The 57,671-nt window shown below is 39.8% G+C and carries 36 protein-coding genes (1 of these 36 running past the window's edge); 19 read left to right on the forward strand and 17 right to left on the reverse strand.

Annotated features, from left to right (window positions below; all coding sequences use genetic code 11):
- The coding region (locus DXB63_RS07985) for a T9SS type A sorting domain-containing protein (protein WP_233522825.1) at nucleotides 1-554 on the forward strand (554 nt) is incomplete at its 5' end.
- Nucleotides 555-637: 83 nt separating this feature from the next.
- On the opposite strand, the gene DXB63_RS07990 is transcribed toward DXB63_RS07985, so the two are convergent.
- The 9 genes from DXB63_RS07990 to DXB63_RS08030 all read right to left on the reverse strand — a co-directional run bounded on the left by DXB63_RS07990 (nucleotide 638) and on the right by DXB63_RS08030 (nucleotide 9,136).
- Nucleotides 638-1,486 carry a PepSY-like domain-containing protein gene (locus DXB63_RS07990; RefSeq protein WP_122125885.1) on the reverse strand — a complete coding sequence of 283 codons (849 nt, stop codon included), beginning with the start codon at nucleotides 1,484-1,486 and terminating at the stop codon, nucleotides 638-640.
- A gap of 23 nt (nucleotides 1,487-1,509) precedes the next feature.
- The gene (locus tag DXB63_RS07995) at nucleotides 1,510-1,950 is read right to left on the reverse strand and encodes a PepSY-like domain-containing protein (protein ID WP_122125886.1); all 441 of its coding nucleotides are present in this window, start codon (nucleotides 1,948-1,950) and stop codon (nucleotides 1,510-1,512) included.
- 81 nt (nucleotides 1,951-2,031) lie between these two features.
- The gene (locus tag DXB63_RS08000) at nucleotides 2,032-3,303 is read right to left on the reverse strand and encodes a HAMP domain-containing sensor histidine kinase (RefSeq protein WP_122125887.1); all 1,272 of its coding nucleotides are present in this window, start codon (nucleotides 3,301-3,303) and stop codon (nucleotides 2,032-2,034) included.
- 10 nt (nucleotides 3,304-3,313) lie between these two features.
- Nucleotides 3,314-3,994, reverse strand: a complete 681-nt coding sequence (locus tag DXB63_RS08005) for a response regulator transcription factor (RefSeq protein WP_122125888.1) — start codon at nucleotides 3,992-3,994, stop codon at nucleotides 3,314-3,316.
- A 111-nt stretch (nucleotides 3,995-4,105) separates the two neighbouring features.
- Nucleotides 4,106-5,284, reverse strand: coding sequence for a heparin lyase I family protein (locus DXB63_RS08010; RefSeq protein ID WP_122125889.1), 1,179 nt, complete (start codon nucleotides 5,282-5,284; stop codon nucleotides 4,106-4,108).
- Between the two features lie 87 nt (nucleotides 5,285-5,371).
- Nucleotides 5,372-5,929: a DUF4738 domain-containing protein gene (locus tag DXB63_RS08015; protein WP_122125890.1), complete on the reverse strand. Its 558-nt coding sequence runs from the start codon at nucleotides 5,927-5,929 to the stop codon at nucleotides 5,372-5,374.
- Nucleotides 5,930-6,068: 139 nt separating this feature from the next.
- Nucleotides 6,069-6,521 (reverse strand): DUF4890 domain-containing protein, encoded by a 453-nt coding sequence (locus DXB63_RS08020; RefSeq protein ID WP_122125891.1) that lies wholly within the window; start codon nucleotides 6,519-6,521, stop codon nucleotides 6,069-6,071.
- A 99-nt stretch (nucleotides 6,522-6,620) separates the two neighbouring features.
- Nucleotides 6,621-7,307: a TrkA family potassium uptake protein gene (locus tag DXB63_RS08025; RefSeq protein WP_122125892.1), complete on the reverse strand. Its 687-nt coding sequence runs from the start codon at nucleotides 7,305-7,307 to the stop codon at nucleotides 6,621-6,623.
- A 2-nt stretch (nucleotides 7,308-7,309) separates the two neighbouring features.
- Complete coding sequence (locus tag DXB63_RS08030) at nucleotides 7,310-9,136, reverse strand: TrkH family potassium uptake protein (RefSeq protein WP_122125893.1); 1,827 nt, start codon at nucleotides 9,134-9,136, stop codon at nucleotides 7,310-7,312.
- Between the two features lie 407 nt (nucleotides 9,137-9,543).
- Between DXB63_RS08030 and DXB63_RS08035 the strand changes: the two genes are divergently transcribed.
- The 6 genes from DXB63_RS08035 (at nucleotide 9,544) to DXB63_RS08055 (ending at nucleotide 19,445) form a co-directional block, all read left to right on the forward strand.
- Nucleotides 9,544-12,744, forward strand: coding sequence for a TonB-dependent receptor (locus DXB63_RS08035; RefSeq protein WP_122125894.1), 3,201 nt, complete (start codon nucleotides 9,544-9,546; stop codon nucleotides 12,742-12,744).
- A 19-nt stretch (nucleotides 12,745-12,763) separates the two neighbouring features.
- Nucleotides 12,764-14,581 (forward strand): RagB/SusD family nutrient uptake outer membrane protein, encoded by a 1,818-nt coding sequence (locus tag DXB63_RS08040; RefSeq protein WP_122125895.1) that lies wholly within the window; start codon nucleotides 12,764-12,766, stop codon nucleotides 14,579-14,581.
- Nucleotides 14,582-14,723: 142 nt separating this feature from the next.
- Nucleotides 14,724-16,952 (forward strand): hypothetical protein, encoded by a 2,229-nt coding sequence (locus tag DXB63_RS08045; RefSeq protein ID WP_122125896.1) that lies wholly within the window; start codon nucleotides 14,724-14,726, stop codon nucleotides 16,950-16,952.
- Between the two features lie 14 nt (nucleotides 16,953-16,966).
- Nucleotides 16,967-17,125 (forward strand): hypothetical protein, encoded by a 159-nt coding sequence (locus tag DXB63_RS17905; protein ID WP_158563654.1) that lies wholly within the window; start codon nucleotides 16,967-16,969, stop codon nucleotides 17,123-17,125.
- Between the two features lie 24 nt (nucleotides 17,126-17,149).
- Complete coding sequence (locus DXB63_RS08050; protein ID WP_122125897.1) at nucleotides 17,150-17,878, forward strand: hypothetical protein; 729 nt, start codon at nucleotides 17,150-17,152, stop codon at nucleotides 17,876-17,878.
- A gap of 16 nt (nucleotides 17,879-17,894) precedes the next feature.
- Nucleotides 17,895-19,445 (forward strand): T9SS type A sorting domain-containing protein, encoded by a 1,551-nt coding sequence (locus DXB63_RS08055; RefSeq protein WP_122125898.1) that lies wholly within the window; start codon nucleotides 17,895-17,897, stop codon nucleotides 19,443-19,445.
- Nucleotides 19,446-20,182: 737 nt separating this feature from the next.
- Here DXB63_RS08055 and DXB63_RS08060 read toward each other — a convergent pair.
- Nucleotides 20,183-24,391 (reverse strand): chondroitinase family polysaccharide lyase, encoded by a 4,209-nt coding sequence (locus DXB63_RS08060; protein WP_122348149.1) that lies wholly within the window; start codon nucleotides 24,389-24,391, stop codon nucleotides 20,183-20,185.
- Nucleotides 24,392-24,665: 274 nt separating this feature from the next.
- Here DXB63_RS08060 and DXB63_RS08065 point away from each other — a divergent pair, with 274 nt between their 5' ends.
- From DXB63_RS08065 to nfo, 11 genes are all read left to right on the forward strand, one after another.
- Nucleotides 24,666-28,730 carry a two-component regulator propeller domain-containing protein gene (locus DXB63_RS08065; RefSeq protein ID WP_122126003.1) on the forward strand — a complete coding sequence of 1,355 codons (4,065 nt, stop codon included), beginning with the start codon at nucleotides 24,666-24,668 and terminating at the stop codon, nucleotides 28,728-28,730.
- 147 nt (nucleotides 28,731-28,877) lie between these two features.
- Nucleotides 28,878-30,161 (forward strand): DUF4995 domain-containing protein, encoded by a 1,284-nt coding sequence (locus tag DXB63_RS08070; RefSeq protein WP_122125900.1) that lies wholly within the window; start codon nucleotides 28,878-28,880, stop codon nucleotides 30,159-30,161.
- A gap of 6 nt (nucleotides 30,162-30,167) precedes the next feature.
- Entirely contained in the window at nucleotides 30,168-32,171 is a 2,004-nt protein-coding gene (gene hepC, locus DXB63_RS08075; protein ID WP_122125901.1) for a heparin-sulfate lyase HepC, read from the forward strand.
- A 77-nt stretch (nucleotides 32,172-32,248) separates the two neighbouring features.
- Nucleotides 32,249-35,482, forward strand: a complete 3,234-nt coding sequence (locus tag DXB63_RS08080; RefSeq protein WP_122125902.1) for a chondroitinase family polysaccharide lyase — start codon at nucleotides 32,249-32,251, stop codon at nucleotides 35,480-35,482.
- A gap of 8 nt (nucleotides 35,483-35,490) precedes the next feature.
- Nucleotides 35,491-37,101: a sulfatase gene (locus DXB63_RS08085; protein WP_122125903.1), complete on the forward strand. Its 1,611-nt coding sequence runs from the start codon at nucleotides 35,491-35,493 to the stop codon at nucleotides 37,099-37,101.
- Between the two features lie 55 nt (nucleotides 37,102-37,156).
- Nucleotides 37,157-38,785 (forward strand): Tat pathway signal sequence, encoded by a 1,629-nt coding sequence (locus DXB63_RS08090; RefSeq protein ID WP_178301294.1) that lies wholly within the window; start codon nucleotides 37,157-37,159, stop codon nucleotides 38,783-38,785.
- 1 nt (nucleotide 38,786) lies between these two features.
- Nucleotides 38,787-39,731: an ROK family protein gene (locus DXB63_RS08095; RefSeq protein WP_122125904.1), complete on the forward strand. Its 945-nt coding sequence runs from the start codon at nucleotides 38,787-38,789 to the stop codon at nucleotides 39,729-39,731.
- A 4-nt stretch (nucleotides 39,732-39,735) separates the two neighbouring features.
- Nucleotides 39,736-40,998 (forward strand): sugar MFS transporter, encoded by a 1,263-nt coding sequence (locus tag DXB63_RS08100; protein WP_122125905.1) that lies wholly within the window; start codon nucleotides 39,736-39,738, stop codon nucleotides 40,996-40,998.
- 82 nt (nucleotides 40,999-41,080) lie between these two features.
- Complete coding sequence (locus DXB63_RS08105) at nucleotides 41,081-43,699, forward strand: DUF4962 domain-containing protein (protein ID WP_122125906.1); 2,619 nt, start codon at nucleotides 41,081-41,083, stop codon at nucleotides 43,697-43,699.
- A 76-nt stretch (nucleotides 43,700-43,775) separates the two neighbouring features.
- Nucleotides 43,776-45,065 (forward strand): DcaP family trimeric outer membrane transporter, encoded by a 1,290-nt coding sequence (locus DXB63_RS08110; RefSeq protein WP_122125907.1) that lies wholly within the window; start codon nucleotides 43,776-43,778, stop codon nucleotides 45,063-45,065.
- 98 nt (nucleotides 45,066-45,163) lie between these two features.
- A complete protein-coding gene (gene nfo, locus DXB63_RS08115; RefSeq protein WP_122125908.1) occupies nucleotides 45,164-45,997 on the forward strand; it encodes a deoxyribonuclease IV in 834 nt (277 codons plus the stop codon).
- A 141-nt stretch (nucleotides 45,998-46,138) separates the two neighbouring features.
- Here the strand turns inward: nfo and DXB63_RS08120 are convergent, their stop codons facing one another.
- From DXB63_RS08120 to DXB63_RS08125, 4 genes are all read right to left on the reverse strand, one after another.
- On the reverse strand, nucleotides 46,139-47,710 hold the full coding sequence (locus tag DXB63_RS08120) for a ClC family H(+)/Cl(-) exchange transporter (protein ID WP_122125909.1): 1,572 nt from the start codon (nucleotides 47,708-47,710) through the stop codon (nucleotides 46,139-46,141).
- On the reverse strand, nucleotides 47,694-47,888 hold the full coding sequence (locus DXB63_RS17790) for a hypothetical protein (RefSeq protein ID WP_147332271.1): 195 nt from the start codon (nucleotides 47,886-47,888) through the stop codon (nucleotides 47,694-47,696). The genes DXB63_RS08120 and DXB63_RS17790 overlap by 17 nt, the downstream gene beginning before the upstream one ends.
- Before the next feature lie 213 nt (nucleotides 47,889-48,101).
- A complete protein-coding gene (locus DXB63_RS17910; RefSeq protein ID WP_158563655.1) occupies nucleotides 48,102-48,251 on the reverse strand; it encodes a hypothetical protein in 150 nt (49 codons plus the stop codon).
- Between the two features lie 24 nt (nucleotides 48,252-48,275).
- Complete coding sequence (locus DXB63_RS08125; RefSeq protein WP_122125910.1) at nucleotides 48,276-50,879, reverse strand: cadherin-like beta sandwich domain-containing protein; 2,604 nt, start codon at nucleotides 50,877-50,879, stop codon at nucleotides 48,276-48,278.
- A 154-nt stretch (nucleotides 50,880-51,033) separates the two neighbouring features.
- Here DXB63_RS08125 and DXB63_RS08130 point away from each other — a divergent pair, with 154 nt between their 5' ends.
- Entirely contained in the window at nucleotides 51,034-51,846 is an 813-nt protein-coding gene (locus DXB63_RS08130; protein ID WP_122125911.1) for an SDR family oxidoreductase, read from the forward strand.
- Between the two features lie 64 nt (nucleotides 51,847-51,910).
- Here DXB63_RS08130 and DXB63_RS08135 read toward each other — a convergent pair whose 3' ends face one another.
- The 3 genes from DXB63_RS08135 to DXB63_RS08145 form a co-directional block, all read right to left on the reverse strand.
- Nucleotides 51,911-53,923, reverse strand: a complete 2,013-nt coding sequence (locus DXB63_RS08135; RefSeq protein ID WP_147332272.1) for a hypothetical protein — start codon at nucleotides 53,921-53,923, stop codon at nucleotides 51,911-51,913.
- A 247-nt stretch (nucleotides 53,924-54,170) separates the two neighbouring features.
- Nucleotides 54,171-57,008 (reverse strand): TonB-dependent receptor, encoded by a 2,838-nt coding sequence (locus tag DXB63_RS08140; protein WP_122125913.1) that lies wholly within the window; start codon nucleotides 57,006-57,008, stop codon nucleotides 54,171-54,173.
- A gap of 25 nt (nucleotides 57,009-57,033) precedes the next feature.
- A protein-coding gene (locus tag DXB63_RS08145) for a DUF4925 domain-containing protein (protein ID WP_122125914.1) crosses the window boundary here: on the reverse strand, nucleotides 57,034-57,671 show its 3' portion. Its footprint extends 544 nt past the window's final position; only the last 638 of its 1,182 coding nucleotides appear in the window; the start codon falls outside the window, past its right edge; its stop codon occupies nucleotides 57,034-57,036.

Raw genomic sequence — 57,671 nt, forward strand, 5'->3', positions numbered from 1 at the left:
ACAATAACTTAATTTCATGTGTAAGACTCTTTTTTGTCCAACTTTTGGGGTGCAGTTCAGATGGCTATTGTTGTTGGAAAATTACAGGAGAAGTAACTGATAAACAAACTGTTGAATCAGATGCTACAGAGAAACAGAAACCGTATGCCTATAATATTTATCGGGACTGTAATCAATTGAATAAAAATCTGCTTTATTGCGAGCATTCCCGTTTTACCGATACCGAGCCACAAGACAATGCAACCTATGAAGTGATCGCTTACTATCTAGACGGATCTGTATCCGAAACGTCCCTGCCTTTTATATGGACATCGGAAAGCAGTATTGCTGAAAGACAAATGGACTCCGATGTGATTGTTTCTCCAAATCCCGCTACGGATTATATCAACATCAAAGGAGATTTCAATAAAGTAACCTTATTGAATGTTAATGGACAGACAGTTGTCTCAACCACCAACAATACAATCGCAGTGGAAAATTTACCTTCAGGTATTTATTTCTTGAGAATTGAAAGCGGGAACAATGTTATAACCAGAAAGATTATGATTAAATAGGGATCCTCCCTAAATCGTTAAAACAAAAAGGCAACTAACTCGTAATATATTAGTTGCCTTTTATTTGCTATTTATGGAATGTTTCAATCCAACTTAGTTCCGTCCTCCGTATAATAAAGAATAATATCGGCAGGTTCTCTATCCAATTCAAACCGATAAACAATCATATCAGGCTGATTTCCATTGGGGCGCATCAGCATCTCTACCTCATCTTCTTCCGCATTAAAAGTATATCCATCCGCTTCAAAAGCATTCTTCACAGCATCCGGCACTCTAAGCCATGCAGCTTCATAGACAGTTTCCACCCAATTATATTCTTTATCCAGAATCATCTCAAAATATAAATTATCCCGGACTAAGTCTACCTCTATAAAATTCGGTTCAACATCTATTTCGAGAATTTTAGCAAACGGATACTTGGCATTCACCGCTTCCAACACTTTCTCATTCACAGGAGTTGGTACAGCCTGATGAGCACCGCCTTCGGCAACCGCTTTCAAGAATTTACCTTCGGGAGCATAATAAAGATCTACCTCTTCCTTACCCTTCTCTGCCTCAATGATATAAATAGGTTCCATATCTTTACGCTCCAGATAATCGGCATCCTCTATTTTCCAGTCGGCATACCGGCTTCCTGCTATCGATTGGGTTATCGCCACAGGGATATCGGAAACCGCGACCTCCGTTTCGGTCAGCATCCACGTTCCGTCCGTATCAAACCAAGCATCCTTTTCTTTATTATTATCTCTGAACTCAGCTTTTACATATCCCAATTTACTTTCCCACTTAACTTTCGAGGCATCGGGAAACATCTTTTCAAACGCCAAACGAACGGTAGTATCCGGTGTATAATGGTCATCATCATTATCACAAGACGCCATAAAACCAACAGTCAGCAACGACAGAAACAAATATCTCAGTTTTAATTTCATATTTATAAGGTTTAGGGGTTATATTAATCGTCCAGTTTCAAAAAGCCACCATATACATCAAACTTCACATCCAGTCCGTTTGCCAATTCAGCATCGTACCCTTTACGACCACGTTCGAACTTTACAATCCGTTGTCCCGGGAAATTCTCTTTTACATATTGACTTACACTTGCCGGAATAAAAGCTGCAGGAACCGCCTCTTTTTTGCAATCCACTTCCATCCACTCTCCTTTACTGTCAAAATCAATCTCTACTCCATTCGTCAGGGTTGCCTCATAAGTTGTAGATTTAAAGAGATCTTTATCTATCTTGATATAAGAAATCTTAGTCTGCGGAAAATGTTTCTTAATAGTTTCACGCGCAGAAGCGGGAAGTTTATTCACATCTTTTGTTACCACATCACCGGCAATCGCTACCTGCATAGTCAGCATCGCCAAAATAAACATTGCTAGCATCTTTTTCATAATCGTTCTTTTTTATTGTTATTATACTGCAAAGAACGCCTGTCAATTAGGAAAGATTTAGGAATAATGCCGATTAACGTCCTATTTCACAAAATTTAAGACAAAGGAGTGAGCACCGTCATAATTATAGGCAATATGGAAGCCATACATATCTGTTATAGACTTCACGATAGCAAGCCCAAGCCCCGTAGACTCCTTACTATCAGAGTCAAGACGATAAAAACGATGAAATATTTTATTCTTATCAAGAGGCTTATCGCCACTATTCATAACTTGCAATGTTTCTTTCTCCAGAACAACTTTGAGTCTTCCTCCTTTATAATTATGAACAATGGCATTCTTCAGTAGATTGGTTAATAAAATATGTGCCAACGAATCATTCATCTGAACAACACAAACGGCATATTCTTCTATCGAAAGCTCAATCCCTTTATGCTCATACACCTCCATTAAATCGGATACTATTTCTTTGACAATTTCATTGAGATTAATACTGCTTACATCCAGATATTGCCGGTTATTAATGCGGGAAAGTAACAGTAAAGATTTATTCAACTTAACAGCCCTTCCCAACGTCCGGTATAATTCATCAATATCCGTAAGCTGTTGTTCCGTTAATCCCTCACTTTCAGCCAATAATTCCAATTTACCACGGGAAATGGCCAAAGGTGTTTGTAACTCGTGCGACGCATTTTCTATAAACTGTTTCTGCTCTTCATAAGCCTGCTCACTTCTCCGGCTCATTGCTACCGCCGCCTCATTCAGCTTCTTAAACTCTGTAATATGGGTTTGATTATCCAAAATCGGGATCGGCTTGCCGGGTATAACTTTATCCAACCACGCCAACAAACGATGTAAAGGCACAAACACTTTTTTTAAAACAAGCCGCATCCCTATCATTACACATATCAACAATGCAACATAGAGAATCAACAAATACCGGAATATGGCTTCTACCATATCATCCCGCTCCAATGTGGAGATACGCAATTCCAATTCATAGAACTTATCATCCGATGCACGAAAACAAGATTTCATTACACGTACCGGTTTATCCTCATCTTCTGTCTCAACGTATATGGTAGAATCATAAAAATATTCTTCATAGTCTTCCGCCTCTTCATCCGTCAACGGACGAATTGCATAGCTATGCAGGATATTATCTTCCATAACCAACAAATCCGGGTTATCCAAAACTTTGCTTACTATTATCTCCCGATAATTCTCCAGAGTATCATCCGTTTCATCCATAATCTCATCGATAATGGCAAAATAGAAAAAGACTCCCCAAATGCCCATCAAGAGGGAGACGAAAATAAAAAGATTGCGGTTGGTATAATGTAAGAGTTTCATGTGATAAGGATTAACTGTCAAGAACTAATTTATAGCCAAAACCATAAACCGCCTTTATTTCGGCTGTTGCTCCAACCGACTTCATCTTCTTACGTAGATTCTTCACCTGCGAATAAATAAAGTCAAGACTATCCGCCTGATCGATGTTATCTCCCCAAACAGATTCCGCAAGAGATGTTTTATTCATCAAACGATTGGGATTGCTGGCAAAGTAATAAAGCAAATCAAATTCTTTACGATTCAGCAGCAGTTCTACATCATCGACAAAAGCCGTACGCTTATCAGGGTAAAGCACTAAATTATCCAGTACAATACTCATATCCCCGTTTGCCTGCCTACGACGGAGCAATGACTTAACACGGGCATTGAGTTCCGCCAGATGAAAAGGTTTTGCCAGATAATCATCCGCACCCAAATCAAGTCCCGCCACTTTATCTTCTAAAGAATCTTTAGCGGAAATGATGATAACGCTCTCTTTCTTACGCATCTTCTTCAACTCCTCAAGCAAAGAAAGTCCGCTACCTCCCGGAAGCATAATATCAAGAAGAATACAATCGTAATCATAATCGTTTATCTTCTCCATGGCCGTGGAATAATCCGGAGCATATTCCACGACAAAATGTTCCCGACTCAAAGAGTCTATAATCATTTCACGAAGACTCTGCTCGTCTTCGACAACTAATATCTTCATAAAATCACCAGTTTAAAGACTTTCAAATATACAAAGAAAGTAATTAATTCTGGAATATTTCTGGATTCGACAGTTTATCGTCCAATCCCGATATGGATTTAAATACCCCGTTTATCGGGCAGTCTCCGAATAACCTGCCAAGTTATAGCAAACAGGTACCGTACTATTACCGACGCGATAGATACCAAACTTGAAATAGTACCCGTCCTTATCGTTTCTTCCTATTAAAAGCGTCTCATTATCAACGATATGCTTCTTCACTTCCTGGCCTTTATTGTCATAAGTCATCATAACGTCCAATTTACCCGGTTTAAGAATTGCTTCGGACTCTCCACCGTACACCGTCCAATCAATATCCACATTAAAAGTTATCCAACAATCTTTAGGAAATTCCTCATAAGGCATCTTATAAGCAATCGTAGATGCTTTATATTTAGATGTAACAGATCTCATCACCTCCGTTTTTTCGGGATTTGCATTACAACGGTCATCCTTATCTGTCAACCATTTACGGTCGGAATTTGCTTTAATATAAAAATATCCATTGGAAAAGCCAAAGGCTAAAGGCGGATAGCCTCCTTGTTCCACCAACCAACCATTCGCTTTGCCGGCCTTATATACGATATTTCCGTCTTTATCTGTTACAGGATTTCCGTCCTTATCTTTCTTTACAACTTTATCATGTCCGATATTCTTTTTAAAAATCATCCGCTTATCCAATTCCAAAAACTCTTCTATCGTTAATTGTTTCACCTCTCCTTGAGGCGTTTGTACCAATGTACGATCCGGCATTCCATGCCATTGGGCAAAGATGGTGGATACATTCTTATCCAAAGAAGATGGAATATATACGGAAAAAGCATAACTACGGGATGTTCCTTGCGGACATATACCTTTTCCATGATGATAAACCGTCTTAGTTATCTGCGCATTCTTATAAACACTTTCCGGTTCATTCCTAAAATCATCATGTGTCGCATAACAATACGAAAACTCCGCACGCCCTTTGGTTTCACCTTTAGCATAGCCGGATAATGTATTGTCATCCTGCTTTAATTCGAAACGATAAGACGGTTTTCCATCAAAAAGCCTTGTATAATCATATTGAATAGAATGAGGTTTATTAGTACCAACGGCAACCCAGCATCCATCTATAATCTGTTTTACCCGTGCGCTGTCTGCCTGTACGTTTACACGACCGCGAATAGGAACGAACGGCTTATCTTGCGCAAATGCCGATACCATCAGCAATGATACCATGAAAGATGTTACAATGATTTGTTTTTTCATATTATAAAAAGATTTTAATACCCTGCGAAAATACAAAAGGCAACCCTAAGGCTGCCTTTCTATTGTTTTAAAATGTATCACATTTGTCTAATTATTCTCTTCTCCTATATAAGTATCGTCCATTAATTCATCTTTTGACAGCGATATATTGCCACTTGGAGATATTACAACAGAAATAGGGACATATAAATCTGTCTGTGGAAAACTGACACTCGCGGCAAAAACAAAACCTGCAGAAGCAACTTTATCAAAAACCATTCCTTCTAATATCGACTTGGAAAGGAAACCGATTCCGACTAAATCTGCAAAACTTTGTTTGGTAAAAACTTTATTAAAGACTCTTTCCCCCTTATCACGAGTTATGTTCAATGTTATCTTATTATCCACATAAATGTCTCCTTGCTCATTCTTTACAAGCGGTAATGAATCCGCAGGAACACGGCTTATACGGATTACATAATCCTTTCCATTCATTTTAACCTTTTGCTCCGACTTGGATACTTGCATTCGCTGTATCCCATGCACATCTACACTGTCTATCTGAAAAGCTGTGGCGGTATTATCCTGAGTTGTTTTCTTGTCGGAACAAGACATGGCAGAAAATAATAATAGAATGGTAAATATAAAGCCGATTTCTCTTTTCATTTCGATTTATTATTAAATATGTGGAGCAAAGAAACAAAAAGGCAAGGATATATACAAATAAAAGGCCGGGCAATATCACATTGGCCGACCCTTGAGAAAACTAAAAACTAAACTATTATCTTATTTAAAGTTCCTATTATCAATCATTCTTCTTCTGAACTTTCCGCTCTTCTCTATTCTGTTCGTATTTAGCAAACTGTTCTTTATTCAAGACCTGACTTAATTTCAAATCACGGGATTCACGTGCAGCATTCATAAATTTATGTGTCTTTTGTATTTCCGCTTTATCCATCCGCCTCATCTTTACCTTGCCGGCTTCAGACATCTTATCACAACTCTTGACACAAGCTTTATGCAATTGCTTTTGATCTTTCTTACCGGCACGCATCTCATTTATGTAAACCAAGTTAATCTCTTTAACCTGCTGTTTCTGTTCATCATTTAAAGACAACTCTTTCGACATACGTTCCGTCATCTTTTCCGCGCGGACTTCAGGAGACAAGTTTTCTCTGTTTTTATCCGGCCTATTCTGAGCGATTGCCATCCCACTAAGCAACATTACACTAATCAAAAACAAACTAATCTTTTTCATAATCAAAGCTATTTAATTAATACGTTTATTGGTTGCAACCATTCATATGACTATATGAAAAAGAAAAGGTTTAATTCAATCAGAAAAATAAGTGTTACTTTATATGGCTTTCCAAAAAGACAGAAAGTCTTTATAACGTCCATAGCAAACAAGTTCATCTTCCGTCTGAATCTCATAGTTGTCAGGTAATTCATTCACTACATTCCGTTCAAGAACCGATATTCCCAAGAAGTTATATACCGTATCTGCACGTTTCAAAGCTATAATCTTCAAATTAAATTCGGTATCACAATTCAATTCATTCACATGATAACCTATAAACTTCTCAGGTACTTTGAATTTCATCACATAATAATCTTCATCCACCCGGAAACTTTCTACCTTTATTCCTAAATCCAATGACCAAACCAATTCACGCGCAGCATCGTTCTCCGGTGTCAATATCTTATCCAGATTAAAGGCTTCCAACACGGCTTTATGCACATTGTCTATCGCACGGGCATAGATATGCTTTACTTTTTTCAATTTCAAAAGAGCTGTAACACGTATGGAAGCACTCAGATTCTCACCGATAGCAACAATTACTATATCCACATCATTTAACGGAAGCACGGATAAAGAAGCCTCATCCGTAGCATCAATGATAAAGGCCGTTGCCAACTTATCTTTCAAGCTGTCCACGCGCTGTTCGTTAATATCTGCACCTATAACCTCATTTCCCAACAAAGAAAGTTCTTCTGCCAGTACTCCGCCATAATTGCCTAAACCAATAATTATATATTTCATCTTTAGTTTATTATAATGTTATCACTCGGATATCTATATTTAACCACTTTCTTCTGACGAATAATTCCCAACAATAAAGTTATCATACCGACACGTCCTACAAACATTAGAAATGAAACGATCAGTTTGCTCGGATTACTCAATAAAGGGGTTGCATCCAATGAAGACCCCACCGTACTCAACGCTGAAGTACACTCAAAAGTCAATGCCAATATTGAAAGCTCCGGTTCTAAAATACTTAAAACAAAAACTCCGAGGAAAAGCATGACCAAGTACATTAACATCGTCGCATTGGAACGCCGGATGGAATCAGAAGACAATTCTCTTCCAAACACTTCTACACGCTCATTTCCACGTAATATAGCCCATAAATTAAGTATAATCACAGCAAATGCATTGACTTTCACACCACCTGCCGTTGATTGGGATGCACCGCCTATGAACATTAACAAAATCATCAATAAAATTGTCTGAACACTGAATGTAGATAGCCCCACACTCGTAAATCCTGCCGTACGCGGACAGGTAGCATTAAAGAAAGCCTGTACCCATTTATCTGTCATACTCATGCCGGCAAAAGCATGATTCCAATCAAATATAGCAATCGTCACCGTACCGATAAACAACAATAAAAACGTCATTATCAGAACTATCTTTGTATTCAAATTATATAAATGAGGAATACGATGGCGCTCAGGTTTACGATAACGCAAGATACGATAAAATCTTTTCAGATAGTAACTTATAATCGATTTGAAATTAACCAGGATAGGGAAACCGATTCCGCCAAGGATAATCAAGACAGAGATTGTTATATAAAGTAAGTTATGCCCCTCCATTAAAGCCGGATTACCTAAATTGCCCAGAAGCGTAGAAAAACCGGCATTACAAAATGCCGAGATAGAATGGAACGCAGCAAAAGCCAATTCTCCTTCCAAGGACATACCCAACGTACCATGAATATTAAGAAACAACGCAATCATACCGCCTGTTTCTATCACCAAAGTAAAACCTAATATATATAATAAGGTGGAAAGCAGTGACCCAAGAGAATCGGAACTGACCATGTCACGCACTACCAATTGATTATATAAAGAAGTATTCCCCATAAAGAACATGGCAAAAAAGCTGGTTAAAGTCATTACTCCCAATCCACCGATTTGTATTAACAGAATAATTATTATCAGCCCTTCTGTCGTAAACGTGGAAGGTACATCCACAGACACTAATCCGGTTACACAAGTGGCGCTTGTCGCTGTAAAAAGCGCATCTACCCAACTTATGCCATTATAAGTAGAACGAGGTAACAACAACAAGCCCGTACCTATCAAGATAATCAAGAAAAAGCTGCTGGCCAGTATCAAAGAAGGGTTTGTCCTTTTTCCCAATAACCGGACTATCCCGTTAGATAGCTGTAAAAGAGATAATAACAACAGTAATATGACATGATAAACCTTACTGTCCAAAGCTAACCATACATACCGCACTGCACCGACATCCGGCTCATAAAAAATAACAGGAACCAAGGTTAAGTACAACAAAATACTTAATATCCAAGCCACTGATTTAAAGTTCTTCTTCGTATCCCTGTATTCCAATAAAAGATGAGAAGTAACACTAATCAAAAAAACAATCCATACCCCTTTATACAAAGCATTAAGATAAGAAATATCTTCGAAGGATATTCTAAAGCCGTGTTCATAAATCACTCCGGCAATAAGCAGTAAAGAAGCAAAATAAGTTATTGCATCTATCAGTCTCAATATGACATGGATATACGGTTGTATCCATTTCTTATGATATAAAAAAGCTTTATAGTATAGTTTCATCGCCTCTTTTCTAATGTATAGCGAAATACAAACATAAACAAAATAATCGATTTATATAATAGTAACATTTATAAATAATATTAAGTTCATACACACCCGTTTTATCACTCGACATTAAATCACCGCAATATCACAGAACTTACAGTCCGCCCTACCCATCAAAGTCCATTTAAAAGCAGGTCTAAATCAAACAAAATCAACCAACCTATAACCTCAAAATAATCTAAAAAGCAATCATTTTCAGAACATTATTCGCCACATTGTACATATTTAAAAGGCTATTAAACAAAAATGATAGAAAGAAATCATATTTGAATAAAGTAAATACAATAAGAATTAACCTCAAAAATAAATCGCCATACTTTAGCAGCAAATTAAAAACCTTAATTTATACTATTAATTAAAGTATGGAAAGAATTTCAAAATTTCTCTTATTGGCAATATTTCTACTTGCCAGCCTGAACATACAAGCGCAAAGCGTTACTGTAACAGGTAAAGTAACAGACAGCGACGGCATGGAGGTTATTGGTGCCAATGTCCTATTAAAAGGTTCCGCAGGCGTAGGTACAATTACCGACCTCGACGGAAAGTACACGATCAAAGTAAACAATGCAGCTAAAGATGTTTTGGTTTTCTCCTATGTAGGTATGCAGAATCAGGAAGTAAAAGTTGCCGGAAAAACTCAAATCAATGTAACTTTAAAAGCAGATGCCATTCAGTTAGACGAAGTTGTCGCCATTGGTTACGGTACATCACGCCGGAAAGACTTGACCGGTTCTGTTGTTTCCGTTAAAAGTGAAGATTTACTGAAGACCCCGACATCAGATGTTACTCAAGCGTTAGCGGGGCGCGTAGCCGGTGTACAAGTGATGCAAAGCGAAGGTGCTCCGGGGGCTGAAATATCAATCCGCGTACGTGGAGGTATATCAATCACCCAAAGTAATGAACCTCTTTATATTATTGACGGATTCCCAACCGAAGATGGTCTATCGACACTTGATCCGGGTGAAATCGAAAGCATTGATATTCTAAAAGATGCTTCTTCCACTGCTATCTACGGTGCACGCGGTGCAAATGGTGTTGTCGTTATTACAACAAAAAGCGGGACAAAGAATAACAGCAAAGTAGCTGTTTCTTTCGATACATATGTAGGTATAAAGAAAGTAGCTAACAAATTGGATGTTCTTTCAACGGAAGAATTTGTATATGCAGATTATGAACGCCGTCTAAAATCAGCAGAAGAGAACGTTTCTCAGGCTTTTATTGATAAATATGGCGAGTTCGCCGATATCCATTCAAACTATGCCAACCGAAAAGGTGTAGACTGGCAAGATAAAACCTTAGGCCGCACAGCCGTTACCCAAAATTATCGTTTAAATATCGCAGGTGGCAACAACGATTTCAAGTATAATTTAGCCTATTCTTATTTTAAGGATCAAGGCGTCATGGTATTCAGCGGCAATGACAAGCACAACATTTCTTTCAACTTTAATCATAAAGCGAACAAGCGTTTAACGGTTTCCGGTCGTGTAAATTTTGACCAATCAAAAGTATATGGTTCAGGTACATCCGAGAATAAAGATAAATTCAACGCATTGGGCATGATTATTCAATATCGCCCGATCGGAGGTCTGAATATTTCCGACGAAGAATTCTTTTTAGGTGACGATATGCTGATGGACGAGAACGGAAAAGAGATGCAAAACCCGTATGTGGATGCACAGTATACTACCCGTAACAAGGAATACCGTACATTCCAAGCTAACGGTGGTTTAACTTACAAACTAATGAAGAATCTGACTTTCCGTAACAATACAGGTATGCGTTATCAAACCCGTCGTGATGAGTTGTTTTACGGAGAAAGATCTTTAAGAGCCATCCGTTCAAGTATCAACGGTAGCATTACGAACAGAGAAACCGGAAGTTTCCAAACATCCAATGTCTTAACTTATGAGTTAAAACGTAAGAAGCATAATTTCACAGCCATGTTAGGACAAGAATTCGTATCTAAATGGACACGTTATTTCTCCGCCAATGCCAGCAACTTCCCCAATGATGATATTGGTTTGAACGATATGTCTCTAGGAGAAACTCCGGGCATACCGACATCCGGTGTGAACTTCGACGACAAGCTATTATCGTTTTTCACTCGTCTGAATTACAACTTTAAAGAAAAATACCTGTTTACATTCTCACTTCGTGCCGACGGTTCTTCAAAATTCGGTGCTAATAACAAATGGGGTATTTTCCCGTCAGCTTCTGCCGCATGGCGTTTGGCTGAGGAAGACTTTATCAGAAATCTGGATGTATTCTCTGATTTAAAACTTCGTGCCGGTTACGGTATGTCGGGAAACAACCGTATCGACAGCTACAAATCATTAGCAATCCTGGAAGGCGTTACATATCCGAATGGAAACGGAACCTCAAGTGGTTATGCTCCAAGCCAGATACCTAACCCTGCTTTAAGATGGGAATCTAACAACACATTCAATTTGGGTCTGGATATGGGTTTCTTCAATCAAAGGCTGACAATCGCTCCCGAATTTTACGTGAATGAGAGTACTCATTTATTGTTGAACTCTAAATTACCTTTGTCTTCCGGTTATACTACCATGATGCGTAACATCGGTAAGACTCAAAATATGGGTGTCGATTTGACTATATCTTCCGTTAACATTCAAAGCAAGGACTTTACTTGGAAAACGGACTTGAACCTTTCACATAATAAAAACAAGATTAAAGCTCTAGCAGGTGAAGACTCTTTCTTGGAAAGTGCAAGTATCGGCTACGACAAGATGAATACGCACAAAATCGCAGTGGGCAGTTCTATCGGGCAATTCTACGGATACAAAACAGTAGGTATCTACACTGTAGATGACTTTGAATTGACTCCCGACGGAAAAGCCTTTAAAATGAATGGAGACAAATATGTATTAAAAGAAGGTATTCCCACAGTAGGTGATGATGTTCGTCCGGGTATGTGGAAGTTTGCCGACATAGATGACAGTGGAGATATCACAGAAAAAGATATGACTGTCATCGGTAACTCAAACCCTCTTTTCTATGGTGGTTTCAATAATACCTTCTCTTATAAAGGTTTCGATTTAAGTGTATTCTTCACATTTAGCTACGGAGCAGAAGTCTTTAACGCGACTAAACTGACAAGTACTAAGGTGGGTCGTTCAAACCGTAATGCATTAGCGGTTGCCGGTAGTGCCAACCGTTGGATGACAATGAATAGCGAAGGTAAATATATCCAAAATGATCCGGTTGCTTTAGCTCAAATCAACCAAGGGAAAACGGTTGCCGGATACTTTGACTTGGAAGATGGTGATAAATATATTCACTCATGGGCAGTCGAGGATGCATCATTCCTACGTTTAAGTAATGTAACTCTAGGTTATACCTTCCCAAAGAGCATCGCAAAAAAACTATGCATTAGTAATCTGCGCATTTATGCAACAGGTAGCAACCTATTCTGCTGGACACCATACTCCGGTTATGATCCGGAAGTTTCTACAACAGGTTCTTCTTTAACTCCCGGCGTTGATTTCGGTGCTTACCCAAGAAGTCGTTCTGTTGTATTTGGTTTAAACTTAACATTCTAATTTTTAATCTAGTACAAACATGAGAAAGAATAAATTTATATATGCATTCGGAGCTGCTGCCTTATTGTTTATGAACACAGCATGCCAGGACTTTTTTACAGAAAAGCCAGATTCTTATTTGGATCAGGAAAGTGCCCTTGAAGGACCTAAAGCCATAAACCACGCTAATATGTTGGTACTCGGTATCTACGATGTATTGGCAAAACAAGAACATTATGGCCAATACGAAATGGCTATGCCTACTTCTGACGATATGTACTTCATTAAAGGTACTAACTCTGACGACTCGCGCCGCGATATTTCGCACTATACAATCAGAACAACGAATACGTGGATCAAGTATATGTGGCAATATAAATATCAGGGGATTGACCGCGCCAACGCAACAATCACAGCCATTGAAGCTATGGAGGCTTTCAAAAATGAAAGTGATCCGGATAATAAAACATTGCGCGGATATGTATCCGAAGCTAAATTCTTACGTGCATTCTTAGCCTTTGATTTAATTAAATACTGGGGAGACGTACCTTTCAAGACAGAGGCTTCCGATGATTATCAAGGTGCTTATCAGCCTCGTAAAGACCGTGAACTGATTTATGATCAAATCATTGATGACTTGAATTATGCAAAAGAGAATCTGGATTGGGCTACCGCTTCTTCCTCTCCCGAACGTATTACCCAAGGAGCAGCCCGTGCACTTTTAATGCGGGTATATCTTCAACGTGCAGGGTATAGTTTAGGAGTACTGAAGAACACAGGCAAACTGACAATTCCGAGTGACGACACTCGTAAAACATATTTCAATGCTGTAATTAAGGAATGGGAAGCCTTCCAACAAGGCGGCTATCATAATTTCTATGACGGAGGCTATAAAGAATTATTCAAGAGTTTCTCAGCCGGAACACTGAATTCTAAAGAAAGTTTATGGGAAATTGCTTTCTTCACTGTCAGCGGTGATAAAGAAGATGCCGGAACGTGGGGAACTTATATAGGTCAGCGTGTGGATGCATCAAGCGGTGTCAGCTCCACTGAAGTTATGGGCCGTGCCAATGCATTCTTCCAGGTAGTACCTGCATGGTATGATTTCTATGAAGACCAGGATGCACGTCGTGATGTCGCTATCAGCACAACTTTCTACTATTGGAATAAAGTTAAGAAGGAACATACAGAAGCTCCTTATTATAAATACAAAATGACAAGTGGTGTAGAAGATCAGGATGCAAACGGTGACTTGATACCGACAAAGAATCCTCCGGTAGTAAACAGAGCAAACTACACTCCGGGCAAATGGCGTAGAGAATGGATGCCAATCGGTTATAAAGACCCTAACAATGTAGACGTTAACTATTGCGTACTTCGCTATGCCGATGTAGTATTAATGGCAGCCGAAGCATATAATGAAACCGGAAATACCGGGGAAGCTTGGAATTTATTGAATGAAGTAAGAAGACGTGCAGGAGCAACTGAAATCAATTCATCCAATTATGCGGAATTCTATAAAGCTCCCAAAGTATATGATTTGGTGGCAGAAGACGGTAGTATGATTATTGACGACAGTAATGAAGCCGGTAAATTCCGTACTGCTCTTTATTGGGAACGCGGTTTGGAGTTGGCATTTGAAGGACAACGTAAGTATGACTTAATTCGTTGGGGTATCTTAGATAAAGTGCTGAAGGTATTCGGGAAGCAAGATACTGACCACAACACAGCGAAAGCCGATGCCTATCCTGCTTACAAGAACTTTGTTTCCGGCCAGCATGAATTGTTCCCTATTCCTTTGGAAGAGTTACAGATCAATAATAAGATTACTGACCAAAATCCGGGATATACACGATAGGTAACGGATTATTCAGTTACAATTCCAAATAAGTGAAGAATCCGGTCGAATCAATAAACGGCAAGGATTCTTCACTCTCATTCAGAACAATAAAATAAAGCACCATAACACTGAAGTCTAATAACTTTAAAAACATTTTATCATGAAAAAGATACAATTATTAATATTACTAGCTGTAATGGCAGTGGCAATACAGGCACAAGAGTCATTGCCTTATGTTGCAAATTGGAATTATCAAAATAAATATATTGGTGATGATGGGAGTGTAAGTGTTCCCGATGACAATAATGCTGGTAAATGGAATGCGAATCAAAATTATTGGGACATAGGAGGATGGACATCTGTCAATACAGAAGGAGAGCGACTATTTTTTGTACCTTTATCTAGTGGCAATAAAATTGAGAACACAATGGAATTTGGTGATAGACAACAATCACCTTCTCAAACTGCATTTCTGATCTCACCGGCACTCTATTTTGGCAACCAAAGTATAAAAACGATTTCTTTCAAATGTGGAAAGAATAAAGACGACCAGAAGTCATCTAATCTTGAGATTGTATACACTACAAATTTCACAGGAGATGCCGCAACTACCGAGTGGGTATCATTAAAAGCAAATATCTTACCTCAAACTGGTTTAAAAGTTGACGTAATGGGAAATGTTATCATTACTACAAATATAACTGCACCATCTATACATATTGCTATCAAAGCATATAAAGCTACTGAGAACTTTGGAGTAGGTGAAAAGCAAGCACAAATAAGAATAACCGAATTTACTGTTACAGAAAAAGAAATTAAGACAATCCCTTATACTGCCACTTGGAAACATAAAGAAGAATATATCGATGCTAATGGAGTATTTAAGGATCAAAATATAAACCTTAATACCCTAAAAAATGATCCCCAAAAATATTATAATTTAGAAGGATGGGAGTCTATTGCTACAGCAGGAAATAAATTATTTTACATACCCACAACAACAGATAATAATAAAAAAAAGGTAGAAGTTTCCAACGCAATGGAGTATAATTACACTGCAGTAACAAATGAAACTTCATATATGATTTCTCCTATATTCAACTTCCCTGAAAATACAAGTAAAAAGATATCTTTACGATGCGGAAGAGAGAAAGAAGATATCGTAGCACAACTGGAATTGGTGTATTCTACTGACTACACTGGAGATGTCTCGACTGCAACATGGATTAGTATGAAAGAAAATCTAATTCCGAATGGACAAGTAGGGGTCGGAGCCAGCAAAATGCTCTCCATATCTGCCACAACAGATCTTGTAGCACCATCTGTTGTTATAGCTGTCAGAACTATGAAAACAGAAATCACCTCCCCCATGACAGGCAAACTACGCATTGCTAATTTCACTATTACCGGAGCTACTCATACCACTGATGCAGACGGTGCAATGAAATGTACCGGAGAATGGACAGCAGAGCAACTTGCCGGATTGAGTCTTGCCGATATTACAAGCCTCGACCTTACAGCAATTGCAATACCATCTGACGCGACATTGAATGCCAATAAGAATCCAAATTGCCTAATCTATATAAATCAAGATGCAACAGCTCCGAACACTTGGAAGAATGTAGTTAAAATCAATGGAGAAAACGGAATTGCAGAAAGTGAAATCCGTATTACCGACAACCATCCTTTCTTCAATACCCAATACCCCATATCGGGAACCGTGATTTATGAACGTAACTATCCCTACACAGGTTCCGGTTCACTCTGTTTGCCTTTCCCTATAACAAACCTTCCGGAAGGTATCAAGGTACAAGAATTTACCAACAGTACAGGTACAACAGTATATTTCAATGATTTGGAAGAAGGAACAAGCGTACAAGCCAATACTCCTTATATTGTTGACATAACAAGCAATGGAACAAAAAACTTCACGGGGACAGAAATACCGGTCACTATTGCCGAGCCTGCTGTGACGCACGGAGCTTATACTTTCAAAGGTACATTTACCAATATACCGGATGCTACCGGTCTTTATATACTCGACCCGACAGGTACGGGATTCGCAATAGGGACTTCAGACAATACGATTCCTGCTTTCCGGGCTTACATCACCAACGATGGCAGCCAGAAAACTCCGGATAAACTTACCCGTGGAACAGGTGGAGGCGGAACAACAAATGTAAGCGAACATATAAACAACAGTTCCCTCCTATTTACCTCCGAGAACGGTCTGTTACATATTATATCAGACAAAGCACAGCTTGTACAGTTATATAATCTGAACGGACAAAAAGTTAAGGATATTGAACTGATGAATGGTAATAATACTGTTTCAGGCATCGCTAAAGGCATTTATGTGATTAAGAATCAAAAAGTAGTCATTAAATAATAAACAAGTAAATTATGAAAGCTGACAAATATATCAAACCTGAGATTGAGATTATAGAAATGGAAAGTGAAGTAATCGCCACATCACCGACAGACTTGGGAAACAAGAAGCCTGCCAATCCCGGAGCCGCCTATTCAAGACGTCGTCAAGGATTTTGGGAAGATGAAGAATAAGAATTATTATAAATAAGAACAGTTATGAAATTAATCAAAAAACTTACTGCTGTTGCAGCAATAGCATGCCTTTCACTTACAGTATCCGCACAAGGCTTTTCCAAGTTCACGATTGAAGGCGGAATGGCGGACGGAAGTATCAAGAATGTGAAAGAAGGAACTTCCAAAATAGAAGTTATCGCCGGAAGCGATGTAAACCTGAAGAACGTTAAGTTTAAATATAAATTGCTTAGCGGGTGTTCTTTGGCAAACGGTTTGAGCAAGAACTTCACAGAACCGCAAACGGTTACGGTCAACAAAAACAACGGTTCTTCCAAAGAATGGGAAATAAAGGTGAAGAAACTTACTCCGGCTCCACTTCCCATCAACCTGGAATTCTCCAAGACGGTTCCTGCCGTATGGACTCCCGAAACCAAAGGTTGGGTAAATGCCGGAACCGATGAAAGTAAACCGACAGTAGTACGCTTCGGCAATAACAATGTAAGTTTCATTGTCGCATTTGAAGGAGAAGCGAAAGAAGTATCTTTCGATCTTAACCTGGTAGGTAAAGGTGATGATACCTTTAAAGGAGTATTTGAAGTCATGACATCTGCCGACGGTATCAATTGGAAAAACATTGAAGGGTTTGATAATAAACTGACAATGGACAGCCAGTTTACTTGTCCGGTAAGCAGTGATGCCCGTTTCATTAAATGGAACTACAAAGAAAGAGAGAAACAGAACGTAAACTTAAACAACATCATTATTAAATAATTTAATTTATAAGACCATGAAGAAAATTTATGCCCTTATTGCTGCTGTTGCAATGGCAACAACAACTTTTGCACAGGAAGCGCTACCTTATTCAGCTAACTGGCAATACAAAGCCGAAGCTCTCAACGCTGACGGAGAAGTAACGGACGCTGAAGCCGGAAAACCGACTGCCGACCAATCATTATACGATCTGGGAGGTTGGGTATCTGTAAAGACGGCAGGGTCACGCCCATTTTATATCGGCGTATCAAGCAAAAAACCGATTGAGAATACAATGGAGTTTGTGGATGCTCAACAAGACCCTACTATCAATACGTCATTCTTGATATCACCGGCTTTAAACTTTGGAAATGAAAGCGTTAAGACAATCTCTTTCAAATGTGGAAAAAATGCAGACGACCAACTGTCATCCCGCTTGGAGGTATTGTACACTACCGACTACACCGGAGACCCCAAAACAACAGAGTGGACTTCGCTAAAAGCAAATATTTTGCCGGGAACAGGTATGAAAGCTACTGCCATGAGCGAGGTTACTGTTATAACGGAAGTGGTTGCCCCTTCTGTTTATCTGGCAATCAAAGCAGACAAAGCTACCGAAGGCTTTTCTAAGGGAAGTAGCCAAGCTAAAATAAGAGTTACTCAATTTAAAGTAACAGAAAAAGAAAAAGAAATAAACGCACAGCTGCCATACGAAGCAAAATGGGCTTACAAAGCAGAACTTATCAATGTGTTAGACTCTACCTTTGTTCCCGGTTTTGATTCTACAAACGCAGGCAGTTACAAAGAAGACCCTGCAAACCTTGATTTGAACGGATGGGTTTCCATTTCAGAGGCAGGCGACCGTAAGTTTACTGTATTGGCAAACAAGAATACGGAAGGAAACAAAAGACAAGTTCCTAATACAATGGAATGGACCGACAACAAACAATCAAAAGAGAATACTACTTGGTTTGTTTCCCCGAAGATCGATTTCTCTGCAACAGGAGACAAATATATCAACTTCCAGATAGGACGTGAAGCAATAGACCAAAAGATCTCGAACGTAGACCTACTTTACTCTACAGACTACGTGGACGATGTAAAGACTGCAACATGGACAACCATCAAATCACAACTTGTTCCGGAAGACCAAGTCGGATTAAATCCTGCCGATGGAGAATTGACTGAAAACTTATTGGCAGTTATCAATGAAAAGGTAACAATCAACAATCCGGGTGTGACAATTGCATTTAAGGCAGCAAAAGTAGAAAGTGTTTCAACCCCCGGTGATAAACAAACTAAAATCCGTATCCGTAACTTCAAGATTACAGTAGATACCGATCCTAACTCAATCATCAGCAACGAAACAACAAAAGCAGCCGCTTTCGTTGCCAACGGTGAGTTGAATATTGTAAACGCTGAAGAAGTAGCCAGAGTTGAATTATACAACATTGCCGGTCAGAGTGCAATGATAGTAGCTCAACCTGCCAATACTGTAAGCCTGAATGGTATCACAAACGGTATCTATTTAGTACGTCTTATCATGGCGGACGGTAGCTCTGTTACTACTAAAGTTGCTGTGAAATAAGAAGTAATAGCAAATAAGAATAACGAAGAGGTCATCTTACCAAAGATTGACCTCTTTTGTTTTATTCACTTTTATCCCTATCCATTATTTTATCGGGAAAATGAGGTTGTGTCAAAACTATCTCAATTCCCCCGCTTGAGCGGGGGTAGGGGGTGTGTGACTTTTCCAACAGTTTAATAATCAAAGAAAGATTACACACCCCTTAATCCCCGCTCAAGCGGGGAAACTTGGATGCTTTGACTTTTTACACATTCCGTAGCAGAGTCTGTTTTTCAACATACGGTCCTTTGTTCACAAACTCCTATCGTTTGCAAACAAAGGACCGTATTTTTTTCTTGAATAAAACATTAGTATTCTCGATTCAAGCCCATGTTTGTGTGATACAAGCGTGGGTTTTATGCTTCTCGTCCTTACGATTAACAAGATTCGTCCTTAAGGTTTAGCATTTTCCTCTTTACCTATTTATCGTATGACAGTTGTCAAACGATCGTCCGACAGTTGTCAGTCATGTGTATGACAAATGTCAAACAGTCGTCTGACAGTTGTCAGACGATTAAACCTTCAGGACAAAAACACTTAATCTCCCTGAGATACCACGATAGGACTAAGGAGAAAAACATTAAGAAGTCCGGTGAAAGCTATATCTAAGATATACGCTCACCGGACTCATCAAGAACTCCCCTACGCCACTCCCTTATGAGAGATGAAACGTAAGCGGATATAAACTAACACCTACATTATCTCTTTATCAATTTCTCTCCTGTAGCCTGACCGTTAATCAGCAAGATATAAACACCTTGCGCTAATGAAGCGGTCGGGATAACCAATCGGGCGGCACTGCCCGTCGCAGCAGAATAGACAATACGCCCGGAAACATCCGCCAATGCTACCTGACGGACAGCATCCGTATTATCAGCAAAGTCCAACGTCAAACGGTCGGTAAACGGATTCGGATAGCAGGTAAAGGATACTGCTTCGGGAGAAGCACACATGCCCGACGTATTCTGATTGCTCAGTCGTACTTCCAAAGATTCGGCATCCATCCCGTTAAAACGAAGTGTCGTCTCGTTCTTATCCGCATCATATCCTATACGTTCTACTTTCGGATTGGTTTCATCAACCGTCCATTCGCCTTTCAACGTCACTTCAACCGGTTGTTCTTCACTATCCAAGAATCTCTTGTCCGCGTCGATGCTCCACACCTGATACGGGAACTTATCTTCCGGATAGAATCCAAGTTCAGGATTGGAAACACTGATCGTTATATTCTTTTCTCCCGTCTCCTCAATCATTGCCATGCAAGGCTTGGTCGCTGCTACGATATAGTTATCATTCAAGTCTGTAACAGCCTGGAACAAGGCATATCCTTTCAATTTCTTTCCGGCATGATACACCACATGCGCCTTTTCATCTTGTTGCTGCACAGTATAAGGAAGTACGGGAGTGCCACTCATAGCTTTCACTTTGTCCGCACCGCCCACGTAGATAAGATAATCGTAACTGCCGTTTGTTTCCTTACCGTGATTCAACCATGCTTTTGCATAGTTACCTTTCGTTTCGCTCAAGTTACCGTCTTTCATTGATATTTGTTCCGAACGCTTTACGGTCAGCCCTTTTGCATCCGGTATCACATATCCGTTGCCCACAGCATCCGTCAGATAGCAAGGAACATTTGTTGTTTGAGTCTCCTCTACGAAAAGTCCGGTTTTTGCTTCTCCATTCACATAAAGCGGAGTGTCTGCACTTGCCAGCTCATTCTGGAATAAAGTGGTATGAGCATCGTAATCCGCATGAGTGTTATTGATAGCGGAACCCAAAGCCACGATCTCATCATCAAAGAAGAAGTAGGATTTATTGGCAGACAACTTAACTCCCAACCATTTACGTCCGTTATCATAATCATACGCCTGACGGATATCGTTGTAAATCATCCCGTAAACGCCATGCTTCTTTTCCAGAGACACACCGCCCGAGAAATATTGAGGAGAGAACTTTGCCCATTCAAAAGCCTTTGCTTCTTTGACAATATCATCCAAAGACATATTTAAAACCGTTGCTCCCGGTACGTGTACCCAGTCCCAACCGTTGTATCCAAGACCGCTTGCAGCACCGGTCACTACCCCTTCCGTATCTTTTGTAGCATACAATGAAAGACCTCCTGCACTCTGATTGCGTCCCAGCCAATTCTGTCCGCTATTGGTTTCAAAGTCCCATACATATTTACTATATCCTTTCACAGCAGCCATCCATTCCCCACGACGGTGCACCTGCATAGCCGCATAAGGATAAGTACGGTTGCTTTCGGACATTTCATCATCAGTCAGATCTTTAGCTTTCAAAGCATTCATCAGTTGTACGGTCTGCATACCGCCATGGAAATAAATATCACTCTTCACGTCTTTAACCGTATTGTCCATTACACCGGAGTAAGCCGGATCATACAAACGGCAGAATGCACCTCCGATACGATCTTTCATTTCTCCTTCAAGCACTTCATACAAGTAAGCAAAAGCAGGCATATTGCCAAGCAATGTGTTCAACTGATTCGGGAATCGCCCGCACAGTCCGCGAGAAACGTCGTACTTACCGCTATACTGACGGAAAGCCAACAGACTGTTTGCCAAGTTATCGACCGCACTCTCACTCAAGGCATACGGAGTATCTTTCAGCAACATCGCCATTTGGCAAGAAGTATGCAAAGCATCGATATTATATGCATTTCCCCAAACTCCATAATGATGATACCCGGTGAAGTCCGGTTTCATAAAACCATCCCACGCCGAATTCAATTTCAGGTTCTGTTCAAGCGTACGACGAAGATATTCCAAGTCATCTTCACGCGTCAACTCATCATCCGTCAGACAAGCCAGCGTCATCAAACGGTTGTGATAGATGGTACGAACTCCGTCCGAACGGCTTCCGTTGTGTTCCACTGCTGCTCCCCATATCTTATTATCATCATTCAAACCTTCCACATTATCCGTCACCATACGGGTAGCCCACTTCATATTATCGCTCACTACCTGCCATTGCCCGCTACGTTGAAGCTCTTCACGCATCAATATATTTGCATAAAAATAACCGGCAAGCCCCAAGTAAGGTCCGGAAGTGGAAAACTCCAATGCACTGTTCGTTACAAACCCTCTCTTTTCCAGATAATCATATAATCCCACTATTTCTTGCAGTACCTGCGGATTGTGATAATCCGCATTCGGAGTTTCTGCCGGACCTTCCAATTGATAACTCAATGCCAAAGGCAACAATACGTTACCCAACAAGTCACGAAGTTCTGTACTGCTACTTGTATTATTACTAGACAAGTCGAAAGGTTCAAGCCCCTCTTCCCATTGATAAGAAGCCAACTTCTGACGGGCGGTAGTCACTCCGGAACGTAAAGCCTGATAACGTGCAACAACCTGTGCATTACTGTAATCCGGGTTCTCGCCCACCAACAAAGAGAAATAACGTTGATAAATCTTTTCCGCATCGCCTGCCGGCATGATTACACCATTAAGCACTGCACTATTATCACTTCCGCTTTTCAAGAAAGCATACACATAATATCGTTTCGCCGTAAGTCCCGGAATTTCAAAAGTAGTTCTCTCGCCTGCCTTTGCATTATCCACATGTGCGGCAGCCACAGCACCCGTGCCATTCTCTATATCGGAAATGGAAGGTGTCACCGCACTTTCCGTTATCATCCAGTAAACTGTTCCGTTATCATTAGCTACCGTTTCCATCGTCACGGCATCGGCAGTCTTTGACAAGGGGAATAAATAATTCAGTGCCAAAGGTAATCCGGTTGAGAAAACATCCGTAGCAATAACATCACTTACATTTCCGGATTTGTCTTCCAACACCAGATATATCTTCTGATTAGAGACAGAACCAACGGTCAGCGTTTTCCGCACAAGCGTATTGGCTTCGCTAACTTCAAATCTCTCACCTTGCTTTACAGCCTCAACAGCGGGAGTTTCCCCATCCGCATCGTCCATCGCCCAATAAACAGTAGCAGGCTCATCTGTCAGAAGAGATAAATCAACAGTCGAGCGGGTTATATTATCCAATTTTAAGTTAGCAACAACGGGAGCAGTTATATCAGACGCTTTCCACATGATTACTGCATCGTTCTTTGAATCCGCAATATACAGATTATCATTCGAATCTACCGCCAGACCGTAAGGAGCATTGAAAGTCCCGGTAGTTCCCTTCTCACCGATGTTATCCTTAAAAATGCCGTCAATTCCAAAACGATAGATACCCATTTCGACCTGTTCATCGGCAGAAATTATCAGATTGCCGTTAGAGGTAGAAGTCATGCTCGCCAAACGGTTATAAACATTTTTACCATTCTCTTTCTTTATCATCCAATCAACCTGCCCTGATTCATTGGCATAGGAAGAGATCTTCAAAGTACCTGTATTCTTATCAACAATGTACATATTATCCGATTGATCAAAATAAACCTTCCGTACCTCCCTAAACTTATCGGCACTCAATTTCGTTATCTTTTCCTTCAAATTAAATTCGGCATCGTAAACGTGTACAGCCAAAAGGGTTGCAATATAGACGAGGCCGTTACTTCTTACTGCCACCCCATTCACATTTTCATCGAAAGAGATGGTTTTAAGTTCATTCTTATCGGCATCGAACACTTTTACATTTTTTGCGCCACGATTCGCCACCCATATCCGTCCTTGAGCATCACAGTCCACATCAAACGGAGTACCTAATCCGGTAATTTCCAACAAAGTTGTTTTTCCGTCCAAAGATGTTTTAACAACTTTATTGTCACCGGAAAACGCAATATAAAGAGCGTTGTCCTTTATCGTTATTCCCTTGGGAGCCTTCCCCTTAATAGAAAGATCAGAGGGGCTATACGTTTGTGCACTGAGAAAAGTAGTGCAACATAAAATCAAAACAAATAATAGTGCTTTTCTATCCATAGCTTTTTTATTGGTTAATACATTTATCGGATGAAACAAAGATAGGACACACTAAAGCAAAACGCTTCCACTTTTGTATCAAACAACTATTGTGTCAACGAAGGTCTGTCAATTCTGTAGAATACTATATCAAGTTTGTCTAACTCGCTCTGTACAATTCACATAAAATACCAAAATGATAGATACAAAACCTCAAAATCCTGTAAATTTATTGCAACTTATAAAGGAGATTCATTATCTTTGGCAAAAAGAAAGTAACGAATTTATGTGTAGAATGAACAGAACTTTAACCTTATATTTCATACTTATCTCCCTTTTTGCCGTAAACACGTCATTATTAGCAGTAGAAACAGAACCTATCAACTTCTCACGTATCACTATTAATGAAGGGTTATCACAAAGCACCGTCTTTTCCATTGCACAAGACAAACAGGGGAATATGTGGTTCGCCACTTATGACGGAGTAAATAAATATGACGGCTATATGTTCACGGTTTATCGCAATGAATCCGACAATCCGAACAGCATCGCCAACGAAATAGCAAGAATTATTAAAAAAGACAGTAAAGACAGAATTTGGATAGGAACCCGTGAAGGGTTATCTTTTTATGATGATGAAAAGGATAAGTTCAGTAATTTCAGTTATGAAATCAACGGAAATAAATTACAAGTCAATGCCATAGAAGAAATAGGAAAAGACCTGTTGTTCATTGGGACAGATAAAGGGATTCTATGTTTTGACACAAAAGACATGAAATTTGTCGATATGCCGGTCAATAATGAGCTAAAGACTCTGATTGCCGTATGTATGCTTAAAGTAAACGATCTTTTATATATAGGAACAGAGAATGGTTTATATCAATACCATCTTAACGACAACAAACTGACCTTCGTCTCCGACGAATTAAAGAGAAAACGTATTCAGGCAGTTCTTTTTCAATCCGAAAGTCGCCTGTGGATCGGAACAGAAGGTGGAGGACTGTATTTGTTTAATCCGAAAACAAATACCATCAAGAATTACCAGCATGATCCCAACAACCCTAAAAGTATAAGCAGCAACTATATCCGCTCGTTGGCATTGGATGCACAAAACAAACTATGGGTGGGAACTTTCAATAACCTTAATATCTATTGGGAGTCTACCGATTCCTTTTATAAATATAGCTATGACCCGATGGACAACAGGAGTTTATCACAAAACTCGATTCGTTCCCTCTTCCTTGATTCGCAGGGAGGAATGTGGCTAGGTACTTATTTCGGAGGACTGAATTACTATCACCCTCTAAAAAACCGTTTCAAACACCTAAAGCAAATACCCTACCATAACTCACTAAACGACAATGTAGTGAGTTGCATCGTAGAGGACAAGGATAAAAATATATGGATCGGCACAAACGACAGAGGACTGAATCTTTATAATCCGAACACTAAGGTCTTTACCCACTATATGCTTCAGGAAGGAAGTCCATCCAGTATTGCGTCAAATAATATAAAAGCCGTATATATTGATGAAAAGAATGACTTAGTATATATAGGTACTCATACCGGAGGATTAAGCGTATTACACCGTAAATCCAAACAAGTCAATCATTATACTCCAAAAAGCTGTAACCTGACGGATGAAAATGTTTATGCAATCTTACCCGGAGATAACAATACCCTGCTATTGGGTACATTAAACGGACTCGTATTATTTGATCCGCAAAAGAAAGAATTTCATCCGATTCCGACAGATAATCAAGGCAATAAAATCAAAAACAACCGAATCACTGTATTATTCAAAGACTCACAGAAACGACTATGGATTGGAGGTGAAAACGGTTTATCTACCTACAAGACCAACGGAACTGTTTTAGAAAAACAAAACATCATAGATAACGACTCCATACTTTCTACAGCTTTTGTAAACTGCATTATGGAGAAAAGACCCGGAGAGTATTGGGTAGGAACCCGTCATGGGCTTTATCAAGTCAATGAAACAAAAAAAGAAATCAAAAACTTTACAACTAAAGACGGTCTTCCCAACAACGTTATTTACGGAATATTGGAAGACTCATTCGGGCGTCTGTGGATGAGCACAAACAAAGGATTGGCCTGCTATTCTCCTTCTACCGGAAACTTTAGGAACTTTACCGAGACAGATGGTTTGCAGAGTAATCAATTCAACAACTATTCATATTGTAAGACCTCTAACGGAGACATGATGTTCGGAGGAATCAACGGTATTACCATATTCCGCCCGGAATTATTAATGGACAACCCTTACACTCCTCCGGTAGTTATCACCGATCTTAAACTATTCAACAAAAGCGTTCACCCTGATGACGAAACCGGTATATTAGATAAGGAAATAAGCATTACCCCGTCTATTACCCTAAAAGCATCACAGTCTGCATTCTCCTTGGAGTTTGTCGTATCCAACTATATATCCGGACAACATAACACATTTGCTTACAAACTGGAAGGTTATGATAAAGAATGGTATTATGTAACTGATCAACGTACCGTTTCTTATTCCAATTTGCCTCACGGTACTTATATATTTAAAGTAAAAGCAGCTAATAGCGATGGAAAATGGAATGACACCACCACTGAGCTGGAAGTCGTCATTCTACCGGTTTGGTATAAAACATGGTGGGCTATACTATTATTCATCGTTGCAGGAGCAGGACTTGTGATATTTATTTTCAGATACTTCTGGATGCAAAAGAGCATGGAAGCAGAAATAAAGATGGAACGAATGGAGAAAGACAAACAAGAAGAAATCAACCAAATGAAAATGCGTTTCTTCATTAATATTTCCCATGAATTGCGTACTCCGCTGACATTAATCCTTGCTCCGCTTCAAGAACTATTATACCGCGTGAGTGATAAATGGACGCGAGGTCAATTACAACATATCCAACGCAATGCCAACCGCCTGCTTCATTTGGTTAATCAGCTGATGGATTACAGACGTGCCGAACTCGGTGTTTTTGAATTAAAGGTTGCAAAAGGCAATATAAACAAGCTCATTGATGAAAACTTTATGTTCTACGACAAACTGGCGCGCCGTAAAAACATAGACTATTCATTCAACTCCGAAATTGGCGAAAAGGAATTTCTTTTCGATGCCAATTACTTGGAATTGATAGTAAACAACCTATTATCGAACGCATTCAAATTCACAGATGAAGGCGGTAGCATAACCGTAGGGTTGAAAGAAGAAGACAACAATTTGGTAATTACAATCAGCGACACGGGAATCGGTATTCCAAAAGAAAAACAAGGAAAGATATTTGAGCGTTTCTATCAGGTGAACAGTGATCATTCGGGTAGTGGCATCGGTCTGTCTTTGATACTAAGATTAATAGAACTTCACCATGGAAAAATAACCTTAGACAGTGAGGTTAATAAAGGCAGTACATTTAAGGTTTACATTCCACAAGACGAATCCTTGTATAAACCGGAAGAGATAAAGACTGCGGAAGAGGAAAACGAGAAAGAAGTTGCCCAACATTCTATCAACACCAAAGAAACATTCTATCTGGAAACGGAAATGGCACAAGAGATTCAGGAAGAAGGCAATGAAAAGAAAAAAGGGAAAATATTGATTGTCGAAGATAATCAGGAAATATCTCAATACTTATCCGACGGTTTGGCTTCTTTATATACTGTCATACGTGCGGAAAACGGTGAAGAAGGATTAGAGGCCTTGAAGAACAATGAAGATATAGATGTTATCATAACCGACGTGATGATGCCTGTAATGGACGGTATAAAAATGTGTAAACAAATAAAGCAGAACATACGGACTTGCCATATCCCGGTTATTATATTATCCGCAAAAATCGACATAAAAGATCAGTTGGAGGGCTTACAGGTAGGTGCTGACGACTATATACCCAAGCCATTCGCCCTTTCCGTTCTGACAGCTAAAATACAAAATATGATCCGTACGCGCAGGCGTATCTTTGAGCATTATTCCAAAAACCTGGAAGTAGAACCGGAAAAGATCACATTCAACGCAATGGACGAGGAATTACTAAAACGTGCCGTAGCCATCGTTGAAAAGAACATGGATAATATTGAATTCTCTACGGACGAGTTCGCCCGTGAGATGAATATGAGCCGTTCTAATTTACACTTAAAACTGAAAGCCATTACCGGAGAATCGACCATTGATTTTATCCGTAAGATAAGATTCAACGAGGCTTGCAAACTGTTAAAAGACGGGCGCTATACAGTATCGGAAGTAAGTACTATGGTAGGCTTCAACACCCCATCCTATTTCGCAACCAGTTTCAAGAAATATTTCGGCTGTTTACCTACTGAATATATTAAAAGTAGACGCGGGTGACAATATTAATAGGAAATTCAACAAAATTAATAGCATTTATACCCGCATTCTATTCCTTTCAACATTCCTAAATAATTAAGAGTTAGCGACTGTTTATATTTGCATTATTGAAATTATAAACAATAGCTAACTCTTAATTTAATAAGTATGAAGAAGAATCTTATTCTTTGCGCATCACTTGCGTTACTTACGTTTGCCGCGTGCAAACAAACACCTAAAGAAGATTACGGCTGGTTGAAAAAAGGAATCGACGCCGCATCTTATCAAATGAAATTCACAACGGAAGAGATCGCGGATTCCGGCAAGTTACCACGTTCTATCTGGACAGGATATGACATGGATTTCCTTTGCAGGCAGTTGGATAAAGACCCGGCAATGTTCAAAGATTCTCTACGTATCATCCCAACCCAGAAAATAGGACAAAGACGCTTTTGTAGTAGTATTCATGACTGGACAAGCGGATTCTTCCCCGGTAGTCTATGGTATACATATGAACTGACAGGAGATAGTTATTACAAAGATCAAGCTATAAAATATACCAATATGCTAAATCCGGTCAAAAACTATAAAGGAACACATGATCTCGGATTTATGATGTATTGCAGCTACGGCAACGCAGAACGCCTTGCCCCGAACGATACGGTGCCTCCCGCTTTAATTCAAACAGCGGATAATTTAATAGGCCGTTTTAATCCGACTATCGGTTGTATACGTTCATGGGATTTCGGAACTTGGAATTTTCCAGTTATCATTGATAATATGATGAACTTAGACTTGCTGTTTTATGCAAGCCGTCAAACCGGTGATCCCAAATATAAAAACATAGCCATAACACACGCCAACACTACTTTGAAAAACCATTTTCGCCCGGATGCGTCTTCATATCACCTTGTTAGCTATAACAATGATGGCACGGTAGAACGTAAACAAACACATCAAGGAAAAAACGACGATTCTTCATGGGCACGCGGACAAGCATGGGCAATTTACGGATATACCTCTTGCTATCGTGAGACGAAAGATACAACTTACTTGAATTTCGCAGAAAGAGTGGCTGACCTAATCATGACCCGTGTTAAAACAGACGACCTGATTCCTTTGTGGGACTACGATGCGCCTGATTCTCCGGAGACACCCCGTGACGCATCAGCTGCCGCCATAGTAGCTTCTGCAATGTTGGAGATGAGCACAATGGCAGCTGACGGGCAAAAATATTTCGATTACGCAGAGAAAATATTGAAAAGCCTTTCAAGTGACACTTATTTGGCAAAAGACGGAGAAAATCAAGGATTCATCCTGATGCATTCTACCGGTTCGCTACCTAACGGCTCTGAAATCGATACTCCATTAAATTATGCAGACTATTATTATTTGGAAGCATTAAAAAGATACATGGATTTAAAAGGAATTAGCTATAAAGACTTAAAATAACCAACGATGAAAACACTTAAATATCTATTTTTGCTTGCAGTCATTCTTTTCGCAGGTAAAGCTAACGCACAAGAATTAAGAACAGAGGTTTTCCCCTTACTTAATCTTGATTATCCCGGACTAGAGAAAGTTAAAGCTTTGCATGAAGAAGGAAAAGATGCAGATGCGGCAAAAGCGTTACTCACTTATTATCGTCACCGTACTAATGTACACCACCCTGATATTACGGACTTGAGTAAAGTAAAAATCAGCAAACAAGAGCAGAAGTGGGCAGATGATGCATTAGAACATACATTCTTTGTACACAAAGGATATCAACCATCGTTCAATTACGGAAAAGATATTAACTGGCAATACTGGCCGGTTAAAGACAATGAACTGCGTTGGCAGCTCCATCGTCATAAATGGTTTACTCCAATGGGGAAAGCATATCGCGTATCCGGTGATGAGAAATATGCCAAAGAATGGGTATATCAATACATGGACTGGATCAAAAAAAATCCGTTGGTGAAGGTTAAAAAAGATGAGTATGAACTAGTCAGCGATGGAGAAATTAAAGGCGCGGCAGAAAATGTTCGCTTTGCATGGCGTCCATTAGAAGTAAGTAACCGCCTGCAAGACCAAACAGGGCAGTTCCTCTATTTTGTAGATTCTCCTAATTTCACACCTGAATTCCTGACCGAATTCCTGGTAAATTACCATAAACATGCTGTTCATATCCTGAGTAACTATTCAGATCAAGGGAATCATCTCTTGTTCGAAGCACAACGTATGCTTTATGCCGGAGCATTCTTTCCGGAATTCAAAGATGCTATGTCATGGAGAAAAAGTGGGATTGATATTCTAAATAGAGAAATAGACGTACAGGTTTATGATGACGGAGGCCAGTTTGAACTTGATCCACACTACCACCTTGCTGCTATCAACATATTCTATAAAGCAATACAAGTTGCTGACGTAAACGGATTCAAGAACGAATTTCCTCAACATTACTTGGATATGGTAGAAAAAATGATCATGATTTACATGAATCTTTGTTTTCCTGATTATACCAATCCTTGTTTCAGCGATGCTAAGATTACAACAAAAAACGAAGTAATCAAAGACTTCAAGAAATGGTCTAAAGTATATCCTAAAAACCCATATATCAAATACTTTGCAACAGATGGCAAGAAAGGCGAATTACCTCCGTACTTATCCAAAGCATTTAAAACTTCCGGATTCTTTATCTTCCGTAACGCATGGACTGATCCAGCAACAGTTATGGTTGTAAAAGCCGGTCCTAAAGCTTTTTGGCATTGCCAACCGGATAATGGAACATTCGAATTATGGATGAATGGAAAGAATTTATTTCCGGATTCAGGGAGCTATGTATACGCCGGTGATGATGAAGTAATGAAGTGGAGGAACTGGTTCCGCCAGACAATGGTACACAACACGTTAACATTAGACAACAAGAACCTGGAAACGACAAATTCCAAGACATTACTTTGGGATGGTGAAAGCAAGACGCAGATATTGGTTACAGAAAATGAAAGTTACAAAGATCTGAAGCACAGACGTTCTATTTTCTTTGTCGATAACAAATTCTTTGTAATCGTAGACGAAGCTATAGGTTCGGCTAAAGGAAATGTAGATGTTCACTTCCAATTATGTGAGGGTAAAGTAAATTTAGACTTAAAGAATAACGCTCTGACAAGTGCATTTGAAGGTAACAGTAATGTGACATTGCAATGTTTTGGTTCTAAAGAAATGACCATGAAACCTGAAGAAGGTTGGCGTTCAACAGCCTATCGTAAAAAAGTAGAACGTACAGCTGTCGCTTTCAATGTAAACAAAGACAGCGACGAGGCTGTCCGTTACATTACAGTTATTTATCCTGTAAATGATGGAAAAGCCCCGAAGATTTCTGCAGAATTCAAGAACAAGAAATTCGATGAAAACGCTCTGGAGCTCAATGTTAAAATTGACAAACAAAAATACAACCTTAACTATCTGCTAAACCGTTAAAAGGTGAAGCACCTTCCACAGGAAATAAGATTTCCTGTGGAAGGATATTACAATTAAAATATCATATTCCTGAAACTATGAGAAGGCACATTCTAAATATAGTTCTATTTGCATTATTAGCACTTCCTCTAACTACAATCAATGCAGATAGTCTTTATTCTTTTGAAGGTAATATACCTACAGGCTGGAACGCATCCAAAGGTATACTTAGTATTAGTCAGGAAAAAGCAAAATTAGGAAAATCATCGCTATGCTGGGACTGGAATGCAGGAAGCATATTAACTGTTACAGATTCCAACATCACAAGTACATCTTCTGATAAAAAAGGAGGCATAAGACTTTGGATATATAATGACACACCGACAAACGCTTCCATTATAATAAACTTTCAAAAAACAAATAACAACAATTGCTGTAGTCTACCGATAAAATTAAACTTTGAAGGTTGGAGATGCATTTGGGCGGAATATGTCAACGATATGGGATTACCCGACACGGACAAAGGTAACATTTCTATAATGAAAATATGTGCTCCGAAGGAAGGAAGCGGAAGATTGTTCTTTGACTTCTTTGAGTTTACAAGTAATGTATCCTGGGAGAAAATGTCAGACTTCCAATATACCGTAAACGAGAACAAAGGTATAGATAGTTATCTGGAAGTACGTAATATACCAAATCCAAGTCCAATGCCACCTACTAATGCTCAAAAAGCGGCATTTATAGAAATAGAAAAAAGATTGGATAATTGGTATTTGGGAAATGATAAATATAACAGTAATTCCATTTATAAACAACGGGATAAATCTATCACATCATACATAAGCAAAGGAATAAACAGAGAATATACAATCAACAATAACGGTACCATACGCATCAATACCGGAACGTCAAGCAAACCTGTTATCAAAGAATCAGGTCTACTCCCCTACGACCATTATCATAATAAACAAATAGATGGTGCCACAGTAGTCAGTTCTCGTGATATTGGTGAAAACCTCATGATACAACTGGCTTATGATTATAAAAAGAATGGTAATACTACCAGCAAAGATAAAGTTCTTGAACTCCTTAACTGGTATTATGACCAAGGATGGGCAGACGGCAGTTCACTAGGAACACTCCGTTTTGAAATGCTACGTAGTGCCGGTTATTTCCATTCAGCATTCATGCTACGAAAAGAATTGGATACTGATTTAGCAAGAAAAATATCCGATGCTGAACGCTGGTTCACCAGATTCGGGACTACATATATTACGCCTGAGAATCCGGGAGAACTGGCCGATTATATCCGTGCACTAGCTATTCCCAAATTATTCTATGCATTAACTCTTAGTGACGAGGGAGAACGGACAACAGCTCTGATTTCATTTCAAAACTACATGAATAATGCATTGGCACATGCTCAAGGATATCTTGGCTCGCTAAAGCCAGATGGTTCGGGTTATCATCACCACGGACCATATTATAGTGCTTATTACCCCCAAGTATTATATGTTGGGTGTTTCCTATACTATATTTTGCACGATACCCCGTTTGCCTTGAACGAAGAAAGTTATCAAAATCTAAAAGAAGCCATATTGAATTTTCGGTTTCTTAGTGCAATATACAATATACCCGGAGCTACGGGAGGTCGCTTTCCACACCAAACAGAGATTTTACAGCAATTAATTCCGGCATTTGCTTACCTCGCTTTATCTAAGAATGATGCAGAAGTCATTGCAGCTGTCAAACGCTTATGGAATCCCGAGAATGAAATTGTAAAAGATTACATCAGCAGTGCAAAGACCGATATCTGTTATTGCACTACTTATGGCGAAATAGCCGCCATATTAGATGCGGAAGCTCTCAACGGCGAGGCTGAGAAAAATCCAACAGGCACGAAATATATGCCATACTCCGGCTTACTAATCGTACGACAACCGGAATGGGTATTTACAATAAAAGGATTCAGCAGTTACATCTGGGATTATGAAAGCTCCGGTACGGAAAATATATACGGGCGTTATCTTAGCTATGGAAATATAGAGTACACCGATTTAATAAACGGATATCGCAGTTGTAAACTAACTGTTGATGAAACGAAGAATAACGAAACATGGGATTGGAGAAATATTCCGGGAACGACAGTCAGATATATTTCCGATGAGGATTTAGACTACAATGTTTTAAGTAAGCACCGTAATTTCTCTGATGAAACTTTTTTGGGAGGAATTGGATTTGATGATAATCACGCCATGTTTACCAATAAAATACATGATAAAGAAATAAGTGGAACATTCCGTGCCGACAAATCCATTTTCGTATTCGGAAATGTAGTATACTGCATGGGAAGTAACATTACAGATACCAAAAATGCACCTTATTTCTGTACCACTTTATTTCAGAATAATATCCAAAATAATAGTGCTATTACTGTAAACGGACAAAGCGTAACTAAAGAAATGACGTCCGACAAAAATCCCCTCATTAAGGATAATTTTGGTAATGCATATATTGTTGACGGTAAAGTGCAATTTAAAATGAACGATAATTATTGTACCGCATTCATTAATCACGGTACAGACATATCTACTCCACAAAGCTATAATTACACATGGTTGATTAAACCGACGGACGAACAAGTCACACAATACAAAATTAATCAACCTATTAAAGTACTAAGGCAAGATAAAACAGCTCATGCCATTTATCATTTAGATGACAAAATATTGGCGGCTTCTATTTTCGAAAAAGATAAAGAAGTAGATATTTGTAACATACATAAAGTAAACATTCCTTTATTAGTCATGACTAAAGAATGTGACGGAACGACTGAAGTAGCTTTCAGCAATCCCGACATGAATAGACCAAGCGCAGCTAATAATGACCAGATTGACGAAGAAATAGAAAAAGCGGAGAGTACAGTATCCGAAATCCTTATTGAGCTTAATGGAGTTTATACAAAATCAAAAGAGGATAACAGTGAAATATCTGTCAGTAGCCAGAATGGTATTAGCACTCTTTATTACCCGACTGCTCGTGATGGTAAAACCTATCGTGTAAAACTAAACAACGGCAGTACCAACAATTGCGATAAAAACATAAATAAAACAACCATTCACACATTTATATCAAATGATCAATGCAACATACTGCTATCAGAGACAAAAGAATACGCATGGACATTAATGGATATTAGCGGAAAAACGATCCGTACCGGAAGAGAGAGTAACAAAAAAACAGTCATAAACATTAAATCTCTGTCCAATGGCATATATTTCTTGAAGATAACGATAGATAATGAACAACAAATATTCAAATTAAATAAATAAGACATATCATGAGAACAAATCAAACCGCATTATTAATCCCGCTTACCGCATTAACACTTGCTTCATGCGGCGGGGACAAAAAAGAGGTCAAGCGCCCTAATATAATATTTATGATGACGGACGACCACACAACACAAGCAATGTCTTGTTACGGTGGCAACCTGATTCAAACACCTAATATGGATCGTATAGCCGATGAAGGTATTCGTATGGATAACTGTTATGCGGTAAATGCACTATCCGGTCCTTCGAGAGCTTGTATCCTCACAGGCAAGTTCAGCCACATAAACGGTTTCACGGACAACGCATGCAGATTTGACGGTAACCAACAGACTTTCCCAAAATTGCTACAGAAAGCCGGTTACCAAACTGCTATGATAGGAAAGTGGCATCTTATTTCCGAACCGCAAGGCTTCGATTTTTGGAGCATTCTCAGCGGACAAGAAGAACAAGGCGATTATTATCAGCCCGACTTCCACGAGATGGGTAAAGAAATACAAGAACAAGGATACGTCACTGACATCATCACAGACAAAGCCATCCAATGGTTGGAAGGACGCGACAAGAACAAACCTTTTATGATGATGTATCATCAAAAGGCTCCGCATCGCGATTGGATGCCTGCACAACGTTACTTGGGTATTTTCAATAATACGACTTTCCCGGAACCGTCCAATTTATTTGATAATTATGACGGACGTGGCCGTGCTGCCCACGAACAAGATATGAGTATTGCCCATACACTACGGGATGATTGGGATTTGAAATTATTAAAGCATAATGAGATATTGGCATTACCGGACAGCAACAAGTTCAAACAAGTGTATATGCGCATGACTCCCGCAGAGCAGGAAAAGTGGGATTCAGCTTATGCACAACGAATTACAGAATACCGCAAAGGAAACATGAATGAAAAAGAACTCATCAGCTGGAAGTACCAACAATATATGCGCGATTATCTGGCAACAGTATTAGCTGTCGATGAGAATATTGGACGCCTTTTAAAATACTTGGAAGAAATAGGAGAATTAGATAACACAATCATTGTTTATACTTCCGACCAGGGATTCTTCTTGGGTGAACATGGTTGGTTTGACAAACGTTTCATGTACGAGGAATGTCAACGTATGCCATTTATCATCCGTTACCCTAAAGCTATCAAAGCAAGAAGCACTTCAAACGCTATTTGCATGAATGTAGATTTCGCTCCTACTTTCCTCGATTACGCCGGTATAGAAATACCGAAAGATATTCAAGGAATCTCTTTAAAGCCGATATGGGATAACGAAGGCAAAACTCCGGCAAATTGGCGTAGGGCTGCCTATTATCATTACTATGAATATCCTGCTGAACACATGGTAAAAAGGCATTATGGAATACGTACTCAAGATTTCAAACTAATTCATTTCTATAATGATATAGACGAATGGGAAATGTATAATATGAAAACAGATCCTAAGGAAATGAACAATATATATGGTAAACCGGAGTACGCTGAGAAACAGGCCGAACTAATGAAACTTCTTGAAGAGACACAGCAACAGTACGGTGACACAGATCCTACAGAGAAAGAAAGAGTGTTGTTTCATGGTGACCGCCGTTATCAGGAAAGACATTAAGATTGTATAACAATAAAATAAAACAGAATAATATCAACTCATAACAATAAATACTATGGATAGAAGAAATTTTTTGCGTAATACCGGCTGGTCTATGTTAGGATTAGCGGCATCAGGCAGCCTACTGAGCTCATGCATACAAGGAAGTAAAGAAGCAAAAAAGATAATGCCGTCACCAAGTAACCTAAAAATGTTTTGGGGTGACTTACATAACCACTGCAATATAACTTACGGACACGGAGATATGCGCGATGCATTCGAAGCGGCAAAAGGTCAACTTGATTTTGTCAGTGTTACTCCTCATGCCATGTGGCCGGATATTCCGGGGGCTGACGATCCTCGCTTAAAATGGGTAATAGATTACCATACCGGTGCTTTCAAGCGTTTGCGGAACGGTAATTACGATAAGTACATTGCCATGACAAAGGAATATAATAAGGAAGGGGAATTCCTGACCTTTACAGGATATGAGTGTCACAGTATGGAACATGGTGACCATGTTGCATTATGGCATGACATTGATGTTCCTTTGGTAGAATGTACTTCAGTAGAAGACTGGAAACAGAAACTGAAAAATGAAAAAGTATTCATCACTCCTCACCATATGGGTTACCAAGAAGGTTATCGTGGATATAATTGGAAATTCTTTACCGAAGGCGACCAAACTCCATTTGTCGAGATGTATTCCCGCCACGGACTGGCAGAAAGCGATATGGGAGATTATCCATATCTTCACGATATGGGTCCACGTCATTGGGAAGGTACTATCCAGTATGGCTTGGAACAAGGTCACAAATTTGGTATTATGGGTTCTACCGACCAACATTCCGGCTATCCGGGAAGTTATGGTGACGGACGTATAGGAGTATTAGCCCCTTCTCTCACCCGTGATGCAATTTGGGATGCGCTTCGTACACGCCATGTATGCTGTGCTACCGGTGATAAAATCAACATTGATTTCCGCTTGAATGATGCCTTCATGGGAGATGTCGTTCGTGGTAATAGCCGTCGCATTTATCTGAATGTAGAAGGAGAAAGCTGCATTGACTATATCGACATTATCAAAAACGGCAGGGTATTAGCACGTATGAACGGCCCTCACATTCCGGTTATGCCTGAAGGCAACAATGTACGTTGCAAAATTAAAATGGAATTCGGATGGAACCGCGAAGAGCAATACGTACACTGGCAGGGGAAATTAGGTATAGATAAAGGTGTAATCAATAACGTTATCCCATGTTTCCGTGGGGCGGCTTTCACTTCTCCGCAAGAAGGAGAGACTGAGTTTCATACACATGTCAACCGCATCCTTTCCACCAATGACAAAGAAACGGAACTTGACTTATATACCAGCAAGAACCCCAATACAACAACCCCAGCCACACAAGCTGTTATCTTAGACGTTACAATGCCAAAAGACGGCAAGATTACTGCCGAATTTAACGGAAAGAAGTTCAAGCATACACTTGGCGAACTATTGGAAGGATCGCAAACTCATTTTATGATCGGTTGGTTAAGTGAAGCCATCCTGTTCAACCGTGCCATGCCTGAAAGTAGCTTTACTTTCGAACATTATATGGAAGATACAGAACCGGAACGTGATACTGATTATTATTACGTTAGAGTGAGACAAAAGGATCAGCAATGGGCATTCAGCTCGCCAATCTGGGCAGAAAGGGTTTAATATGTTGCACGCAATAGGAATAGATTTAGGTGGAACATCTATCAAATACGCATTGATAGACCAACAGGGAAACTTCCTCTTTTCGGGGAAGATTTCCTCCCGCGCAAATGAATCGGCAGAAGCTGTTATCAGACAATTGGTAACAGCAGTAAAAACAGTTCAGGACTATGCACTGCGGAAGAACTGTCCGATTAAAGGCGTAGGAATCGGCACTCCGGGAATAGCTGATGCAACTAACCGTATGGTACTCGGCGGAGCGGAAAACATCAAAGGATGGGAAAATCTACCGCTGGCCGATATTATGGAAAAAGAAACCGGACTACCAACACTGTTAAGTAACGATGCAAACCTGATGGGATTGGGTGAAACGCATTATGGGGCAGGTATGGGATGTACCCATGTGGTATTCCTTACCGTAGGAACAGGTATCGGCGGAGCTATCGTCATAGACGGTAAACTTTTCAACGGGTATGCTAATCGAGGTACAGAACTGGGACATGTACCACTGATTGCCAACGGAGAACCTTGTGCCTGCGGCTCGGTAGGTTGTTTAGAACATTACGCCTCAACTTCCGCCCTAGTACGTAACTTTATACAGCAATACAAAAAAATAGGAATCTCTTTCAACAGTAATGAAGTAAACGGCGAAAAGATTATCGCACTATATAAAGGAGGTGATACGATAGCAAAAAAATGCCTTGAAGAACATTGTTCCTATTTAGGGCATGGAATTGCCGGATTTATTAATATCTTTAGCCCGCAAAGAGTCGTTATTGGTGGCGGGTTGTCTGAAGCCGGAGATTTTTATATTGATATGGTACGACAGCAGGCTCTCAAGCACGCAATGGCGGATTGTGCAGTAAATACGACCATCATGGCCGCGAAATTAGGGAATAAAGCAGGTAGCATGGGAGCTGCCTGGATGGTTTTCTCATCAATTGAATAAGATTATGAAAAGAAACATTGGTCTATTGGCCCTCATCATGATGTTCTGGTTCGTGATTTCGTTTATCACGAATATACTTGGTCCGTTGATTCCGGATATTATCAGCGGATTCAGTCTGACAAACCTTGCCATGGCAGGTTTTATCCCTACCTTTTTCTTTATCGCCTATGCTATCATGAGTATTCCGGCCGGAATACTTATTGACCGTTTTGGTGAAAAGCCGGTATTATTCTGTGGCTTCCTTATGCCGTTTATCGGGACAATACTGTTTGCCTGTATGCCTACTTACCCGATGTTATTAGCCTCCTGCTTTATTATCGGATTAGGAATGGCAATGCTGCAAACTGTCCTCAATCCTCTCCAACGCGCTGTAGGCGGCGAAGAAAACTATGCATTCGTAGCAGAACTGGCACAATTCATGTTTGGTATCGCTTCATTTATAAGTCCGTTAGTATATACTTATCTGATAAAGAAGTTAGACCCTGTAACTTATGAAGCCGGGAAAAACATTTTCATTGATTCTTTGGCTGCCGTTACTCCGACCAGTCTTCCGTGGGTATCACTTTACTGGGTATTTACGGTTATTCTTTTAATAATGTTGGTAGCCGTAGCCATATCTAAATTCCCACGCATTGAGCTGAAGGATGACGAACGTGCAGGTTCCACTGCTTCTTATTTTGAGTTATTCAAGAAACCTTATGTATGGTTATTCTTCCTCGGCATCTTCTGCTATGTAAGTACCGAACAGGGAACAAGCATTTTCATGAGTACATTCTTAGAAAAATACCATAGCGTAGACCCACAGGTAACCGGAGCAAGAATTGTAAGTTATTTCTGGGGATGTATGACCGCCGGATGTCTTATCGGAATGCTTCTATTGAAATTATTCGATAGTAAACGTATTTTGGTGTATTCCGGAATACTGACAATCATTCTTTTAATCAGTGCACTTTACGGTCCTTTATCCATAGCAGAAATAGCCTTTCCGGCTATCGGATTCAGTATTTCTATGATGTTTTCCATTGTATTCTCATTGGCTTTGAATTCTGCATCCAAGCATCACGGCTCATTTGCCGGAATTCTTTGCTCCGGACTTGCCGGAGGAGCAGGCGGTCCACTGATTGTAAGCACCATAGCAGATGCCACAAACTTGCGTATAGGAATGTTGTTTATTCTCGTATTTGTTATTTACATTACGGCAATCGGTTTCTGGGCTAAACCATTAATCAACAATAAAACAGTGAAGCTAAGCGAACTTTTTAAATAGTATTTCGAAAGTTCCGATGGCATAAGAGCATCGGACTTTCATTTTATACTATGTAACCAACCTAATTCCATAAAACAATATCATGTATAAACGATCTTTTATTATAGGTCTGTTCATGATACTTGCCCTGCCTTACACACAAGCGCAGAAAAGTATCATGCATCTGACGCAACCGACATTGATGCACGAAGTACGCGAGACACCCTCTCCGCTCGACGGGCAACATATCGCAATGAACCCTCCACGTTTCATGTGGCCGGACAAATTTCCACATCTTGGTGCAGTTCTTGACGGAGTGGATGGAAAAGATTTCAAACCGCATGTTACTTACCGTATCCGCATCGCACGTGACTCGAAATTCACAAAAGGCGTAATAACTGCCGAACGTAATTGGGCTTTCTACAATCCTTTCCGTCTTTTTGAGAAAGGGAAATGGTACTGGCAACACGCCTATATAGATAAGAATGGCAAAGAAGAATGGTCTCCCGTTTATCATTTTTATGTAGATGACAAGACTTTGGTATTCAATCCGCCTTCGCTGGAAGAGGTCCTGAATAAATTCCCGTCTACCCATCCTCGCATCTTACTGGAAAGAAAAGACTGGGACAACATTATCGAACGGAACAAGGACAATCCGGAAGCAAAATCTTATATTACCAAAGCAAACAAGTGTTTTCAACATCCGTTAAAACATCTGGAAGAAGAGATCGATACCACTCAGGTAGTAAAGCTGACCAATATTGTACAGCAACGTTCCGCTCTCATCCGTGAAGGGCGTAAGATAGTAGACCGTGAAGAAGCAAATATTGAAGCAATGGTACGTGCCTACTTACTAACTAAAGATGCCAGATATGCCCAAGAGGCATTCAAGCGTCTGTCTGAAATTATATCATGGAAAAGCAGCAAGTATTTCGCCGGCGACTTCAACCTCTCCACTATTTTATCGATGAGTACTTCCGTATACGACGGATGTTACGACATACTTACAACAGAAGAAAAAAGTCTGTTACTAAATACGATTCAAGAAAATGGACATAAATTCTATGAAGAATATGTCAATCATCTTGAAAACCGTATTGCAGACAACCATGTATGGCAAATGACCTTCCGTATCCTGAATATGGCTGCATTCGCCACTTTGGGCGAACTGCCCGAAGCCTCTACATGGGTGGATTATTGCTATAACGAATGGATATCCCGTCTGCCGGGATTAAATACGGATGGTTCATGGCATAATGGCGACTCCTATTTCCAAGTAAACTACCGCACATTAATTGAAGTACCGGCATTCTACAGCCGTATTACAGGTTTTGATTTCTTTGCCGATCCATGGTACAATAATAATGCATTATATGTGGTATATCACCAGCCACCGTTCTCACATGCCGCCGGACATGGCAACTCACATGAGAACAAGCATACTCCTACGGGAGCTCGTGTAGGTTATGCCGAAGCACTGGCCCGGCAATGTAATAATCCGTGGGCAGCCGCTTATGTACGATATATTTTAAAGCGTGACCCGGATATTCTGAACAGTGCTTTTGAAGCCAAGCCCGCCGATCTCAGATGGTATCGTTGCATTACTCCCAAATCATTTCCGACAGAAGAACATACACTGGATGAATTACCAACGGCGAAAGTTTTCAACGAAAACGGGGTGGCAACCATGCATACGGCATTAGGTAATCCAGAAAAGAATGCAATGCTCTCTTTCCGTTCCAGTCCGTATGGTTCCACATCGCATGCCCTCGCCAACCAGAACGCATTCAACACTTTCTACGGAGGTAAACCTATATTCTACAGCAGCGGACATCGTACCGGATTCACAGACGACCATTGTATGTACTCCTATCGTAATACCCGTGCACATAATAGCATCTTAGTCAACGGCATGGGACAGAAAATCGGGACGGAAGGCTACGGATGGATTCCACGCTGGTATGAAGGCAACAAGATTTCTTATATGGTAGGTGATGCATCAAATGCTTACGGACAGGTAACATCACCATTATGGTTGGAACGTGCCCGTTTATCCGGCACACAATTCACACCGGAGAAAGGTTGGGATGTTAATCGTCTGAAAATGTACCGACGCCATATCATCCAATTAGGAATAAGCGGCATTTACGTCATCTATGATGAATTGGAAGGAAAAGAGCCCGTTACATGGAGTTATCTGCTACATACAACCGAATTTCCAATGCAAGTAGACAAGCAAACAAATAGTATCACCGTAACCGGAAGAAATAATGCCGGCGGTGTATCTGTTGCACATTTATATTGCTCGGAAGAAATGCAAGAAGCCGTCACCGATACTTTCTTCTGTGCACCTACGAATTGGAAAAATGTAACCGATAAGAAAGGTAAGACCGTGAAATACCCTAACCATTGGCATTTCTCGGCTACCACCCCTAAAGCACCCGTAGCTCGTTTTCTTACCATTATAGATACCCACGACACAAATAAAAAAGATATAGAAGTTATACACAAGGGAGATTCATTTCAAGTGGGAGATTGGGAAATACATTGTAATCTCACCCCAAAAGGTAAAGCTGCAATCCGTGTAAGCAACAAGAAAGAAAAAGTATCTCTGGAGTATGATGCCGGAAAGAAAGAAGGTAAAACCATTATTACAGATGAAGTAGAAGGGCAGAAAGTAAAAAAAGAACTATCCGACTATTTACCGGATTTTGAGATATAGGACATTAACAATTGTGTAATACAACCATTTCCCATTTAAGTTGTTGATAGGAATATTCACCTAAAACTTAACTTAAATGGGAAATTTATTTAAATCAGTAGCCGTGCTACTCGGAACAGGCTTGCTGCCTGTCTTCAGCTATGCGCAAAAAAGCGTAATAATAGAGGACGATGAGCCAAACTCCATCATGTTCATATCACGTGATAAAGCAGGAGATGACATTATCACCATTTTAAATGAGAACCAACTACCTCGTTTCCAAGACCCTAAAGCACCACGCTTTATTTTAACCGACCGAAAAGGGAAGTTCGCTTTAGGTATCGGAGGTTATGTTAAAGCCACTGCCGAATATGATTTCGGGGGTATTGTTAAAGATGTGGATTTCTACCCGGCACTTATCCCTAACGGAGGAAGCGGGGATTATGCACACAATCAGTTCCAAATGGATATCACGACTTCCAACCTTTTCTTGCAATTAGTGGGACATACCAAACGACTGGGCGATTTCGTTGTTCATGTGGGGGGTAACTTCCGCGGCAGTGGAAGCACTTTCGAATTGCAAAATGCTTATGCTTCATTCCTCGGATTTACAGTCGGTTATACTTACGGTCTATTCATGGATGCAGCAGCGGGACCCGCCACCATTGACTTTGCAGGACCGGGTGGAATGACCTTCTACCGCGCTACGCAATTAAGCTACCAACGCTCATTCTTGAAACACTGGAAAGCCGCAATCGGCGTGGAAATGCCTGATGTAAACGGAACGACCAATGACAATCTTTCAATCTCTACCCAACGTATGCCTGACTTCACCGCTTACGGACAATATAACTGGAACTCTCAAAGCCATATCCGCGTAGGTGCTATTGCACGCAGCATGACCTACAACAGTAACATCGACAAAAAAGCCCATTCAAAAGCCGGTTGGGGGGTACAAGCATCCACCACTTTCAATTTCTTACGGAAGTTTCAGGCTTTCGGGCAGTTCTCTTACGGACATGGAATCGGTTCGTTCATGAACGACCTCAGCAACCTGAATGTCGACCTTGTTCCCAATCCCGAAAAGGAAGGACGCATGCAGGCACTCCCGATGCTGGGATGGTATGCTGGTTTGCAATATAACATCACCCCGAAAGTATTTATGTCTGCAAGTTACAGCCAATCACGCCTTTACTCCAAGGATGGCTATCCAAGCGATCCATCCGAAAGTTTCAATAAAGGACGTTATTTCGTAGCCAATGCTTTTTGGAATGTCACGTCCAATCTACAGGCAGGTATCGAATATTTGCGCGGCAAACGAATCGATTTCAATGATCAGGGAAGACACGCCAATAGAGTAAATCTATCGGTACAATATTCTTTCTAACCGGAAAAACTTTTATCTTTGTCACAAACAACGAAAGGAATGTGCCGGAAGTTTCATATTTGCTCTTCCGGCGCAACCTTTCCTAAAACCACAAAATTATGAAATATATAGGAGCACATGTCAGTGCATCGGGAGGCGTAGAGTCTGCTCCGGTCAATGCATACGAGATAGGAGCAAACGCATTTGCTCTTTTTACGAAGAACCAACGTCAATGGGTAGCTAAACCGTTAACAGAAGAAAGTATCCGGCTATTTAAAGAAAATTGCGAGAAATACGGTTTATTGGCCGATTACATTCTTCCGCATGATAGTTATTTGATTAACCTCGGTCATCCGGAAGAGGAAGGACTGACAAAAAGCAGGGCGGCATTTCTGGACGAGATGCAACGCTGCGAACAACTGGGATTGAAACTGCTGAACTTCCATCCGGGAAGTCACCTGAATAAGATTTCTATCGAAGAATGTCTTGACAAAGTGGCGGAATCCATCAATATCGTACTTGGAAAAACAACGGGCGTGACTGCTGTCATTGAGAATACTGCCGGACAAGGCAGTAATGTAGGCAATGAGTTTTGGCAACTGAAATACATCATCGACCGTGTGGAAGACCAAAGCCGTGTCGGTGTCTGTATCGATACCTGCCATACTTTTACCTCAGGATATGATTTCTTAAGTGATTACGAACAGGTGTTCCGCGAATTCGACGAGCAAGTCGGTTTCAACTACTTACGCGGAATACATCTGAACGATTCAAAAAAGGCGTTAGCATCTCATGTAGACAGGCATGACAGCATCGGTAAAGGCCTCATCGGTATAGATTTCTTCAAAATAATGATGAAAGACTCCCGCTTCGACAATATGCCGATCATACTGGAAACTCCGGACGAAAGTTTATGGAAAGAGGAGATAGAATTATTACGAAGTTTCGAATAAAAGGAATATGAGGTATCAAAACTAAAATAGCTATCTTTTATCATTTACAGGCACGGTTTACGCGGATTATTTCTTTACTCTTTTTCGCGTAATCCATGCCTAAAAGATAGAGAGTTAATACTTTCAACATCCTCTTTGATTCTAATAAATATTAGCCATACTGACCAAAGGTTCGTACAGTTTCTCAATATCTTGGGCATCCATTTCAATCTGTACCTGATCACCGGGGATAAGTGTCTGCCCGGCAGGTTGCAATGATTTTCTATCCCGGTGAATCATCATTATCACACAATGATCCGGTAAGTTTAAGGTGTCCACTTGTTTCCCGTCAAAATAAGAACCGTTCATAATCTCCACCGATAATGTATAACGTTTCTGACTTTTGAAAGCCGGCGTATTTATCATTTCATCATATAAGACAACGTTGAACGGCTTTATCTGTAATAACTCCGTGAAGTAATAGGTCAAGCCCCCCACTACTACGGAAGGATAAAAGACTTCAAAATGTCCTGTGATTTCGGTAATCAGAACAATAGCAGTCAACGGTGTACGCACCACTGCCACAAGAAATGCCGACATACTGATAAGCATGATATAACTGACACTCTCATAACCGATTATACCTTTCTGTACCAGTATCAGAGCAATGATACGCCCGAAAAGCCCGCCCGTCACCAAAGTCGGGATGAAACTTCCTCCGGGAAGTCCGGAAGCAAAGGAATAAGTGGAAAACACAAAATGGAGCATCATCATCCCTGTAAGCCACCAAATTCCGTCACTCCCAAAAACAGCTTGTGTTAAAAGGAACTGTTCCCCTCCCCCCGTAAGATCTACTTCCGTCAAAGAAATGAGATACGCCACAATCAGCAAATAGAGCATCTTAACATACATAGGTCGATGAACAGAGGAATATAAACGTTTTGCATGAAAAGTAAACAAAGAGTGAATTTTCCCGAATACGGAAATAACCACGGCCAACAAAACAAACAATTTCACCTGCATCCAGAAGTCTAACGACGGTGCTATCGCATCAATTTGGTGATAAGGATTATTCATAAAAATCAAACTGCCTACCCCACCCGCCACAACTCCTGCAAGTAAAGTAGTGATAGCTGTTTTAGGAGCATCAAAACGTTCTATCGACTCAATAACCAGTAAAGAAGAAGACAGTGGAGCTGAAAAAGCAGCGGCAAGTCCCGCTCCCGCCCCAGCAGCGAGCAATTGTTTCTTCTCACCGGAAAGTACATGCGCCCATTTCGAAACCAAATCTCCGACATAAGAACCTATCTGCACGGAAGGTCCTTCACGCCCCAAAGAGAGTCCGGCACTGAGTGACAATACCCCACCTACAAACTTCGAAACCAACTCGATAAAAGAATGTCGGTAAGTGATTCTTCCGTTTATCACTCCTCTTGTTTGCGGGATACCTCCGCCTGTAATCAACGGCATCCGCTTCACCATCCACGCCACCAATATCAATATTCCCCACAAAGACAGAAAGACCGGAATGTGCCAATACCAATGCGGATGGGAACTAAAAAACTCTTTTCGGATGTTGAAGAATAATTGAAGCAGATAGTGATAAGGCACAGCCACCAATCCCGTCAACAATCCGACAAAGATACTGACGAAATACAACCTCGCATCAATCAGCTTTAGCTTCCAGATACGCCAGTCACTCAAACTCTTTAAATCTTTAAACTTCCACATCATCCGAAATATATCTACAACAATCTCCCGGATGGGATGTTTCGCCGAGTATGTTAAATGATGATTTATTGGTACCCGCTTGCACGTTTATACAACATACGGTCGATTGATTACAAACTCCTATCGTTTGCAAACAATCGACCGTACCTTTGTCTTCAATCGTCCGTATGTCTTTTTTCAATCAACCTGATGTTTTAAAAAAACATCAAGGTGTTTTATAAATCGCCTAAGAGAGTGTTGCCTTACGCCTAAAGGAGCGTCACCTTACGCTCAAGGGAGCGTTGACTAACACTTAAGGGAGTGAGAGCCAACGCTCCCTTAGGCGTTTTTAGCCCGCCAGTTTTGTGAATCCAGCTACTAATTAACCTAATATATCAACACATACAAACTTTCATTAATCTTCATCTTTCCAGAAGTTTTTACGTTTTGGAGCACCGGCCCAGCCATTATGGTCGTCATTCAGTTCTTTAGATGTTGCAATGACATTCTCCAATCCTATCTCTATTATTTCTATCTCCGGTTTGATATATTCTATTGTATTCATAATTATATTATTGAATTAAGGTTATTATTTTACTGCCACTTTCCGGTTATCAACGATGTAGATTCCTTTTGCCAAGCCGGACACTTCATTGCGGCCTTCGCCTAATTGAAGGATGCGAACAAGACGTCCGTCAATAGCATATACTTTTACACTTTGCGCCTCCGAAGTGATTACATTCAATATTCCATCTACCGAATAGGCAATTAATTTATCAGTATTGACTGTTTCAAGACCTGTTGCACCACCATCATCTTCACCGATAACCAATGCCGGAGCTTTTGCAGGATCAACTCCAACCGGTTTAATATAACCACGGAACGAACCTACTTTAGAATCCGAGCCTGCTTTTCCGAAACCGGAACCATCCGCTCTCAACAAATAGTAACCTCCTGCTTCCGCTTCTCCGTTTATCATCGGAACAAAATTGTTACAGAATTCATACTCGGTAGAAGAACCTTTTGCACTTACCAATTCCGTTTTCTTTATCTTTGCTCCTTCCGATGCTTTAAAATCGACAGTTGTTTCAGTAGCTACCGTTATAAGATAAGGAGTATTGGCAACGATTTCTGTTACCGGAGTAAAAACAACCGTATAACCACTATTCCCGCTAAACTCTTCAATGGTTACGTCTTCCGGAACCGTAGCGTCAAACGGTAAACAAATGGTATATATACCCGCCGCAGTAAAACTACGGGTATATGTTGTCGCTGCAGCAGTAAATTCTATCGGACAGTTAAAAGCTTTTGATGTAAGATCCGTCAATTCAATAGCTTCAGCTTCACCGTTTACAACGAGATTCTTTACACCGTCAAGTTTCTTGGATGCATAGACCAAGCAATTCGGATTCAAAGGACTCAATCCGGTAGCAATGAATGATGCTCTGGTCAGGTCTATACTTGTAAGATCGGCCGCATTGAGCAATGCCAAGTCACTTTCCGTAATATCACCATTTAGTTTTATATCGGAAAGAGAAGATAGGGCTTCGGCGGTAAGAGGTGCACCATCTAAGATTTGGATGGAATACACTAAAATACCTCCTGCACCTGCTATTTTAATAACAACGCCACCATTAGTCAAGACTTCAAAATCATTCGTTATTTTTTCTAATGAAGTCAATTCTCCTGCAATACGATTTGAATTTGTAGCTGTAATCCCTCTAGCATCAGTAGAACTAGCAGACTTTGTCACAATTCTTAATAATTGCCCAGCACGTAAGTCATCTATTTGGAAAGTAACGTCTTTACTGTTTAATCCTAAGCAATAATTTGTACCAAAAGTAATTCTTGTTCTACCTTTTGCATTATTACCGAAAACCAATCCATCTGTTTCAGCTATAATTTTGCTATTAGCCATCAAAGTTCCATTCATCTCGGATGCCGAAGAATATCGATCACTAGCTTCGTCATAAGTCCAATTAGTATCTGCCTCCAAATTAGCCTTTGTTTCTTGACTCCAATTAAAATCCCAAGTCTTAACAACACTTTCCCCTACAATTTGTGCAGCAATAGGGTCAGCCACTGAAAAATTAATCGTATATTCTTTTGTTGCTACTCCATCTTCTGCCTTAACCAGAATAGTTGCAAACTGATTCTCTATCGTAGCTTGCGTAATAGATTCAATGGTGCTCCCCCCGGCTGCTTTTGCTAATACTTCAGGAAACGTTGTTGTACCATAAGGAAAAGCAGGATACGTATAAGATTGCTCACCATCTGCAAAAACTATAATTTTATCACCAACTGTCACTTCTCCCAGTTCCGGAATAGAACTAACAGTAGCCCTTGTCACATTTAAAGTATATTCCTTAGGAGTACCATCTTCCGACGTTACAACAATCGTTGATGAAGATTTTGCTCCGGAAGTTTTTTCCGGTGACGGAATAGTAGCAGGTGATGTTACAGTATTCTCATTTATAGTAACACTAGCTGCATCATGCACAGTAAATTCTACAGGAATCGTCGGTTCATCATAACTGAAAGGAATTGTCACATTCATTTCATCCTGAATTTCTTCTATTGTTTCTCCATTAACTTTTAAAGAATGAAGGGTGTTGTCGGTACTGGAACCGGGAACTGATAGTGTATAAGCTAAATAAGATAAACGGAGATTGATACTTCCATCTCTCATTATTTGAAATGACACAGTATTTTCCGGAACTGTAAGAACTTTATTGGCTTCCCATTGAGCATCTGCCAATGGTAAGCTTATTATTTCATGTCCAATAGTCTTTCCATCTCTATCAAAAAATTCAATTGATACACTAGCCGGACCAGCACCTGAGTCTGAACTTTTCTTGTTAGAAGATCCATTTAATAATAATGAACTTATATAAATATTTTCTTTAACGACAGAACCCTTTACATAATGTTTGTTACCTCCAATCGCATAACAAAGAACTTTCGCTTCACCACACACAGTTTGTTCATCGACCTTCCCTTCCGCTGATTCCAATTTTAATTCATAATCTGTTCCCTGATCAAATATTATTAATACTTGTTTTCCTTTTTCACCCCAAATTTTATCACCCGTCATTGGAGTAAACCCTTCATATCCCACAGAGCCTTCTTGTCCTTTCACTCCAAAGGAAAAAACTAAAAGAAACGCGAATAGCGTAAATAATTTGTTTTTCATATCGTATTAAATTTAAATTATAACAATGTTTCTCGTTTTTTATACGGCAAAGAAACAGATGATAGCATATTATTATGTGCAAATATTACCCATATATTAGCAAATTCTGTTCAATATTCATTACTTTTACCCTCACACTAATATCACAGATAAAATGGACTATAAAAAAGTTATTCTTATCACAGGTGCTTCTTCCGGATTCGGGAAAGTCATGGCTACAACTCTTTCCCGACAAGGACACATTGTATATGGCACAAGCCGGAAAGCCACAGATAAACAAGGCAAAATAAATATGTTGGCAATGGATGTCACCCAACCGGAGTCTATACTTCGCACAATAAATACGATTATTTCCGAGCAGGGACGAATAGACGTACTTATCAATAATGCCGGAATGGGAATAAGCGGAGCTACAGAACTTGCCACAGAAGAAGAAATTAAATTGCAAATGGATACGAACTATCTTGGTGTAGTACGGATGTGCAGTGCTGTACTTCCACACATGCGGAAAGAAAGAAATGGAAAAATAATTAATATCAGTTCCTTAGGAGGAGTTATCGCCGTACCGTTTCAAGGATTTTACTGCGCTTCCAAATTTGCAATCGAAGGATACAGTGAAGCACTGGCACAGGAAGTCCGCTCATTCAATATCAAAATATGCTTAGTTGAGCCCGGAGACTTCAATACCAATTTTACTGCCAATCGTGCTGTTTCTCATATAACGATACAAGATAAAGATTATAAAGAGAAATTCGAGCGAACGATGAAAATAATAGAGAAAGCCGAACGTCAGGGATGTAATCCTGAAAAGCTGGGTCGTGTAATCAGTAAACTTGTCAAGAGTAAGTATCCGCCATTCAGAACAAAGGTAGGACCGTTTGAACAAATTATGTTCGCCAAATGTCTCGGCATACTTCCGAATCGGCTTACACAGTATCTATTACATTGTTTTTATAAAGTATACTAACAAACAAGGCCTCCTTTCTCACGAAAGGAAGCCTTGCCATCATTCAGAATTATAAACCCTTCTATTATTTAATCACTACTTTCTTATTATTTATCAAGTAAATACCGTTTGACAAACCACTGATTGTATTATCACCTTCGTTCAATTCTACAACTTTAACCAAGCGTCCGTCAATACCGTAAATATTAGCAACCTGTGCTTTAGCCACTGATACATAAACAATACCATCTACAGAATAAACAGTCATCGCATTTTCAACAGACTGATTGCTGATATTGTCCGGTTGATCTGTAGGAGCAGTAACATTTACACTATAAATACGAGTACCACCTGTAGCAGCCTCTTTCTTATCATTCTTATAGGATCTGATAACTACTGTTACCGGTTCTCTCTTATCGACAGTGCAAACTAAATCTGAAGCAACACCTTTTGTTAATGTAGCATTACCACATTCTGTATCACCTACTGTAGCTACAACATATCTTCCGCCTGTAGCACCTACGTTAACTGTTAATGTAGCACATTTTTCAAGATAAATATTCAATACATTAGAACCGGCCTCAATACCTACATTATCATTTTCCTTCTTCAATTCATAGCCACCAACAACATTTGTATCAGCCGCATCTTTTAATTCCGCATTATAAGATGCACCATAGATCCATTCTACAGGTTCTGTATAAGTTGCTGCAGCAAAAGAAAGATTCGTCGGGAATACAGATAAAGCTTCTACACTTTCTGCAGCCACATTTACAGTATATGTAGCATTGGTTGTTCCATCCTGAGCCGTAACAACAACACTCTTAGCATCTTTATTCCATACGGCAGTAGCATTTTCCGATACTGTCATCACAGGGGTATGAGAGAAATCATAGTCCTTTATAACTTTTATTCTGATTGTTTTTGCATCCTCGTCAATCGTTCCGATAAAACCGTTAATACTGAATTTAGTCAACTCACATTCTATTGAAGCAGCAGCACGAGTTATTTTTAATGTATAGTCTTTAGTACTTTGATCTTCGGCAGTCACTGTAATTTTAACATCTACAGAAGCACCACCTTCAACAGTCGGCTTGTTTTGGTCTATTACAGCATCAGCCATATCATCATTAGCAGCAACAACAATATCCAAAGGCTTATCATAAGCAAATGCTATATCCAATGTATAGTTACCATCGTCACCTGCAGGCAATTCAACATCGTCCACCGTTACCGACTTCAATGAGGTATCAGAACTTAAATTAGCAGCTTTAGTTACTGACAATGTATAAGTCAAAGCATCTTCAGCACCTGTTTCAGGAGTTACTGTTATTGTTACAGGAGTTCCAATCGTTACATTGGTTGTATATGCACCGGCTTCTGTATTAGGAGCAGCATCTGAACTGACCGTTACTACAGATTTTGCATCATTCGGAGTAATCACGACTTCAGCCGTAGTACCATCAAAACTAGCAGGCAATTCATAAGAATAAGCTGATTCAACCGGTTCTACAACATTATCAGCTACAGCAAGAGATTTGATTGTTGCATCAGAGCTTGGGCCGGCTTCATTAGTTTCTAAAACAATACCATAAATAAATATTGTAATATCTTTACGTATCACTTTTATCTCACAATCACCATCAACAGATTCCGGCAAATCAAAACTTACTGTATTTATAGTTTTCCCAGAAGCTTCAATATTCCCAATAGTAGTTTCGACACCATCTTTAAGGAATGCAACCTCTGCAACATATGAACTAGATGTATTTGCTGTAAAAGTTAATTGCATCTTACCACCTTTTGAAAAGTTCTGTGTTGGATGCACTTGTAAATAATGTCCCGCACTTCCAAAACGAATAAAATTAGGATATTCTGTTGAAGTTCCGGCATTAGGTTGACTACTGTTATTCAATTTTCCTCCAACCCATATTACAGTTCCGTCTTCAACAGCCAGAGGAGTTTTTTGTTCCGAATCATTTTGTGCTCCCGCCGTAATCCAATCAGCCATAGAATCATCAAAAATGGTAACTTGTGCGCTAACCCCGCACACAAAAGCAGAAATAAGCATTAATAGCGTAAATAATTTCTTTTTCATAATTTATTAATTTTAAAAGTTAACACTTCGTATGTTTTGATATTGCAAAGAAATGATTAAATACGCTCTATTATGTGTAATATTTATCTGTTTACGGGTAAATATTGGTTATTCCAAAAGTTTCTAATTAAAATAAATGTTCCTAATCAAAGAGTAGTGGCAGATTTGCCTTTAGGGAAGTAGCGGAAGTAATTGAAGAAAAAGAAAAAAGAGAATATGGTCTATTCCATATTCTCTTTACTATAAATTATAATGTAAGGTCTAATTTAACCACAAATGTCCTGGGAGGAGCCAATGCCATTGGGCGATAGCTATATTCTTTATTCAGCAGATTATTAACCATAAACTGGAAAGCAACTTCCTTTGTTACTTTCACGCCAAAGCGTAAATCCATCGTAAAGTAGTCCGTATTATGTTTTTTCCAATAAGTCGCCAGACTTTCGCCATCTACATTTCCAAACAGAATAGTACGTACATAATCCATAATATCAGGTTGAGCAAACGGTTTTTCGCGTTCATCCAGCATTATATAGTCCACCGCTTTCATCTTACTCTTCCAAGCCATGTTTACCCCTAAGTTTATACGCTTCCACTGAAAATCAAGCGTTGCTTTAGCCGTATGTTTCTGACGGTATTTCAAATAAGGAGAATCATTACTCTTCTCTTTCATCTGCAACGGATCTGTATAGGTATCTTCCATCGCTTTACGTGCCTTATAGTCAGCATCACGGGGTTCTAAATAAACATAGCCCAGATTATAAAGCAGTTTCGTATTCTTATTAAAAGCATACTCTCCGGATGTTCCTACTTCAACACCATAGATCTGTGCTTTGGATACGTTATGAAATTGTGCTCCAACCCCAAAACCTTGTCCGCCCATTAGCATATGCCAAGCATCGTCCATGCTATTTATCATCCGATTATTTGAATTATCAAACAGCCCGAACTGGAACTCAATCATATTATTATATTGTGTATAGAATCCGGCGACATCAAACATACCTTTCAGATTACCCCACTTATAACCTTGCTTAAATCCTAATTCCGCATTGAATCCTTTTTCCGGTTTTAAGTCAAGATTCGGATAGATGCTTACCCCACCAATATTTTTGAGGAAATACTTTTCAACAATAGAAGGGTTACGATATCCTTGCCCGAAACTGGCACGGATAAAACTATAATCCGCCAATTGGTAGTTCAATCCGGCTCGAAAAACAGGACGAACCGGAATTTTTGTACCAAAGACCTTTGTTTCTGCTTCTCTATAATGGCTATCTACACGAAAATATTCAGCACGGACACCGGCAGAAACGCTCAAACGATCCCAGAAACGCTGGTCATATTGCAAATAGAGAGCTGCATTATCACTATTATGCACCTCTTCCATTGTACCGGAATAATGCCGAATATGTTCATAAGTAAGTCCTGCCGTCAACTGTGCACCTCCATTAAACTTTTTACCAAACTGATAATCCAAATAATAATCATAACTACTATCAGTTTTTGTCGGTACATCATTGCGTGAAGGATTGATAACACCGGACAACCACGGCACAAGGTCACTCGGCAGATTACCTTGCAAAGCAGAACCTAAATCTTTCGGCAATCCGTTATTCATTACCCAAGAAATCAAATCACAATAATCAGCGGTAGTAGCAGTAGGGAAAACCGTACTCAACGAAGTGAACAAACCATCGACCAAACCACTCAAATCCCCTTGTAAAGCAGGCTGAATAACCGGATACAAGACACTCATATCACCATTTGCAATATTCTGTATAGCTTGCACATCCGTACCCATATTACCAAGAATATCTGTAATGGAAGCACCTTGTGTCGGTTTCATTATATTACTGTTACTATAGTAGAAACGTCCTTTAACTTTATGGGTGATAGCTTTTTCCGGATTAGTAAAGTTCAGGAAAGGATCAATATGAAAATTATTCTCCTCACGTCCCATATTTGTAAAAGGTGAAGGACGATAAGGTTCTTTCGGAGAACGCCAGATAAAGAAATCACCATATTGATTTGACAGGAAATCAATATTGAAACCATAGTTCAAAGTTTTCATTCCCATATCCGGTTGAAAATAAGTCAGATTACCACCGACACGGAAACGTTTGTTATAACTCTGTTGGCGATAGCTCTCATCTGTAAAGAGATTCATGCTTCCTGATACATCGAAGTTACCGATACGGCGACTATGAGAAAGATCATAACCTTCATAAACAGGATTACGCACTCCACTTAATATATTATTCCTCAGCAAAGGCTTAACAGCATATTTCCCATCTTTCCAAAATCCTTTATCACTCCATTGATAATCCTCATTAGAAGGATCACCATAAATACCCACATAAGCACTGATACGAGTTTTCGGCGTAAGTTCCGGACGTGCCGTACGTACATTGATAATGCCATTCAATGCCGAAGAGCCATAGAGCACACTGGATGCTCCTTTAATCACTTCTACCTGCTCTACATTTTCCAAAGGTATGGTATTCCAGTTAATTGCACCTGTTTGAGGATTCAATGTACTCATTCCATCCACCAATATCTGACTACGAGCTCCGACACTATAGGTCCAACCGCCTCCCCCACGAATACTAGGTTGCTTATCTACGATATCAATGCCGGGAAGAGTTTGCAAAGTTGTAGTAATATCAACCGGAGCTTGACGGGCAATATCCGCTGATTTAATAACATCCATAGAAACAGTAACATCACTCAGCTTCTGTTCGAATCGTCCGGCACTAACCACCACTTCTTGCAATAGCTTGGCACTTTCTTTCATATAAATGTCTTTAACTAAAACTTCTCGTTTGCTAACAACCATCGGCATCAAGACATCTTCATAGCCAATATAGCTGAATACCAAGTCAACTCCCCCTTCGGGCAGTTTTATTTCATACGCTCCGTTCGCATCTGAAATTACCCCTTGATTTCCATGAAGTTTATAAGAAACAGTGGCACCCACTAACGGCTCACTGGTCTCGGCATCATAAATATACCCTTTTAATGTTTGTGCGAAACAACTGCCGCTGAAGCACATCATAATGGCGATTATAGCATATATTTTTCTCATTTCTTCAATTTTTATTTAGTAGTTTCTATTTTTCTGATATCATGGACGACTTAGAAAGAACAATCCCAAGTTCAAACTCCTCCGAATCAATCAGCCCTGTACTCAATCCATCGATCATCGGAATCAATATATCTTTCATAGGAAGATCCTGAACTGCATCTTTCAATAATGGGAGTAATTTGAAAAGTATTCCCACTTCATCCTTATCTAAATAGAGAATCATATCTCCTATATGTTTGATAACAAAACCTTCGAATATTACTTCCGGTTTTATGTCGTCAACAATATTTAAACGGATACCTGTCGTTGTCCATCTATTTATCAACCGATAGATTTCTTCCCATTCAGAGATGGAAGTAGCGCGAGATTCGGCAGCATTAGACTGTATCAGTCTGATTATCATATCGATATTGGGAACGACGTAAAGAGAATGGTCTTTCACATAATAAGTTGCCAGATTAAGCGGAGACAAACTATAATCACTTTCCGGTCGAATAGGCAATGGCATAAGATACCCCGCAAAATTATTCACTTGAGGCATGGAAGCATAAAGTGCCGTAATATTTCCATCTTGATTGAAATACACGTTACGAAGTACCGAGCCCAAGATATTACCTCCGATAACCTCAAGAAGATTCGTATAGGAAGATGCCAATTTATTAT

The organism is Bacteroides sp. OM05-12 (genome assembly GCF_003438995.1).
Taxonomy (GTDB): Bacteria; Bacteroidota; Bacteroidia; order Bacteroidales; family Bacteroidaceae; genus Bacteroides.

What these genes read in the sequence shown, in the direction of transcription:
- DXB63_RS08045 (WP_122125896.1), top strand. Translation starts at nt 14,724, where the DNA reads ATGAAAAAGATACAATTATTAATATTACTAGCTGTAATGGCAGTGGCA.
- DXB63_RS08140 (WP_122125913.1), bottom strand. Translation starts at nt 57,008, where the DNA reads ATGAGAAAAATATATGCTATAATCGCCATTATGATGTGCTTCAGCGGC.
- DXB63_RS08050 (WP_122125897.1), top strand. Translation starts at nt 17,150, where the DNA reads ATGAAATTAATCAAAAAACTTACTGCTGTTGCAGCAATAGCATGCCTT.
- DXB63_RS08120 (WP_122125909.1), bottom strand. Translation starts at nt 47,710, where the DNA reads ATGATGTGGAAGTTTAAAGATTTAAAGAGTTTGAGTGACTGGCGTATC.
- DXB63_RS08135 (WP_147332272.1), bottom strand. Translation starts at nt 53,923, where the DNA reads ATGAAAAAGAAATTATTTACGCTATTAATGCTTATTTCTGCTTTTGTG.
- DXB63_RS08015 (WP_122125890.1), bottom strand. Translation starts at nt 5,929, where the DNA reads ATGAAAAGAGAAATCGGCTTTATATTTACCATTCTATTATTATTTTCT.
- DXB63_RS08035 (WP_122125894.1), top strand. Translation starts at nt 9,544, where the DNA reads ATGGAAAGAATTTCAAAATTTCTCTTATTGGCAATATTTCTACTTGCC.
- DXB63_RS07990 (WP_122125885.1), bottom strand. Translation starts at nt 1,486, where the DNA reads ATGAAATTAAAACTGAGATATTTGTTTCTGTCGTTGCTGACTGTTGGT.
- DXB63_RS08105 (WP_122125906.1), top strand. Translation starts at nt 41,081, where the DNA reads ATGTATAAACGATCTTTTATTATAGGTCTGTTCATGATACTTGCCCTG.
- DXB63_RS08090 (WP_178301294.1), top strand. Translation starts at nt 37,157, where the DNA reads ATGGATAGAAGAAATTTTTTGCGTAATACCGGCTGGTCTATGTTAGGA.
- DXB63_RS08030 (WP_122125893.1), bottom strand. Translation starts at nt 9,136, where the DNA reads ATGAAACTATACTATAAAGCTTTTTTATATCATAAGAAATGGATACAA.
- DXB63_RS08085 (WP_122125903.1), top strand. Translation starts at nt 35,491, where the DNA reads ATGAGAACAAATCAAACCGCATTATTAATCCCGCTTACCGCATTAACA.
- DXB63_RS08060 (WP_122348149.1), bottom strand. Translation starts at nt 24,391, where the DNA reads ATGGATAGAAAAGCACTATTATTTGTTTTGATTTTATGTTGCACTACT.
- DXB63_RS08005 (WP_122125888.1), bottom strand. Translation starts at nt 3,994, where the DNA reads ATGAAGATATTAGTTGTCGAAGACGAGCAGAGTCTTCGTGAAATGATT.
- DXB63_RS08125 (WP_122125910.1), bottom strand. Translation starts at nt 50,879, where the DNA reads ATGAAAAACAAATTATTTACGCTATTCGCGTTTCTTTTAGTTTTTTCC.
- nfo (WP_122125908.1), top strand. Translation starts at nt 45,164, where the DNA reads ATGAAATATATAGGAGCACATGTCAGTGCATCGGGAGGCGTAGAGTCT.
- DXB63_RS08010 (WP_122125889.1), bottom strand. Translation starts at nt 5,284, where the DNA reads ATGAAAAAACAAATCATTGTAACATCTTTCATGGTATCATTGCTGATG.
- DXB63_RS08055 (WP_122125898.1), top strand. Translation starts at nt 17,895, where the DNA reads ATGAAGAAAATTTATGCCCTTATTGCTGCTGTTGCAATGGCAACAACA.
- DXB63_RS08025 (WP_122125892.1), bottom strand. Translation starts at nt 7,307, where the DNA reads ATGAAATATATAATTATTGGTTTAGGCAATTATGGCGGAGTACTGGCA.
- DXB63_RS08000 (WP_122125887.1), bottom strand. Translation starts at nt 3,303, where the DNA reads ATGAAACTCTTACATTATACCAACCGCAATCTTTTTATTTTCGTCTCC.
- DXB63_RS17905 (WP_158563654.1), top strand. Translation starts at nt 16,967, where the DNA reads ATGAAAGCTGACAAATATATCAAACCTGAGATTGAGATTATAGAAATG.
- DXB63_RS08080 (WP_122125902.1), top strand. Translation starts at nt 32,249, where the DNA reads ATGAGAAGGCACATTCTAAATATAGTTCTATTTGCATTATTAGCACTT.
- DXB63_RS08130 (WP_122125911.1), top strand. Translation starts at nt 51,034, where the DNA reads ATGGACTATAAAAAAGTTATTCTTATCACAGGTGCTTCTTCCGGATTC.
- DXB63_RS17910 (WP_158563655.1), bottom strand. Translation starts at nt 48,251, where the DNA reads ATGAATACAATAGAATATATCAAACCGGAGATAGAAATAATAGAGATA.
- DXB63_RS08110 (WP_122125907.1), top strand. Translation starts at nt 43,776, where the DNA reads ATGGGAAATTTATTTAAATCAGTAGCCGTGCTACTCGGAACAGGCTTG.
- DXB63_RS08020 (WP_122125891.1), bottom strand. Translation starts at nt 6,521, where the DNA reads ATGAAAAAGATTAGTTTGTTTTTGATTAGTGTAATGTTGCTTAGTGGG.
- DXB63_RS08095 (WP_122125904.1), top strand. Translation starts at nt 38,787, where the DNA reads ATGTTGCACGCAATAGGAATAGATTTAGGTGGAACATCTATCAAATAC.
- DXB63_RS08040 (WP_122125895.1), top strand. Translation starts at nt 12,764, where the DNA reads ATGAGAAAGAATAAATTTATATATGCATTCGGAGCTGCTGCCTTATTG.
- DXB63_RS07995 (WP_122125886.1), bottom strand. Translation starts at nt 1,950, where the DNA reads ATGAAAAAGATGCTAGCAATGTTTATTTTGGCGATGCTGACTATGCAG.
- DXB63_RS08065 (WP_122126003.1), top strand. Translation starts at nt 24,666, where the DNA reads ATGAACAGAACTTTAACCTTATATTTCATACTTATCTCCCTTTTTGCC.
- hepC (WP_122125901.1), top strand. Translation starts at nt 30,168, where the DNA reads ATGAAAACACTTAAATATCTATTTTTGCTTGCAGTCATTCTTTTCGCA.
- DXB63_RS08070 (WP_122125900.1), top strand. Translation starts at nt 28,878, where the DNA reads ATGAAGAAGAATCTTATTCTTTGCGCATCACTTGCGTTACTTACGTTT.
- DXB63_RS08100 (WP_122125905.1), top strand. Translation starts at nt 39,736, where the DNA reads ATGAAAAGAAACATTGGTCTATTGGCCCTCATCATGATGTTCTGGTTC.